Genomic DNA, 43232 nt, shown 5'->3' on the forward strand with positions numbered 1-43232 from the left:
AAATAATAATCATGATATGATTAAGAGAAGTTTATATTACTGGGGAAGGCTATACACATCCCAACTTCAAAAAGGAATGCCCTATAGTTCTCTTCATAAAACAATTACGATTAATTTATTAAACTTTGTCATGTTTCCAGAATATGAAGCATTCCATACAACAGGAATCTTATGGAATCAGCAACAACAGAAGGTATTGAGTAGTGATATCGAAGTTCATATCGTGGAAATTCCAAAACTTATGCAACAGTGGCGGAATGAACAAGTAAATCCCTGGGAAGATTCATTTGTCCGTTGGTTGTTATTACTTCCAGCGAATGAAGATGAACAATTAACCCAAACATTGGAGGATATTGCGATGAACCAAGACCCTATTTTACAAAAGGCAATGAATAAATGGGAACGTATGAGTCAAGATTCTTCTTTCCGACAAGCGTATGAAGCAAGGGAGAAAGCGTTGATGGATGAAGCGGCGAAGTTTGCCCATGCTCGTAATGAAGGAAAAAAAGAAGGCATCCAAGAAGGCGTTCAGCAAGGGAAAATACAAATGATTAAAGGTATGCATGAACTTGGTGTACCAATCGAAACAATTGCAAAAGCAAGTAAATTAAGTATAGAAGAAGTTGAACATATTTTGAGAGAAAATTCATAATAAAAAACTAAGAAAGCAAAAGAGCCACAATCCCCAATGGCTGGGATTGTGGCTCTTTCAAGATGCAAGAAGAAGACATAAGAGAAAAGATCAGTGACAAGATATTTATACATAGAAGAGACTTGTCACTGTTACGTTCTCTTTAAGAGTATAGCATAAAAGGGTTCTGGTGCAAAAACTTCAGGATAATTATAATAAATCTATAAAACTTGGTTCTGGTGCAAAAATCATTTGATAGAGGCATAGAAACCTGCATAGACTGTTCAATGGTAGATTATGATGCAATTCCAAATCATTTATGTATGAATCTAACGGTTCTGGTGCGAAAACTTCAAGCTAATTGCAAGTAATCTCTAAATCTTGGACATACTGATACTAGTACTCTAAAAAAGGTGCGTGATCAGTATGGAAAAGTGAAATTTATTCAAGTGGAAGCATTATCACTATGATATTATTTTGCAAACAGTAAGATGGTACCTACGGTACAACTTGAGCTTTCGTGATTTGGTGGAAATGATGGAGGAACGGGGCTTATCCGTTGCTCATACAACGATTATGCCGTGGGTTCATCAGTATGGTCCTGAATTAGACAAAAGAATCCGTCGTCATCTCAAGCAAACCAATGACTCTTGGAGAGTCGATGAAACATATATCAAAGTAAAAAGTCAATGGATTTACCTGTATCGTGCTGTCGATTCGAAAGGAAATACCATCGATTTTTACTTAAGCAAAACAAGAAACCACAAGGCTGCAAAGCGATTCTTCAAGAAAGCTTTGCAGTCTTTTCATATTTCTAAACCTCGCGTGATAACAGTAGATAAGAATCCTGCTTACCCTGTAGCAATTCAAGCGTTGAAAAAAGAGAAACATATGCCTGAAGGCATAAAAATTAGGCAAGTTAGATATCTCAATAATATAGTGGAACAAGATCATCGTTTTATTAAGAAACGTGTGCGTTCTATGTTGGGATTCAAGTCATTTAAAACAGCAATCTCTATATTGAGTGGTGTGGAAGCCATGCATATGATAAAAAAGGGACAGATTGATTTAGAAAATCAGTCTGTCCAAAATCAAAAAGAGTTCATTCACCAAATGTTTGGACTTATAGCATAAGATACGATTCCGTTAGGAATCTACTATTCTCGATGTCATTCTTCATATATTTTGCACCAGAACCCATTTTTTTAATATAGAGATGAATAGGGTTAATCCCTTTTTATATCATAAATAAATACATACATTTCAAGATTTTACTAATTTTGATTCTGAAAAAATAATTATTTATAAAAAACAAAATTATATATTGATTTTGTTTTTTATTTTGAGTAAAATTCAAAAGAATTAATTAGGACAGTGATAGTTTAGTAGTTTAATTGAAATCCTTTTTTTAGGAAGGGGATGTAGAGTCTAGTAGACTTGGAGTGTAGGGAATATCTGTAAATTCATATGCAAAGGGAGAGTAAAGTAAGTGACAGCATTGAAGAAATTATCAGCTTTTGTGAAAGGTAGCATTGTTTTATTATGTGTAGCATGTATGTATTTTGCTATACCAACTGCACATGCAAGTGCGGAGACAGTTAAGATTTATCTTGATCCAGGTCATGGTGGAACGGATACAGGAGCGATTGGAAATGGTTTACGAGAAAAAGACTTAACATTAGATATTGCAACACGTATTCGTAACATTTTAAATGCAGAATATACAGGGCATGAAATTAGAATGAGTCGTACGAGTGATGTATACCCTACGTTAACGCAGCGAACAACTGATGCAAATAATTGGGGAGCAGACTTTTTCTTATCTGTACATATTAATAGTGGTGGTGGCACTGGTTATGAAGATTATAGTTATCCAAATGCAGGAGCACCAACTACGACTTACCAAAATATAATTCATCAAGAAATTATGAAAACAACTGCCCTTTATGATAGAGGAGTTAAAACGAATAATTTCCATGTGTTAAGAGAAACGAATATGCCAGCAGTATTAACTGAAAATGGGTTTATTGATCGAGCAGAAGATGCTCAAAAATTAGGTAATGCAACATTTAGAGAACAACTTGCAAGAGGACATGTAAATGGTTTAGTAAAGGCATTTGGGTTACAGAAGAAAACATTCTTAATTCGTGTGAAAGCAGAAGAATTATATTATTATAATCAACCTGATTGGAATGCAAAGGCTGGTACTGTGAAACAAGGTGATGTATTCACTGTTGTGGAAACGTTAACTGTAAATGGTTCAAAAATGTATAAGCTGAAATCAGGAAACTATATAACTGCTAATCCTTTATATGTTGAGGTTTTACAGTAAAGATTTAATTGAAAAGAGACAATGATGAGTTAATTCATCATTGTCTCTTTTATTTTTCCTCTTACGAATGTAAACTAATATTCAAAAGTTTACTTTCATTATTACAGGATGTTCATTAACATTTCAAAAATAATTAAAATATATGTACGACTAAAGTATAAATAAAACCATTAAGCTTTGCTAAAACTACGTAATAGAGATTTTTCAAATTTACATACACTCTAGATAATTAAGATGAAGCATCCAAAACGGGTGTTTTTTTCTTTGTTATATAAAATTTATATAATAAACGTGAAATTGAACAAAGTGGACAATTGAAAATATAATACCTCGTAGCCAAAATGTTTTAAACAAACGTTTGTTTAATTTTCCCACAATTGATTTCTTCATCATATAAGTAAAAAAGGGATAAGAACACTTTTTTAGTGCATTATCTCTTTTTTAATATGCACTTCATATCCCAAATTTACCACATATTTCAATGGGACTTACAGATTGCTCTTCTAAAAAATTATAACTTATATTTTGTAAAAAGGGTTGTGTTGCAAAGATTTCTAAACTGAGATAACCTGTAGAAAAAGTGTGAGCAGGAGAATGATATATGGGGTATTTTAAAGGAAAACAGTTTAAAAAGGATATTATTTTGGTAGCCGTCGGCTACTATTGTCGTTTTTCTTTAAGTTATTGCGATGTGTCTGAAATCCTGAAAGAACGTGGTATTTCAGTTCACCCAACAACCATCATGCGATGGGTTCATGAATATGGCAATCTCATCTATCAAAATTGGAAAGTGAAAAATAAATCTGCATGCTTATCTTGGCATTTGGATGAGACTTATATCAAAGTTAAGGGAGAATGGCGTTATCTCTATCGTGCAATTAATAAAGATGGACACACATTGGATATTCAACTTCGTAAAAAGCGGAATCATCAGGCTGCCTATGCCTTCATGAAAAGATTAGTAAAACATTTTGGAGAACCTACGGTTCTCACTACAGACAAAGCGCCAGCATTACTTTGCGCATTTAACAAATTAAGAAAACAAGGATTTTATCAAACTACCATCCATTGTACAATCAAGCATTTAAACAATCTTACTGAACAGGATCATAGGCATGTAAAAAGACGTTTTGCCAAATCTGCAGGATTTCAAAATCTTCGCCATGCTTCACGTACCTTGAAAGGCATTGAAACCGTTCATGCTCTATATAAACGAAAACGAAGTTTGCAACAACCAAACTTCGTTTTTTCGACGTACAATGAATTACAACAATTACTAACGATTGCATAAAATCCATCTGCAATCATACCAACTTTTTATCTGTTAAGAAACTTTGCAACAGAACCCTAGATTACTACATCGCTAATAAATTAAATGAACGTGAACAGCATACCCTAAACGACATAATTTCCGACAGTAAATAATTTTAACTTGCTAATAGAAAATCAGCCCTACATATGTAGGGCTTTTTATATACTTACTCACAAGTAGAAAAGTATATTTTTCTACTCTTGCGTAGTTTACCAGAACCTCCACCAAGGCTTTTTCTCCTCTTTTGCAGCAGCAACCTCATCCCGAAACTCCTGCATCATTCTCTTCGCTTCCTGCATCTCACGCAAAGTTTTCATTAGATTCTCATCCCGTGCTTCTAATCGTTTTTCCACTCGTTCATTGTGCGCTTCTATGCTTGCTTTGATTTCCTCGTTACTTTGCTTCGCTTGCTCACTCAATCGCTTTTCCATTGCTAACATACTCTGATTCATTTCTTTCGCCATAACACTATATTGTTGCTGCAATTGCTGTTTAATGTGGAATGGGACTAAGTCCGTTTCCTCAGGCTCTTCTTTAATCAGATCCGGATTAACTTTTTCTATTTGCTGCGCAATCATCTTCGCAGCCTTTTCTAACGTCATACCGTCATGCTTACTAAGCTCAATTAATTTCTCAATAACCATAATGTCACTGTCTGTGTATTGGCGTCTACCACGATTATCTTTCTTTACTGTAAATCCTTCTCGTTGTAACACTTCCATATACTTTCTTAACGTACTATCACTTATTCCTAGCCTTTTGTATACTTCACTAGAGGAATAAACAATCCCATCCGTCATAGCGTCACAACACCTCCTAGTGACAGTATTCCATGATGATTGATAAATTCCTGCAAAGAAAAAACCCTGTATAAACAGGGTTTTTTCTTAATTATTTAAATTGCCAATTTACCACATAGTTCCACGGACTATCTTGGCTATATGGCATTACACCAATACGTAAATAATAAGTTTTACTAGGGTTAATGCTTACTGTCTTTGGTGTTTCAGACATTGTCCATGAACCTAAAAGTCTACCAGACGCACTATCTTCATAAATAGAAATTTTAGTAGCTGAATGTCCCCATAAATCCACAGAAAGTGATTTTTGACTTAGGCTCGCAGCTTTTACTGGAATTAAATGATAAGCACTAATAGAATAAAGTGTTCCGTTAGTTTGTCCGTTACCTACATTAACTGATGCCATGGAATTGGATGAAATCTTTTTATCAACTACCTGAGATTGTTCAGCTGCAAGTGCTCCTCCGGCTCCAGATAAAGCAATTCCAGTTGCTAAAGCTCCAATTGCTAGTTTTTTAAACATAAAAAATCCCCCTTTTTATATTTTTATAACTTGCATCTTTATCATAATATAAGCTTCCATTTATGTAAATATATAACATTTTTAGAAATATAAATCCAATTATTGCAAATTTTTAGTTAAGATATGATGTTTGATAATAAAGATATATGGTTATTGTCACATCTTGAATACTGCAATAAAAAAAGCCCTACAACTGTAGGACTAAATTGCTTTAGCTATCTCAACAAGTAAACGCATAAACAACGGAATCATCTGCACCACTATATAGCCAATTCCTGCGCGACTTATTAATGAAAACCCTCGTTCCTGGCTACCAACCATAATAAACAATCCTCCGCATAACGCCACAACGGATGCAATAGGATATGACACTGCTTTAATTAAAAAGATAACTGGCTCAAATGCATTTACAATACGGTTATACAGTTGACCATCTATATAATTCTTTATCTTCCCATCATTTCATTGAACATCTTTGAATACTTCATTAACATCTGTTCCAGGTTCAGCAGCAAACCCATGAGTAATATCTATAAAATTGCTGAATATAATAGCACTACCGATTACTAATGATACTCGCACCGCGACAGGTGCGTATTTTTTTGCTTTCTTTTTGAACAAGCTCCACTTTTTCTTCGTGATCAGTCCAAATACCCAGAGCAATCCCAAATAAATACACAGCCTTTTCAACCTTATCCAAGTTCCCCTCGAACCCAGTCACTCCAAAGACCGATAAAATTAATCCAAAGCATGAAAAAAGCGCAACCCATGTTTTCCAGTTGCGCAAACGTTTTAAAATATTTTCTTTTGTAAGCGGCATATATTAAACACCTCCTTTCAAGAGCAATCCAATAAGTGCTGTTACTATTGCACCAATGATAATCCGGAGAATCCAGGTTGTATTGGCGCTGATTTTATCTAACTGTTTGTTAATATTGATAATGTCTTTTTCATTGCCTAAGGTGCGAGACTCTAAGTTTCGAATGTCATTCTTTATATCTTTCTGATCTAATTTAATCTGTTGGATCTCTTGCTTTAAATCTTGGATTTCTTGCATCATTTCACTCCTTTCAAAATAAAAAGAGAGACAGTTGTCTCTCTTATGTTTAAAAATCATATTAAATTTGAATTTCTTGTTCTTGATTTGTCCATACATCTTGGAAAACATCTTTACAACTGACAGGTAATTTATCTTCATCCCAAATCAAGCTTCCCATATTTAATGTTGCCTTCACTTTAGGATTATTACGATATAGAAATACATCCCCTTCTTTAAACTCCCCATTGCTATAACCAACTAAAATTTCATGTAGTTTCATACTAAAATCCCCCTTTTCAATCCTCCACTTGAGTATATATCAATTTATTAATTAATTGAATATTCTGTATATATTTCTCAACTTGCATATTCAACTTTTTTATATAATTACGACCTCCTTTTCAAAATAAAAAGAGAAGCATTTCTGCTCCTCTTAATCTATGCTATGAATTGAATTCAAAGCCGTATTTTGTTAAATCCCTTTGCTCTCTTCGTCACCATTTTCTGCTTCTTCATAAATAATAGGTGGTTCAAAAGGTTCTGGTGCAAATAATATGTAGATTAGAAATAGCAGTGTAGACTCCTAATGGAATCTACTACTATGCGGTGAGACCGAAGAGTTGATTGATTAACTTAATTTGTTTTTTGACAGACTTCTCCCCTTGCAAAGTCTGTCTGATTGAAAAGATTTCAATCCTAACATGATACGCACTCGCTTCTTGATAAAGCGATGATCTTGCTCGATTATGTTATTCAGATATTTTATTCGTCTTATTCGGATGTCAGCGAGCGTCCGTTGTTCTTTCTTCAAATGTTCTATAGCGATAGGATAAGCTGGATTTTTATCAACGGTCACAACACGAGGTTTAGAAACATGAAAAGACTGCAAAGCTTTCTTAAAAAAGCGCTTTGCAGCCTTATGATCTCTTGTTTTACTGAAGATAAAGTCAATGGTGTTTCCTTCGGAATCAACAGCTCGATATAAGTACATCCACTTTCCTTTGACTTTAATATACGTTTCGTCTACTCGCCAAGAATCATTCGTTTTCTTAAGGTGACGACGAACTCTCTTATCTAGCTCAGGACCATATTGGTGAACCCAACGCATAATCGTTGTATGAGCAATGGATAAGCCCCGTTCCTCCATCATTTCGACTAAATCACGAAAACTGAGGTTGTACCGCAGGTACCATCTTACCGTTAATAAGATAACATCAGGCTGATAATGCTTCCATTTAAACAAATTTTCCTTTTCCATACCGAGCACACACCTTTTTTAGAGTAATACTATCAGTATGTCCAAGTTTAGGAGATTACTTGCAAGAGATTTAAAGTTTTTGCACCAGAACCTATCAAAGAGCAAGATTAGTTCAGGCTGATAATATTTCCATTTAAATAAATTGTCGTTTTCCATACCGAGCACACTCCTTTTTTAGAATCATAGTATCAGTATGTCCAACATTTAGAGATTACTCACAACTATCTTGAAGTTTTTGCACCAGAACCCAAGATTTTATACAGTTTTTCGGCTAATTTAGTAACAAACGGGAACCTGAAAACCCGCACCAGGATAGGAATGTATAAAAAAATAAATAGAGTCATAGAAAGGGAAGAAGATGGATTCCTTGTGAGAGTAGGGATCCGCCTTGTCTTCGCTACCAATAATGTTACGTTATGTTAACCGATCGTGTATACGCTACACATTCAAAAATCCAAATGAATTGTTTTGGATAAATGGTACAATGAGGAAAAAGGAGGTCTATGATGAAAGGAAGGTATTTTGGAAATCTATTTCTCTGTTTTGTAATTGTTATTGGGGTATCAGCTTGTCAAAAATACAACGGTGAATATGTACAATGGGGCGACACTGCAAAAAGCGTTGACATAGATAAGCTGGAAAGAAACGATATACCATATAAAATCAAGGACAATAAAGTTTATATTCCTGAAGATGCGTTTGATAAAGCAACATATTGTTGTACATAAGGAATGCTGTGAACCTCTTCTTTTTATAAGAAGAGGTTTGCTATAAAAGTCATTAATGGGAGCTAAAACATGAATTTTACAAAGAAAGAAATTAAGAAAACCAAACGAAAATCGTTAATTGTATTATTTTGTATAATTGGTTTGTTCGTATACGGAGTGTATTGGGCGTTTTTCAGTATGGATCGACTACCCACAGGTGAAAAGATTGCTGAAAAACAGTCTCCTGATGGAACATATACATTTAAAGCTTACGTAACAAACGGCGGAGCGACAACGAGTTTTGCTGTTAGAGGAGAGTTAGTATTTAATCATCGTAAATATTTCAAGACAAAGAATGTGTATTGGAATTACCGAGAGAATACGGCAAAGATTGTCTGGAAAGACAATGATACAGTAATCATTAACGGACATACATTAAATGTTCCTGAAGAGACATATGATTTCAGAAACGATTAACTATAGTTTTTTTTGTAGGCTTATAGATACATTGACTGCCGCTAACGAAAATTATGTAAGTTAAAAGTCCCTTCAGTTTTTCTTCTGAAAGGACTTTTCTAGGTTTCTAAACACATTGAATTCCAATAATGTCATGCTATGTAAACCTTACATAAAAGGTATAAGTATATATACTTATACCTTTAAATTTAACAATAAAGAAAGTTTTTAATCTAAGCTATACGTTTGTAACGATCGAACTGAATTAGAACAATCAATAGTGGTGTCATCGAAGTATTCTTTGTATAAATCAACTTTTTTGTAGCTCGAATAATATCTATTCTTAATTGTTTTACTATGCCCACTAAAATTTTTGTCATAGTAAAGAACAACAGCAGATCGTGGAGGTATTATTACAGATGATATTTTATCATTTACATCAAAAAATCCTAAATCTTCTATCCATTGATCAGGATACATAGTGAAAAGTAAATTATTAAAGTTACGATCATCATAAAACTCAAATGAAGAATCTTGTACACCTATCTCCTTAGATAATTTTTTTTCACCTTGTTTAGTAGAAATCCCAGGAGCTTTATGATCTACTTTACTTTTTTCCATCTCAACCTTACCTGATTGGGGATTCGCAGCACTTGCTTGTTCACTAAAACCAAAAAAGAAGCCACCACCTAAAACTAGTGATGTAATCGTCAAACTTTGTAATACTTTTTTCACTTTCAAAACACCTCCTATTTTTTTGAACAAGCTCATTTTACAACGTTACTCTTTCTCTAAACTTTCATTTACCTTAAATAAATCTTACAAAAATTTTGTAAAACAACGAACAAAAACCTAAATTGAACACCTTGCTTTGTTTAAAAATTAAAACATAGTTAGAAGAGCACAAGAGGTTTTTGGGCCCAACTGGCGCTTGGGGCTAGGCAAAGCCTAGAAAAACAGTGGGGACAACAAACAAATCTTCATGTACCTACCAGTTTTCTTAAAAAAGGCTGTTTTCTAATAGATTGTTGTTTTCTTGTCCCTAATTTGAAACGGTTGATATAATAATTTTAGAGTATGTTACAACCAAACAAGTTCTTATTTCAATGCATCATAAGGCAAATAACTTCTGAGATGTTAAGAGAAGATTAACCTTAAAAAGGAGAATGGATTTGAAATTTATTGAATTTGGAATAGGCAATACATGGTTAGGTTCCGTTGCAAAGTTTTGAGAACTTATAAAAATGTAGAATTAAAATACAATTATTTTAGAATAAACGTTGGATACTATTCAAAAGAATGTATGATATATTCAATATTTTGCGATGTTTTTAAAGTTTGCAACAGAACCCATTTGCTTATATAAAGAATTACATTATAAAATAGTAAGAAGAACAGAAAGACAGGGAGAGGAAACCCATGTCCACAAAATTAGTAAATTTACGGATTGATTTCGCTTTTAAACAGTTATTTGGAACGAAGGGAAATGAAGAAATTTTAACTGGATTTCTAAACGCCATCCTAGAGGAATCTTTAGATGCACCTATTGTATCTCTACAACTAGAAGATCCACATCTTCATAAATCTTATGAAGATGATAAGTTATCCATATTAGACTTATTAGCAACACTAGATAATGGGACGCAAGTAAATATAGAAATTCAGCTTCGGAATACACATGATATGGTCAAGCGATCTCTATATTATTGGAGTAAACTCTATACGTCCCAAATGCAAGAAGGGATGCCGTATCGTTCACTTCGGAAAACAATTACCATTAATTTATTAGATTTTATATTATTCTCCCAAGATGATTCATTTCACACCATAGGACAATTATGGAATCCTAAAAAGCAACAGATACTAAGTGATGATATTGAAATTCATTTTGTAGAAATTCCAAAATTGGTCAAACAATGGCGTGAAGAAAAAGTAAATCCATGGGAAAATGCATTTGTTCGTTGGATGTTGTTACTGCCAGCACATGAAGATGAACATTTAACTCAAACATTGGAGGAGATTGCAATGAATCAAGATCCAATTTTACAAAAAGCAATAAATAAATGGGAAAATATGAGCCATGACTCCTCTTTCCGAACAGCTTACGAGGCTCGTGAGAAGCTACTTCTTGATGAACAAGCTAAATTGGCTCACGCTCGTGAAGAAGGCTTAGAGGAAGGTTTAGAAAAAGGGATTCAAAAAGGGCGAGAAGAAGGCATTGAACAGGGAAAAATCCAATTAATTCGTGGTATGCATAAGAATGGTATGCCGTTAGGAGACATTGCAAAATTCACTGGTCTAAGTACAGAAGAGATACGAAAATTACTATTATAATTACATGTCATTACAAAAGCTTTGCGGTATTTTCCGCAAAGCTTTTTATACTGCATGTTCGCATAGCTTATATTGGAGGGAGATAGAATGAACTTTATTGCTCACATCCGCGAAAGTGACAAACAGGTACAAACTGTCGAAGAGCATTTATTAGGGGTAAAAAAATTAGCTGAAACCTATGGAGAAAAAATTGGTATAAAACATTTAGCTGGTTTAGCAGGGTTCTGTTGCAAAGTTTGAAAAAAACATAAACAGGTTGGTAAATGAGGAGCAATGTTTAAGAAGTAGCTAATAATTGTTGAAGTTCATTGTACGTTGAAAAGGCGGAGTCTCTTTGAAGACTTCGCCTTTGTTTATATAGGGCATGAATAGTCTCGATACCTTTTATCGTACGTGAAGCATGACGAAGATTTTGAAATCCTGCGGATTTGGCAAAACGTCTCTTTACATGCCTATGATCCTGCTCTATGAGATTATTAAAATGTTTGATTGTACGATGGATTGTAGTCTGATAAAACCCTTGTTTTCTTAATTTGTTAAATGCGCAAAGTAATGCCGGCGCTTTGTCTGTAGTGAGAACCGTAGGTTCTCCAAAATGTTTTACTAATCTTTTCATGAAGGCATAGGCAGCCTGATGATCCCGTTTTTTACGAAGTTGAATATCCAATGTGTGTCCATCTTTATTAATTGCACGATAGAGATAACGCCATTCTCCCTTAACTTTGATATAAGTCTCATCCAAATGCCAAGATAAGCGCGCAGATTTATTTTTCACTTTCCAAATTTGATAGATGAGATTGCCATATTCATGAACCCATCGCATGATAGTTGTTGGGTGAACTGAAATACCACGTTCTTTCAGGATTTCAGATACATCGCGATAACTTAAAGAAAAACGACAGTAGTAGCCGACAGCTACTAAAATAATATCTTTCTTGAACTGTTTCCCTTTAAAATATCGCATTTGTGATTCTCCTGGCTTCTTTTTTCTAGAGTGTATCCTCATTTAGAAAACTTTGCAACAGAACCTCTTAGTGAATCAAGAAATAAACAAGCAGCCAAACGCTTTTTCAAGAAAGCCTTGGCTGCTTCTCATATTTGTGAACCTCGCGTTATAACAGTAGACAAGAACCCAGCCTATCCTGTAGCAATTCAAGAATTAAAAGAAGAGAAACATATGCCTGAAGGCATACAAATAAGGCAAGTTAAATATCTCAATAATATAGTGGAACAAGACCACCGTTTCATTAAGAAACGTGTGCGTTCTATGTTAGGACTCAAGTCATATGAAACAGCCACTTCTATATTGAGTGGCGTTGAAACTATGCATATGATGAAAAAAGGACAACTTCACCCACAGGTGAAGTCTGCCCAAAATGAAGTTAGGTTCATACATAAATTGTTTGGAATTGCATCATAATCTGCTATTGAACAGACTATGTAGGTTTCCATGTCTCTATCAAATGATTTTTGCACCAGAACCAAAAACTTCCAGTTATAAAGACGTTACGAAGTCTAGCAGTCGTTTTCAAAACAGACAGACCAATCTAACTCGCTCGCAATTTGAAAAAAATCTCAGCAAGAGTGGTTGGAAATCAAATAGATCTAAAGATGGTAACGTAACTATAATGACTAAAAATGGTGCAAAATATGTAATAAGAAATAACGCAAAGTCAACAGGAAAACCATCAGCAGATTATACTCCAAGAGGAAAGAAAAAAATGACATTAAAAATTAGATTAGGAGGGTAGACATTGAATTTAGAAGCGTTATTTTTAAGAGACAAGGAAGAATTTGAAGGCTGGAATGAAAAACTAAATGAGATGTTTCATTTAGGATTTAACTTGCCATATCAAGTGTTTAAAAAAGGATATGGTAATTATATGTTTGAGGAATTTGATTTCTTAATGGAAGATGGTGGATGGGACGAAGTGAAGAAAATAGCTCAAATGACAAATGATTCATTTGTTGTCATGGGAGTATTGAATCCTCATCCTGTTAAATACTATTATAAAGAGTTCGGATATTACAATTGGTTGAAATTACCATTTCATTTGAGTGGTAATCAGTATATTGATGTATTAGATATGTATCCCGTAGATAGTCCGGCAGATTCTATTATGGATAATTCGTCAATGATTGTTTGGTTTTCACCTTCTATGGAATGGATTATTATTGGTGACAGAGAGTATGGAATTGGTATACTCACAATAAAAGATGGTAGTAAGTTAAAACATAATTTCACCTCTTCTGATGCATGGAAAGAGTTCGATGATGATGTTTTATCATGGATATCCTTAAACTTTGAGGATGAAAATATATATAAAGAGTTTATCCGAACTTTTTCTAAGAATTATAGTAACAATTCTCGCAAATGAGGTAAACGAGATAAAAGGTTCTACTGCAAAGTTCTTTTACATGTAGAATGTTTAAGAGGACATATCCGATTCTGTTGCAAAGCCTTTCAAATGATAAACAAAAGCCTGCATGTATGAGGAAATATTATGCGGCTACTAATAATTTCTCTAATTCATAATACACTGAAAAGGCGGGGTCTGTTTGAAGACTTCGCCTTTGTTTATAGGGGATGAGTGGTTTCAATTTCTTTCAAGGTACGTGAAGCATAATGAAGACTTTGAAATCCTGCAGATTTGGTAAAACGTCGTTTTACATGTAGGGGTACAGACCGCAAAACGGAAAAAAACCACGCTAAGCAAAAAATATAATAAGCTGCCTATATGGACAGCTCATTTACATAATTTTCGGTATAGTAAGTAAAAATTATTGTTTATTTAGTTTTAAACCTAAATTTTTGAAAAGCCATTTGATCCTATCTTCAGAAGCGGTATCACATGCTGTAAAGAGATGATCTGTCTCGTACCAGATAATTTCTTTAGGTAGATTTGCATTTGTATAAAAACTATTCGCTTGATCTCTTGATACAAATTCGTCATTATAAGCAAATTGAAAGAATAAAGATGCTGGTACCGCTTTGTCTATGTAGTGAATAGCATCTAAGGGTTCGAGTGCTGAAATAAATGAATGGAATTTTTCTTCTGATAACATATTTCGAATTAATACTGCTAGAGGGTGGTCACTTGTTTTATGCCACATAGATACACTTGAGAAACCTGCCATCAAAATATATGCTTTAATACGTTTTTCAACTCCTGCAAGGACACCTCCCCAAGTAGCACCTAAGCTATGCCCAATATACGCAATTTGTTTTGAATCAACATTATTAAAAGTAGATAGCAAATCTATTCCTCTTCTAATGTCGAGTATTGTTTGAATATATTTTTGAATATCAGTCATTGCTTCTACCATGTAATGCAATTCTCGCTCTGTAGAAGGGGTTTTTGGAGCTGTACCACGCACAAAAGGTGCATCAATTAAAAGAGAAAAGACACTATTTAAAGCTAATTTCTCAGCTTCTGGTAAAAAGGTTTTTCTATTACCTTGTCCTGGATGCATAAAGATAACTGCTGGTGAAGGAGTACTTGTTTTTGGAACCACTAAATAAGCAGGAACTGTCCCGCCACATGGACTTAAATAATTTATGTCTTTAACTGTATGGCTGTCATAAACAACAGATGAAACTTCTTGAAAGTCTAAAGCGAGGTTACGGTCATATTCGAGCATTAATGACAACTCCTTTTTGTAGAAAATTTTACCATACATAAAGACTAGATATATATAAATTGCAGTTTCTTTTTGCATATCCTATTCATGTGAGGTTAACATAACGTAACATTATCAGTAGCGAAGACAAGGCGGTTCCCTACTCTCATAAGGAATCTGACTTTTTCCCTTTCTATCAAATGATTTTTGCACCAGAACCTGTTTTTTTGAGCTAAATTCTCATAAATAACTGTATAAAAGTAAAGTTCTTGTTTTGGGCATTTAATTTCGTTAGGCTGATGGCTATGGGGCGCGACCCTTACTTAATATTTTTTTGTAAAATCATGTACTTTTTGATTAGATTTTATAGTATTCATTATAAATTAAAGATACGTTTCTATTAGAAACTCTCCTTATAAAGACTGTACTCCCATGGAGGAGTCTCAACCTTTTTCAGAGCACTCACTCTAATGTGAGTGCATTTTTTTGGCAGACAAGGACTGGAACGCTTCGGGTCTGTTGCAAAGTTTTAAACGCCCCCAAAATATAGAATGAAAATACAATTGTTCCGAATAAACATTATAAAATATACAAGAACATGTATCGTATACTCATTATTTTGGGTTATTTTTCAACTTTGCAACAGAACCCCTATGCCCAAACCTTAGAAAATACTTGGTTATTTCCTTCTCGAAAAGGAAATCAACCCATTAGTAAAATCCAGGCTTATCAACAACTGCAAAAAGCCGGAGATTTTGCCGGTGTAGAATCCATTGGAACCCACACTATGCGTAAAACTTTTGGTTATTGGTTCTATAAACAAAAGATGTCGCTATGTTGCAAGAAATATTGAATCACAGCACACCACAAGTTACACTCAAATATATTGGAATCAATAAAGAAGAAAAAGATAATATTCTTGATACATTTCAAATTTAATTAACAAATATATTTATAATTTATTAAGGAGTATACATATATGAAAAAAAGAAAAAAGATACTTATTACTTTAATTTTATTTTTCATACTTTCCATTATTTTTTGGCTTATAGTTAGGATTTCACTAATTCATCTTTTGATATTCTCACTGATTCTCTTTACTCTAACAATATATACATCTATAAATGATTGGAAAAAGAATCGTAATGATAGCATTTGGTCAATTGTAGCCTCTGTATTTATTTTATTATGTATTATCACTCAATTATATATTCTATATCCTGTCAGTTAACATAAACTTCCTTATCAGTAGTTAATCTATCTAGAAAAAACCCCTTCAGTTTACTTGCTGAAGGGGTTTCGTATTTACATAATTGTCGTTATCAGAAGTACTTTATATCCGAAATCCCCCATGATATAAACACTTTGTGCATGATCTATTCTTTATACGAAATTTCATACATTCCTGTAATCTAAAACACGACAGATAACTGTCGTTTTAATTGAAAATAACACCTATTACCCTACTATAAAATCAAGATAGGATTTATCGTCACCAAATTGTTCATTTAAAATCAAATCCTCTGAAATCACATAAGTTCCAAATAAATCACCCTTTTTGATTTCAAAATAACATGTCTTTCTTGTAATTGGACTTGTTTTCTTTTTTATATTCTCTCTAGTGATTTCTATCCAATTTATATTATTTTGATTTTTGTCTTGTTGAATTACTTTTGTTGCCCATATTGTTTTATCATTTTTAATTATAATAACGATATTATTTTGATGCAGTTTGCCAGGATTAACATGAGCCATAATTGCATCTGCGTATTGAGCAATAAAACCTCCGATACATTCTACATTTCGTTGATTAATGATTTCCTTGATCATATCTATTTCCCCCTTTAATTTAGAAAAACAGCAAACCCCTCCTTGTTCCTAGAAGGGTACATCTATATAATGCATATGACTTATCTCTTATTGTTTTTAAAATCCAATTCTAAAATAGACTCAAACTTATCATCAATTGCATTTATCTTTTCAACTTTCAACAACAATGGAGTAATTAAGTAAAAACCACTTATCAATGCAATTGGAAGTAAAATCAAAGTTTCAATCACATCTATCCTTCCATCCAAATAATACATAGGTATAAATAATGTCATACCTAAAATAAGAACTAACAAACCTGTTTGAATAATACTTTTCATATTCACTTCTCCTTTTTCTTTATTGTATCATCCAAAATAAGCAATTTGTTATAAAATTTGGATGTATATTCCATACATGACGGGTTCACATAACGCATCATTATCGGTACTGAAAAAGGATCTTCGATTGAAGATCCTTTTGTGCTGCTTATTGAACAATCGCGCCCAATTCTTGAATATCACTATTTTGAAATCCAAAGGTTAAATGGCAGAATGTCCGCAGTTTATTTTTTTCTTTTTTAATCTCTTTACAAGAGTTAAATAAACAAAAATGCTTAATATCATTAAGATAAAAGTAACATTTTGTGCTATGCCAACCATATCCCCCCAGCTTCTTGTACCATTTACAAATAACTGCAATATTAGGCCTGAAAGTAAAATGAGTAATACATACGGTGTTTTTTTTAATAAAAATCCAACAATTCCACCAAAGATACCACCGACAGTTGATCCTCCGTACCAAGATACAAATATAATTACCATTTCTTTAAATGATAATTGTATTTGTACATCTGTATAAAAATTGCTAATCACGAAATAAAACGAAATTGCAGTTAATGTATAAATGGTACCAAGTAATGCAGCACCTTTAATGTCTTTAGCAAATAAATACCCAATAAGCATGGCATATATAAACCACATCGGTAAGGAATTAATCATTACTGCAAGATAGGATATAAAGAATTTAATAACTGTTACACCATCACCTAAATATGGTAGATTATCAGAAACAACAGATAAATAAGCAACAACTAAACCTAAGATGAGTGTAAAAATAATAAATCTTTTCCAATCTATTCTATTTTCATGACTCTTTTCCAAAAAATCTTCTCCTATTCCGTTGTACTACTATTAATAATTCCAATTATTTCAAAACAATATCATTTTCACAATACGTTATTCCAGAATTTGGCCCTTTAGTTAAAGAAGATCCGAAAGGATTGAATGCATACTCTATACGGCTCTGTTGCAAAGTTTTGTTAAGGTTAAGTGGTGCCAACAAAAAGTTGTACATTTTATGCGATTGTTAGTAGCTCCTGTAATTCATTGTATGTCGAAAAACCGAAGTCTGAGCCAAGACTTCGGTTTCGTTTATATAAAGCATGAATGGTTTCGATGCCTTTCAAGGTACGGGAAGCGTGACGAAGATTTTGAAATCCTGCGGATTTGGAAAAACGTCGCTTCACATGCCTATGGTCCTGTTCAATGAGATTATTCAAATGCTTGATTGTACAATGAGTTGTATGTATATAAAAGCCTTGTTCTCTTAATTTGTTAAATGCACAAAGTAATACTGGTGCTTTGTCTGTAGTGAGAACCGCTGGTTCTCCAAACGTTTTGACCAACCTTTTCATAAAAGCATAGGCAGACTGATGATTCCGTTTTTTACGAAGTTGAATATCCAATGTGTGCCCGTCTTTATCAATTGCACGATATAAATAACACCATTTTCCTTTGACTTTTATATAGGTTTCATCTAGTTTCCAAGATGATTGAACGTTTTTATTTTTCTTCTTCCAAATTTGATGGATAAGATTTCCATATTCATGAACCCAGCGCATGATGGTTGTTGGGTGAACCGAAACACCACGTTCTTTCAAGATTTCAGATACATCACGATAGCTTAAAGAAAAACGACAATAGTAGCCCACGGCTACCAAAATAATATCCTTTTTAAACTGTTTTCCTTTAAAATACCCCATATATCATTCTCCTGCTCACACTTTTTCTACAGGTTATCTCAGTTTAGAAATCTTTGCAACAGAACCAATTCAGGTCCATATTGATGCACCCAGCGCATAATAGTGGTGTGAGCAATAGACAAACCTCGTTCCTCCATCATTTCCACCAAATCACGAAAACTTAGGTTGTACCGTAGGTACCATCTTACCGTTAATAAGATAATATCAGGTTGATAACGCTTCTATTTGAACAAATTTTCCTTTTTCATACCGATCACACACCTTTTTTAGAATAATAGTATCAGTATGTCCAAGATTTAGAGATTATTTGCAATTTCCCTGAAGTTTTTGCACCAGAACCTGTTTTTTTGAGCTAAATTCTCATAAATAACTGTATAAAAGTAAAGTTCTTGTTTTGGGCATTTAATTTCGTTAGGCTGATGGCTATGGGGCGCGACCCTTACTTAATATTTTTTTGTAAAATCATGTACTTTTTGATTAGATTTTGTAGTATTCATTATAAATTAAAGATACGTTTCTAGTAGAAACTCTCCTAATAAAGACTGTACTCCCATGGAGGAGTCTCAACCTTTTTCAGAGCACTCACTCTAATGTGAGTGCATTTTTTTTGCAGACAAGGACTGGAACGCTTCTATCAACATCCAGCAAGGAGAGCGATTAGGGGGTCTGTTGCAAAGTTTTAAACGCCCCCAAAAATATAGAATGAAAATACAATTGTTCCGAATAAACATTATAAAATATACAAGAACATGTATAGTATACTCATTATTTCGGGTTATTTTTCAACTTTGCAATAGAACCAGAAAAATGGCCCCTTGTATTCATTCGGGCACATAGAAAATGCCCTCAATAATATGTTTGACTGGCGTGATGATTTTGATTTATTCCCTGACCTTTTATCTGAACTGGGATTCACTTGGGAAGATTTACGTGAGTGGATTTTAACTTTAGAAACTGGTTATAGCAAATATGGAAGAAAATTATGCATAACTGATAATTAAAGAGAGTGTGTACTTCATGGACAATTACCTAAAAAAGAAGCAACAAAGGGGAAAATTGGAAAAATTTCAATCGTACAATTAAGGGTCAAAGTTATTTTCAGTGTTCTTCCTTTCAGTGGAAAAATATCGTATTCAAAAATTATAACAAAGTTAAACGAAAAGAAATGAATATAGAACAACTTATTACTCTGATGCAAAGGGAAGGCATACAATTTACTCAACATCCTTCGTTGGTAGCATATCCAATAATTGAGTTTATAAAGTATATCGCAAAAATTTGTAATGAGACAATTGAAATAGAACCCTGTTGATATTAACAGGACTCTTCACTATTTACTTTCTTTACGTCTTATTTAAAAAAGACTACCGCTAGGATAAAATTAAAGTTATACAATTCAGAAAAAAAGAAAGGGAGAGAAGATTGAACACAAATTCCAACACAGCAATTAGAATCGAAGACATTTACCAAGAAATATTAGATGGTAAACGTAGAAATTTCCCTCAATACACTTGGAGTGAAGATGTAGATAGGGAATTAGCAAAACGTATTACTAGATATTTACTTGAAGTAGTTTTAGATTGGAACACTGAACAGATTATTAATGGCTGGACTACAGATTTAATTGTTAAATATAAATTGAGTGGCATGTTTAGTATTGTCTATAATGGAAACTTAAATCGCATCTTGCATGATGCATATCCAGATCGTTTTAAAGAATGGCAACTTAGAGTGGCGCCTAATGGATACTGGACAGCAGAAAATTCCTTAGAAGCGCTAAAATGGACTATTGAGGTAAAAGAGCAATTATCAGATGAGGAGTTAATTACAATATATGATAAAAGTTGGTTACGACATCATAAACTCGGAACTCCTTTAAAAGTTTTTTGGAATGAAAGCCCCTTTCATATGTTGGATGCCTTATATCCTGGTAAGTTTAAAGCATGGCAAATGAGAAAAACGCCTAGAGGTTTTTGGACAAAAGAAACTGCTTTAGACCTATTAAAATGGACTATCGAAGTAAAGGAACAGTTAACTGATGAACACCTAAAACAAGTCTATGAAATAAAGTGGTTAAAAAAACACAATTTAGCTACACCATTAAAAGAATTCTGGCATACACAACCTTTTACAATGCTAAATGATTTGTATCCAGAAAAGTTTAAACCATGGGAATTTAGTAAAACTCCTAATGGATATTGGACACAAGAAAACGCCCTGGAAGCATTGCGTTGGACAATAGAAGAAAAAGAAAAATTATCAGATCAAGAGTTGAAAGAAGTTTACAATTATGATTGGTTAAAACAAATGGGTTTAAGAACACCTTTAGTGAAATTTTGGAATAACAATGCTTATAAAATGCTAAATACATTATATCCAAATCGGTATTCAAAAGAGATGTTGGTTTTCTTACAACCGATGAAATAAGTTTAATGTAGAATTCTTCCATCCTATATAGTGCATGAATTGGAGCTTTTTTGCTCTTCTATATGATTTTGGTTTTGAATATTTAATATTATACTTTCATTAAAGTACGTGAAATTATTAATTCTGTCATATTTCTACAAGCCAACAAGCTATCAACTCTTAATTTATTAAACTTCATTTCATTGCTTACTAAATCAAATAAAGCCTAAATCCTTTGTATATCAATGGATTTAGGCTTTTTATTTTAAAGGAATACCTATTGCAACAAGTTGCCATTAGGCTAGTGTATCAGCAACTTGTAGCTATTACTATGAATGCTACTTTCCACAAAATTATTACATATTTTTTTAGATTTACTTTATATTATTCTATGCAATAAGTTGTTCTAAATTCCAATTATTTAAGTTGTTTTAAAAACTTGAACTTTTGGACAAGATAGTTATAAAAATGGATTGATTGAGGTGAATAATATGAACTGGTTTGATTTAGGAAAACCGAGAAGTAAATTCGCTAAGTTTTTAGATCGTCATCATCTAACGCAAAAAGAAGTTTCAGAGGCTAGTGGATTAAGTAAAGCAACTATTAGTCGTTTGTGTAAAGGTAATGCCTTTCATCCTTCATTTAAAAACGGTAAAATAATTATTTCCACATTAAAGAAACTTACCAATAAAGATGTTGATTACAGTGATTTTTGGTTTTAATTAAAAAATATCACTCATCACAAAAGTTCTCATAAACACATTTTGTTTTATAGCATATTGCTCTAATTTAGATTGCCGATAGTCTGATAATGTAAAAAAAATAATTACTGGAACTATATCTTTCTGTTTTTTATAGATATCTGTTATATGGCCATATAACTGTATTTTATGCTCATTTGCTTTCATGTGCTGCATCCGATCTACTTCAACGAAATGAGGGACTTTATCCTCAAAATAAGTTGCATCGGGAATAATTCGATATCGCTGACCGCTGATTGAAAATTCTATTGTTTGTTCTGTTTTCCACTCTGGAAACCCTAGCCACATCCATGCTTCATTTCTCATTAATATGTGCTGTAATTGACTATTTCTCTTTACTATCCTTGTGATTCCTAATAAATCACGTCCTTTTTTATTTAAATAATATACATGTTCACGAGCTATTTTTGTGATGTGACAATATGGCGTCAGATCCTTTAATACACGATTTGCATTCCGAATACTTCCTAAACAGTGAATGGCTTGCAATTGTCTCCTCGTTGCAAAATCTAACTTACTCAAAGTGGATAAAATCTCGATTTGTCTCGCTTTCTGTTTGAGTGTTTGATGCCTCATTTTGTTTCACCACCTTGTATTGCTTCAGTAATTCCCACATGTCCATATCCTTTAAATAAGGTACCTGAATTTCTTCTGTGCGATCAGTCTTAAATAATGCTCTTCCTGGAAGGGAAGGCAGGTCTTCTAATCCACTTTCATCTATCGCAACTTGTGAAGCAATTGCTGTTGGTAATCGAAATCCTAATTTAGCATCAGCATTTTGTTTAATTTGTCTTGGCAGCGTATCAGAAGTAGGATACTGGGTACAAAAGATAAGCCGGAATCCTAAACCTCCCCCAATCCTTGCAATTTCAGATAACATCTCCTGACACATAAATAATAAGTCACGTTGTTTTTTAGGTAAGCCTTGTGTCGGACAAAGGTTTGCTCCTTCATCAATAATAATGAAGTGCCGCTCTTTGATGGATGTATTTATGATATTCGTAAAATAAGATGTCTTCATCATTTCAATTCGTTTTACCATCATCTCACGCACTCTGACTAACATTTCTAATGCTTGTTTTGGGTTTTTGGAAACTTCTTCTACTTGGGACAGATCCTTATAAGGACTGAATTCAAGTCCTTCTTTCAAGTCGATAATAAAAAACTTTACATATTCAGGCTGTTGTAAAATTAAACTCGTCACTACATTTTTTAGAAATACTGTTTTCCCAAAACGAGTCATTCCACTTACACACATATGCGGTGTTTTCTCGAAATCATGATATACGTGTTTATCTAATGCTTTCCCCATCATAACTCTCCATGTGTGCTCTTTTAACAGATCCTTAGACCAATTCCACATTTCAGGTATTCGTTGCTTAAATACTCGAATATGAAGCTCTCTTTGATGAAACGATATTTTAACAGGTTTATATAATCCTTCTTCTAACACTTCAGCTAACTTTTTGATAAGTTGACTAGGTACGCCGAGCGGTAACTTGTAAACATAATTCATACTTATATCATCTTCTATTTCTTTTATAAAAATAGGGTATTGTAATTCACCTTTATGGTGAACACATATCTTTGCAATTTCAAAAAACGTAGTAATTTTTTTCTTATCACTCATCTCTTTACCTCTATAAAAATATGCTACAGTTAAAAAGGTTGCTGGAATTAATAAAAGTGACAACATTTCCTCCATACCTCCTTAAGGTAGTTGAGCTTGTATGGAAGGGAAAAAATACATCTAATAGGTGCACTGTTATCTTATTTTTCAACTACCACATGTGATACTAGCGTAGAAACACATCTAGCATATCCATTAGAACGTACCAAACACTTCCGATAAGCAAGCATTTGAAACCTGCACGTAGCAACCAATCTGGAAGGTAAAATCCTTTCTTTTTCAAAAATTTAATCCCTAAAACTGAGATACCAGTAACACCATAAACAACCCCTAATTCTCCAATGATTGTCATATTAACTCCGTCCTTTCAGTTTAATAGACAGGTTCCCTTGATTATCTTTGTACAACTGATAATCATCGAGTAATTCATTCCAACTTAATGGATACTCGTCATCATTTAGGTATTCCTCAATTTTACGACTTAGATGATAGTAGCCACGGTACTGTGAATCTAGATATACATTGTGTCTTTGCATATGCTCTTGTATAGCGCATATGCTTTCTTCATTTTTGGTGTTTTTATACATTTCGTTCAGGGTTCGAGAGGAATAAAGATACGGTGTACTATACAGCATTTGATATTGATTCATATGTCTCACCATCCATATAAAATTCTAGGTACACTAATACATATGAGTGCTATCCATATTATTGAATTTGTACAAAAAATAAAATATCTACTCACAAAGGACAGTTATGTATATATGAAGAATTTATGTTACAAAAGCAAAAATATGGAATAGGTTACATTATTTGTTAAAATTAAAAAAATTCATCATTCCGTTATTAATATTTACCTTATTAGCTATATTCGTTATTGAAAAAAGAAGAGTTATTTTTCAGGAGGAAAATCCTATACCGTTAGCCATAGCATTGTCAAAAATGATTTTTCTTAATAAGGAAATAATTGAGGTAGAACCAAACGAAGATCGGTATTCAGATGTTTCTCTTTATTTAGTAAAACGGGGGAAAATGGAGCCTTTCATAGAAATGCTGGAGAAAGATGGTTGGACATTCGTTGAGCAATTAGAATATCAAAATGCTTTAATTTTTGAAAAGGGGAATCAGACCCAAAGTATTTCTTATAGATACTATACAAGATATTATACGATACTCGACTCTTATTAAGATGAGATGAACAGTCTTCAAACCGAAACTACTATGCTATAATATGAAAAGATAATTGTGAAGTTAGGGTGGAGGCTATCACTCCTTCTTTCTATTTTGGAAAGAAAGGGGGTGAAAAGCCATGAAAGTACTTTTTGAATTTCTAAAAGAAATTATAAAGGGGATCGTTCGTGAAACGATTGCACACCTCTTTAAGAAAAACATTTTAGAACAAAAGAAATCCACCCTATCATCTCGCCGTCGGAAGCGTAAAAAGGGTGGATTTCGTAAGAAAAAATAAGTTATGATAGCCACCACCTTGACGGTAGCAGTTGTCCAAAGAGGAGCACATGTTGGTAGCATGTTGCTCTCTTTTTTATTGTATGGCTTTATTGACTGAAGTATACCTTAGTTTGTATCTATATTATAGCATGTACAATGAGATTTGCAATTACAGAGCTATGTCTAAAAAATGTACAAGGAGAAAAAACGTGCGTCTAGAGATTTTTTAGGTAAACGAACGAACCATCCCCGTGGATTCCCAAACTGAAAAACCGTTCTAAATGCGAACGGTGTTGAAGGGTTATCTTTCATAAAAGTTCGGAAGGCAGGTCACCGCATGGACTTGACCGTCGTCGAGCACCAGCTGGACAATGATATCGCCTGAGGACATGACGACGAGGTGCGAAAACTGATCGGATGCTTGCAGGTCGACAGACCAGATCGAGAATTTCGTGAGTGTCGGATTGTTGTACTTTCCTGTTCCCAGAGTCCCCGCAGTTCCAGTGAAGACGTCGACGTTAACGTCCGAGTCCGAAACATTGGCGATGAGCAGTATACCTTTGGTGATTGAACCGATTGTGAGCGGGAAAACTGTTCCCTGCGCCACCCGTATTCCACTGGAGTTCACCGCCGGAGGTACGGCAAACACGAGTCGGTTTTGAGGCCCACTCTGTTGCAGCACGGCGCTGGCGGTCTGTGCGACCAATGGCGTTCGCGCCCTTACTAGTGCGGGCTGCCCCTTGCTCAGCCGGAACAGGTCATTATTCGGGTCGGCAGACGAAGATACGTAACCGTTCGCGTTTTTGAGTTCGCTGAACGAAGCGAGTTCAGCGCCCTTTTGACTGTACACGTTGAAGGTAACGTCTACTGCGCTTGCCGCCTGTGAGTCCAGGCCTACCTCGAGGTGAGCATTGGCATATGGTGAATTCCCGAAGTTGGTGATCATCGTAAAAAAATCGGACATGTCGTCGCTCCCTTTCCTAATAACAATTTATTACCGTTCCCTCTGAAACTACATACTTCGCTACTTGTACGGGACTCCGTCAATTCCTTTGATTTTCAACCCTTGCGACCGTATTGGAAAATTCTCATCCTCTTCTATGGTTGAAAAAACAGCACATTGACTCCGACACGCATTACACATGGGTCGTCCCCGTTGTTATCAGTGAGCTGCATTGTGCAGACAATATCGTCCCCCTCTGCCCGGACATCGACTTGCATTTGTCCTAGCGGCCGTTCACGCAAACCCATCTGTGGATTACCCAAATTCCCGTTAATGTAGCCGCAGTTGATTCTGTTTATCCCGACAAAAGTCCAATTTGCCCCCGCCGGTCGATTTACACGCGCCCTCAGTGTTTCGGGGCGACCGGGCTTCAGATTATTGGTCCCGCCGAAGTGATCAAAGGAGAAGTTGACGATGGTGCCACCCAGAATTCGCCCCTCTGTTGGTATCTCTTGTCTAGGATCTAAGGCCTCAGTTGATCCCGTAGCTTGCATAGGAGAAGGGATTGATTTCACTTCACTTGCAAACGTACTATCTTGAAGCCCTTGACCTGAAACTGTTTGATATTGAGAGTCATTAAATATCTCTGTCATAATACACGCTCCTCAGAGTTGAATAGATATCTTGCAATAATAGGATGTCTCTTTAGTCACTTCTCTATACACATAATTTGGTTTACCCTAATAAAAAAACATCCGATTATTCGGATATATCCTGCATTTTTTCTTTTCACGAATCGTTTGATCATGTAAGTGTTTCTGTGTTTGCTTCTCCGTACATCTATAAACCACAATGCGAGTAGATTGTTTGTCTTTACTCCCTACATATACATTATGTAATTCATACACTTGACCAGGTTGTAATTGTTTCATAATGTCTTCCAAATGAATTTGTATATATACCGGTTTCAATTGAGCGGGTTTTGTTTTAAATACCACTGTTTCAAATTCTTTTCTATACATTTTAGTTGGTAACTTAAGACGTGACAAATAATATTCTTGCTTATCTTGGATAGACTTAAAGTCTTGTAAACGAAAATATCCTAAGTCATGAATATATAGTTCATTCTTTTGTGCCATACCTGTTCGAGTCGCACCATACACCTGATCACTCCGTTTTCCTAGTTCAATTTTCACAACAGAAAATTCTCCAATTTTAGCTTGTAGAAGTATAGTAAATACGTTCGAAAGAAGGCTACAGAAGCCGAGTTAAATCGTCGGTTAAGTCATCAAGACTTAATAAAATTCCTGTTGAAGTTTCTAATTGACTACAAAGTTGAGTAAAAGAGGTAGTAGCAATTTGTTGATTTAACCATACACACAAAGTTAAAAAATGGTGCCCATGGCACTTACGTTTCATTTCGCCAGCTTCTATAGCTAATTGATTAAGTGTAGCAGGGGACATATATCAATATAACTCTTCGGCAAATAAAGAAAACTCTTGTATTTGATACATATTCATAAAAAACACGTTACTATTCTCATTAATATAAGAGAATAGTAACGCGCTTTTAACTTCAAAAATATCCTAAATCCTTAAGTTGATGGATGTGGGGTGGTACCCCTTTTAAAGTTCAGTTATCATTTCTCTTGAAAAATTATATATTTAATCCTAATAATCAAATAAACAATAATTGCGATTAATAAAAATTACAATTTTATCGCTGAACTGATTGATTGCACCTTTCATCAAATAATGAATTTTTTTCGTCTAAAAAGATAAAAGTATTCATGTACAAAATATATTAGAGGAGCTTCTTTATGCATGAAAAGATTTCAATCTCCGGGCAGGTCCATGACTATGATATGCAACCAATTTATAATATCAAAGTGTCTGTATATGACAACCTACAGTATATTGACCACAAATACACAGATATGGATGGTAAATACCACTTATCTATACCATCTGGTAGGCCAATTACAGTGTGTTTCGATACGCATTGGTCTCTACAGAATGCAAAAAAATGGCATCCCTCTGTAATTGCAAATATAGACACCAAACAAGATATCGTACTCAATCGATTTCTCATGCAAACTAACGACAGTACTGGTCGTGCAGCAGATATTGATGCACTCAGCGCTTACCAATTCATTGTAATGTGGACAGAAACAGTCAAACTTGACAAAATCTATGCTGAGTACGCCGCTTATCGTGTGTCGACATTGATGATAGTTCGGCCTGAGCTACATGAATTTCAGAAAAAGCTGGAAGATTTCTTCTTAAAGGAGTCCAAATCACCATAATTGTCTTTAAATTTGAGTCACCCTAAACTTGAACTTTTAGTTCAAAACAATTGAATATTCAATAGTAGAAATTTTAAAACGACCGTGAAAAAAGAAAGGAAAGACAGGCTTATTAGCTTGATGACGTATATTGTCGAGTGGCTAAATACAAGGTTCTGTAGGCATTTACCCCTCCCTCTGCTTATAAACTGAATAAATAAAATTACTCGATGGTGGGGAACTTAGAATCAGGGTGACATTATGGCAGTAAGAATTAAACGATTAAGGAAGGAAGAATTCGCCTTTACTAATTGCTTCTTCGTTCTTGCTATATTGTTTATCTTGTACATTATTATTTATCAGACGATTTCAGAATCGACTATGATTACAGGAGGAAAGCAAATGTCTTTTCGAATAAACGATTTAATGATTACTGTGTTGCCAAAGGAAGGTCAAATCTCTGAATGCCGCCCAGGCTTTTCATCCTGCCCGGGGGGATGTAGCAATCCTGACACTAAATTCCCTGAAGAGAAGGTTGACTTCAGTGAACTAACTGAAATTAGAGAAATTCTCCGATATGCTATTTCTCGTGTGGAAGCACCAGATCTTGAACATAAGATTCTTCCTGACACATGCGAGGGCATCGAAGTACTTGAGGAAAAGTTACAGGGAGCTCTTAATGAGTTACGATCGTACAAGGCTACAAAAGAAAAATCAAGTGACATATAGAAATGGCTAAAATAGAGTCGTTATCAGGAAATTCTCTCCGTTTACGAGATCTTTCTGATGCTATATTTCGTTCTAATCCAGATTACAAGTTAATTCTCTTTGATCACCTTCCTCAAGAAGCAAAGAAGGCTCTTGCGGATTTATTAAAAGATCCTAATTTTTATGGCGTGCTTCAATCACCTAACCGGGATTTGGGGATAAAGTCTGTGTGTCGTGAAACAGCTTTACTTTTTTTTACCTTTCAGAAAGCCGGGAAGCTACCAAGATATGGACAAATAATGTATGGATCCCGATTTAATGAAGTAGTAGCTATGCTAGTTCTAGATCGTATTCTAGAGATTGAATCGAATGAAAAATTTCTCTCCGGTTCTGAAGCGTACCAGGTAATCTATGAAGATCAACCAATGATTAAACCAGATGGAGCTATAAGTCGGCTTTCCATTGAAGCGTTAAAATATGGACAATCTCTTGAATTTGATGACTGTTTGAAAATATCATCACGTCTTTATTCCTACAATCATCTACCGGTTACAACTCATTGGAAGCAGCTCTATTCTTCGGAAGAGGCAATCATACAATACTTTGGTATAGATTTTGGAGGTAAAAATCGAGCGATTTTGGACCATCACTGGGCAAGCATTAATACTTCATCAAATAAAAAGTGGCTTTCTTGGTCCTTCAGAGGTGCAGTGCCTATTCGCAGCTCTTACAAACTCTATATAAGCCCTCGTTGTGAACATTTATTAGATGTTTTTAGTGATACTTTGGAAATCCTCACAGAGGTACGGGCACCTAGCTTTAAAATAGGTAACGACGTGTATGGACTCCTTCGTCCTGATAAAATGGTAGCTTATTTCACAACTTATGATGAAATGAGTGAGGCCGCTTTACGGTTGGCAAAACGGTTGAAAGGAATATCCGCGCATGGTGTTCCCTTTACAGCAACTATTGATCCAAGCGGTTTGCTCTCTTGGGGAATGGATCCTCCTCGACAGGAACATTTCCTTCCATGGCAGGGACCGAGCTGGAGAAGATGGATAACCGACCGACTAGCAGTAGCACTAATCTTGGCTAAGAAATCTTCGCATAAAATCGAACCGTGGCAGTTTGCCCTAGAGCGCTTAGCTCTAGAAGGAGTTGATATTAAATCTTGGGTACCAAAACCTACAATTTGGAACGAACTTGAAAGGAGGGGGTAAAAATAGGAGCAACCGATGTTTTTATTCTGCCAAAAGATGTCCTAATCCTGCCTGTAAGAGAATTCGGTTCCGATTTTTGTTCCCGTGCTGATTGTAGTGAGAATGATTTTGCTATCAGTCGTCCACGTTCACGTGCATCTGTAAAGATTATAGATTCAGATGCTGCCGACCTTTTAGAAGAATTCCGCAATCCAAATAGCATCTTGGAAGCTGTAGTAAATTACAGCTTGAAGCGTCGTTTGGACCCAGAAGAGACCTTAAACAATACCTTTCCGCTTCTTCGAAACCTACGAGCGTCAAGGATCTTAGTTCCTGCTCATTCGGAGGAAGCTAGCCGCATTGTGCCAACTCTTACCACAGGTACAAGGGTAGCTAAGTGGGAAGTATTACAGTGTGTACAGGTTCTTGAAGATACCGAAGTCTATCAAGTAAAGGAAGAAAACGGAACACTTTGTGCTTTAAAGATAGCTCGAAAGAAGAGTGATGAACAGGCAAACAAAGCCTTAATTCGTGAAGCAGCCATCATTGAGAGATTGGATGGAATCTATAATCCAAAGCTCAGACATACGGGCCGGTATCAGGGAAAAAGATATCTAGTAATGGAATGGTGCACAGGAAAGATTGCAACAATTGTTGCTGAGGAATTACGCAAATCTTCAACTGGTAAAAAAAATGTTAAGTTACATGATATTTGCTGCAGGATATTAGAAGCCTATGCATCCCTACATGCCCAAGGTGTAATTCATGCGGATGTCCATCCTCGAAACTTACTAATTGACGAAGTTGGTCGAATTAAAATTATTGATTTTGGTTTAGCTTGGATGGACAAACAGCCACAACATTTCGACGATCCTCAACGTGCTGGCATTGGATTTTATTTTGAACCAGAGTATGCAGAGACTTACCTACTTGGCAAGGATCCAGAAACCGTTACCATCATGAGTGAACAGTATGCTCTAGGAGCACTACTTTATTTACTTATTACAGGACGGCACTACCTAGATTTTTCCTTTGAAAAAATGGAGATGTTTCGACAGATTTCTGAAGAGAATCCTTTGCCCTTTACCTATCGTGGAATGGAACCATGGCCCGAGGTTGAAGAATCCCTTGCTAGGGCTCTTAGTAAGAATCCCGAAGAACGCTTTCCCTCGGTAGCGGTATTTGCTCAACAGTTAAGAGTAGCACTTGATTCAATGGAAGTGAATTCAACCAATCATAATTCAAAAAATCCTTCTAATCCTACTATTTTAGGAGAAGAAAGATTGCAGGCAATACTTCAAAAGTATGGTACACTTGGCACTCTTATCTCTAAGGGATTACCTTACGCTCCAACTTCTTCTGTTAATTTTGGCTCAGCAGGAATTGCCTATATGTTTTACCGCATTGCATGTCTTCGAAACGATCCAGCACTCCTAGCTGTTGCTGATTTATGGTCCAATCGGGCTAAGAGAGAGTGTGATCGGAAGTCGGCGTTCCACAGCGAAGAATTAGATTTTACAGAAAAGACTATCGGTCCGATATCAATATACCACACAGTTAATGGTGTACACTGTGTACAAGGACTGATAAATAACGCAATGGGCGATTTTTCTTCATTATCAGAGGAAATTCAACATTTTGTTGCCACATCCCAGCATACTTGTGAAAACATTGACTTAACTTTAGGGAGGTCAAGCACATTAATTGGGTGTACCAACCTAATTAACTCAATTCCTTCTGATGGATCGGTTGATAGATCATTACTTTTGGAATTAGGTCAGAATATAGTAGAAGAAATCTGGTCCCAAATCAAGTTATATGCTCCAATACAAGAATGCAAGGAGCTGTCTTGGCTGGGCATTGCACACGGATGGGCTGGTATTCTTTACGCTACTTTACAATGGTGTCATGTATTAGAGATTTCGCCTACATATGAAGTTGAGAAACGTTTGTGGCAACTCGCCGATTTAGCAGAGACAAAAGGACAAGGTGTATGTTGGAAACGTTCTCCGTGTGATAACACGGTTTGGGCTGGCTGGTGTCACGGAACAGCAGGATATACACATTTGTGGTCTTTAGCTTACGAGGTATATGACGACTTTAGGCTTTTTGAATTGGCTGAAAGATCTGCATGGCACACATGGACTGAGGCGGATGGAAATAGTAGTAACCTTTGTTGTGGACTTGCCGGACAATCTTACGCTTTACTCAACATTTATAAGTATACCAGGGATAAGAAATGGCTTGATCGAGCACGTAAAATAGGTGAGATGGCTATATCTAATATGTCATCACCTTGGTTGAGGAGCCATAGTCTTTACTGGGGAGATGTAGGCATTGCTCTTCTTATTGCAGATCTGTCTAATCCAGAGTATGCTTGCATGCCTCTCTTCGAATTAGAGTGCCGTCCGCTAAGAGAGGATTCTTAAACAAATAGGTTTTCTTGAAGAGTTGGCATAACACAGAAATATCTGGCCATTTTGCAAATTTTTTTGTTTCTCATGCCTTCCTCAGCCTGAGCAAGGGATAAAATCTCTTGCTTTTTCTCTCACAGCCATATTCCGTTCTTTCGACTCTTACGTCTTTTTAAAGTTCAGCGATAGCAGTAAATATAAATATGGTAACACAAGCTTCCAAACTGAAGTAGAAAAATCATCACTTCATCACAGAGAATGAAAATATACTGAGCTATTCATACTAATTCTTAATCCAGTATTTCTACATACCCTTTATTGCGGAATATGATTAGTGCTATATACACCCTCTGATAACCGTCCAATGGGTATTACAAATTACATAACTAAAGAAGGTGAAAGTTTATGCAAATTCGCTGTGGAACATTTAACTTATACCAATTTGTTGAACCTCCTTTCAAATGGTATGAACCTCATAACATCTATTCAGATGCTGAATGGTTGATGAAGAAAGAATGGATTAAAGAACAAATATTAAAGATGGAATGCGATGTTATTGGTTTTCAAGAAGTATTTAGCTCAGCTATTTTGAAAAGCTTAGTTGAGGAGTTAGGGTTTATTCATTTTGAAACAGTAGAAACCCCTGTTACAGATATAGATAATCCATTAATATTTATAAAACCTGTAGTTGCGATAGCTTCAAAATATCCAATAATATCAGTAAATCCTGTTAAAGTACCAGATTCCATTATGGAGGAAATACCTGTTAATGAAGATTTCAAATTCAGTCGTATTCCAATAAAGGCTACGATACATATTGATGGTTCTGGTGATATTGTTTTTTATGTTTCGCATTTGAAATCCAAAAACCCAGCAGTTAGAGATGTACATTTTAATCCTGGTGATGCATTGGATAAAAAGATATTAGCAACTTTACGAGCAAGATCGAGAGGACATGTAATATCATTACTACAACGGGGGGCAGAAGCAGCAGCCTTGTATCATGATATATCTGAAACTTTACACACTCATAAAGAGGTTCCAGTTATCTTGCTTGGTGATTTAAACGATGATGAACACTCTATTCCCATAGAAGCATTAACTAATAGAGAAAGGCTTCTAAAAATAAAGAATGATCCAATTTTGGATGACGATCAACAGATTGTCTATAACCATAAACTTTATGATGCTTTTGACTTAGCTCCAAATCAAAGTGGACAAAAAAGATTGCCCACACATTATTATGGAAAATTAGGAAACGTACTAGACTATATTTTTGTATCTAATGCACTTAATGAAAAAAACAGACAACACGTTGGTCGAGTAAGCTCATATAAGGTACTTGACCGACATTTAAAATGTGATGATATTGAAAATAAAACACAATCTGATCATGCCCAAGTTGTTGCAACCATAAAATTTAAAGAAATTTAGCCTTGAAATTAACCAGGGGAGATTTTTAAAGGAAAAATAAATTATGATAGCTACTATTTTGACAATAATAGTTATCTGAAGAGTGCACATGTTAATAACACGTGACTCTTTTTATTAATTAATAAAATCTTATATAAATATATATCTTATATATATTTAAAATATAAAGACAAAACTTATATAGGGAGAGTAAATATGATTTTATTCCTACTATAACAAGGAATTTAAGCATACTATAGCGTAAAAAATCATAAACAGCAAAATCTAACAACACAAAATTAGCCATTAGTAAGGTATAAAACCTACAAATAATCATAAATGAAATCATATATTTCTACATAAAAAATGAAATAAATTGATGCATTGTTAAATATATTTATTCAAGTGCTAAATTTTCATTTCATCCACTGTATGTCCACAATTTTAAAATATTTACTCACAAAACATTCACAATATAGGCTAACTAATCAACATAATTAGAATTTCTCACATTACTCACATATATATTGACGATTTTTGATAGGTGAAGTGCCAAAATCCCTTTATTTCAATAATCATTACATAATATTATTCACATCGGGTTTTATTTATCTACATACCCACGAAATTTAATGTTTTTCTTATGATTTTTTGTAGGTATTTGTATGCATTTTAGATAAATATAACGTGTTTATTTAAATATAGGTGTGGAAAATTAGTTAATTGCAGTACAATTTTGTATAGGAATGTATAAAAAAAGACTCTATTATGAATAGAATCGAGTAAGGGTGTCTATGAGGAGAAGTTAGTGAAGGGTTTTTAAATAATGTAATCAACACGAATAGCCCTCTATTTGTATTTTTTTCAAAAATAGAGAGCGGAGTATCGTTAATTTATTTCTATTACCTCAAGTACTTGTTCGGCAGTTGTTACATGAATACCAGCGCGTACCAATTGTTCAAATGCACGCATAAATGTAATCAAATTGAATTCATCTGGTACTTCAATAACGCGAAGCTTTTCTTTAGGTAGTCGATCTATCTTTTCAATGAACAATTCGCGAACATCACTCGGAATAAAGCGTTCTTTATGTCCTCTTGCTTTAAGGAGTTCACGTATTTCTATTTCTAAAGCCATATAAGCATTTAGATTTGTACCTTGTTCATAGGCGTACTTTCTAAACAAGGTTTCTTCTTGATACTTTAAATAGTTGCGGTGATACGATTCCTCTGTAACAGGTACAGCAAATTTGGATTTTAGTAACTCATATGTTTTACGGAACAACTTTTTGATGTTTCGTAGAGAGTACATAGAGAAATGCAATCCAAAATCAAATACAGCTTGCTCCTTTTGTTCTTTTGGAACATGTTGTGTAATAAGAGGGTAAATGCCTTCTTTTGCTGCTGTATCAAGAATTTGATATTGTGATGTTTGATTTAATAATTTTTTCAGTGTATACACTAACTTACTCGGATATTCTTCATTACGATCTATCATGTCACGTAAGCTACGAATGACACTTCGAATTTGTCGATGACAAGTATACTTAAGTACATGGATAAATTTATTCATGTCTTGTGCAAATTCACCGATATTCAGTTCTTGTAGCACAGATTCAATAAAACGAGCTTTCCGAGCATACGTAACCTTAGGGGTGAATGGATCGCGATACTGTACTTCTCCAGCTTCTTTTGTACATAAGAAATCTGTATGCAAGGATAGATATAACGTCGTATATCTTTTTGTATTTTTAACCCCTTTTTGTAACTTGCAAATTTTGAATAGGGGAGTCCCTGTACATGGTAATGCAGTTGTTAATTCTTTCATAACCGCACGGATTTGATGTGGGTATTTCTTATGTAAAAAGCGGTACATTCCGCCAAAATGAGTTAAATTCCCTCTTTCATCCTGTTTGTCTAAGGAACGTTTAAGAGTCGTTTCGCTGTGCTGTTGCATAGCAATGTCCAAGAATAGTTTCTTAGCCGCAACTGAAAGCTTAAAGAAAGCTTTGGTAAATACGACTGGGCTAATATACACATAGGAATTTGCCTTTTCAGTTTCTTCGTTCATAAAATGAGTGAGCTTAATGGTATAGCGGCCATCTAATTCATTTTCAATTGTAATAATGTTATGTAAACTTAATTTCTTTAGTGCAATATAGAATTGAGAATGCTGTATATAAGCAAATTCCTCTTTATATTGCTTGTAATCTTCCCACATCATATGTACTGTTACATTTGGAATAACCCCATTTGTGTAACATTTCTTGTGTAGATATAAGAAGACTTCTAAATCTGCATTTGTAATGCCATATAATTTATGTTTTCGTCCAATTGTTTCTGAAATAGCAGATAGCGTACGACGTGAAAAAGATGGTTTCGCCTGAGCCACAAAGCCGTCTACATCAGCAATGCGTTCTTCATATGTCATATGATCCAGAATATCTTCAAGGTAGGTATCTTTATAGCTATAGTATTTTTCTTCAAAAGCTTCAACAAGTTTCTGCCAAGATTTTAATGTTACTAGAACTGCATTTGTATCTTGTCCATTTAGACTACGTTGATTACGAATAATAAATGATTGTCCCATCTTTTTCACCTCCTACACATAAATTAAGAAATATATGCCAAAACAATATAAAATATACCAATTATGATTATAGCAAATCGAAATTTGATGAAATGTGCCCCTTTAAGAGGAAAAGTGAAAAGATGAAATATGCGCAAATCCCTTGTGTATCAAGGGATTTGGAGATTTATCGATTTTTTTTTATGGACATCATACCGCTATAGATTTTCATCTTTCTAGAAAATCGATAAATTATTAGAAAGAACCTCATAAACATTGTTATATCAATGTTTATGAGGTTCTTTCATAAATACGAAAGGGACATCATATAGCTATAAGTTTTCATGTTTTTAGATATGAAATTATTCATAGAATAGCCTTTAAACGTTGGTATTAAAGTGTTTGAACTCAAAATTTCAAATTTTAGAAGGGACATCATATAGCTAACGGATTTTCATCTTTTTATAAAAAAAGGGACATCATACCGCTACAGGTTTTCATGTTATATAAATAGTTGAAAATACAAGAAAAGGGTAGTGAATGTATGATATGAAAGGATTTATAGAGGTTTTTCATTATTTGAAAGGGACATCATATAGCTATAAGTTTTCATGTTTTTAACTACGAAATCATTCGTAAAACGGCTTTAAACGTTGATATTAAAGGGATGAAACCTAAAATTTTTAATTTTAAAAAGGACATCATATAGCTAAAGTCTTTTCATCTTTTCATAAAAAAGGGACATCACATAGCTAAAGTCTTTTTCATCTTTTCATAAAAAAGGACATCACATAGCTAAAGTCTTTTCATCTTTTCATAAAAAAGGACATCACATAGCTAAAGTCTTTTTCATCTTTTCATAAAAAAGGGACATCATGTAGCTATAAATTTTCATGCTTTTAACTATGAAATTATTCGTAAAACGGCCTTTAAGGGTTGATACTAAAGGGATGAAACTTAAAAATTCTAGTTTTAAAAAGGACATCATATATCCATAAATTTTTGTATTCCAAATTATAATTACAAGAGGAATTCTGTTATATCAAGCTTTAATCTTCTTTTTCAAAAGATTTTGTGCAGGTGAATGGGTAATGATATAGCTACAGATTTTCATGTTTATAAAAAATAAGACCAATAGAAAAAGCTATGAAAAAAATTAAGATATTACATAAACCCTTGAATTAAGTCGTATTTTGATTTTACAAATTGAGTTGGTCTAGTATAATCATTAAAAGGGATGACCACAGGTGTGAATACTAGAGTCCTGTAAAGGTATAACGTAGAAAATTTCAAATAGAATATTCTGATCATCTTTCTTGTTATTTAGAAAGGGACATCATATAGCTAAATATTTTCACGTTTAGATAATATTTATTAAATGTATGTTAGGAGCAAAATATATATGGAAGACGTTCTACAATTGTTTAGAGATGCATTGTCAATAACAGAACCACTTTATAAACAGAACGAGCAATTGTGGCATAAATGGAATTCTTACTATGTAGACGTTGAAGCAGATAATAGTAAAATTGTAACTTCAGAATACCTTTCTCCATCATTTTCAATGCTTGTAAAGTGGGTACAGCAGCAACAAAGAAAAGGGATTTCATCTTTAGATATATTTAAGAATATTGATACTTACAAATTAGAGATTCATGAGACAATAGAAGTCTTTATAGCACAAGAGTTTCGCAATGATGAAACATATAATACTAAAACATATACACCAGTAGTCGAGCCTGATGCGAATATAGTGGATAAAAATTATTTGGAAGTAAATAATTCGGCTGTTTATTATAAGTTAAGAGATGGAATAGCGAAGAATCAATTTGAGGAAGATGAAAATACAAAATTAAAATCATATCCTATTGAAACGAAAGATAGTAATGGGGTAGCACAGCTTTCATCTCATAAAGATGAAGATCTAAGGTTAACGAATATAGAAGAAGCCGCAAGATGGAACACATTAGTAGATGGTGTAATGAGTAATATGGATGATTTAACAGCAGACGTATTAGACACTATCACAATTCAATGGCTAAATGAAGCAAGCTCACCTGATGAATTTATCGATTTTTCATATGAGCAAGTTTTAGAAATGTGCAGTATTTCAAAAGCAAAAGCAAATGGTGTTGAATATTATAGAGTAGAAGATAAGATTAAAGTAGCTAAGCGTATAGCAGCTCTAGCAAGTATTTTTATATACTTAAATGATGAGAATGAAGTAGTCGTACTAAATGATCGCGCTGAAACAGGTAAACATTATGAAGTAAAGCGCGAGGTAATTAAAAGGTTATTTGTATTAGATTCTGTAGTGCTTTGGAGAGATAAAAATACTAATGAATACATGGGTATAGAATCGTGCCGAATTAAACCGGGCAGTTTCTTATCCAGTTATCTATATGGATCTAATAGCACTACGGCACTATTATCAAAAAAGGCCCTTGAATATAATAGCTATAGACACAAATATCATAAAAGATTAATTCGTTATTTGACATGGCAGTGGAGAATTCGTCAAATGTTTTCTAACTTAAAAAGGCCATACTCTATAGGGGGAGATAAAGGGTTATTAGCAGTAATGGGCATTAACCAAAAGCAAAAGCCTAATCGTATTCGTGATCAATTAGAAAATGTTTTAATTGATTTAGAAAAAGAAGGTGTAATTTCCCATTGGGAATATGATAAAAGTTTAGATGAGGAACAATTGACGAAGAAGAATTGGTTTAAAAAATATTATTCACAGTTAGGAATAGTAATACTACCACCTAATGAATTAATTCGTTCAATGGAAAACTTAGCAAAGAAGAAGGCTACTGATGTAATTCATTCAACGGAAAGCTTAGCGAAGAAGCAGACTATTGACGTAATTCATAGGGATAATCAGCCAGTAAAAACTGAAGAAAAGCCCTTAGATATGAATAGAAATGAACAGTTAATTCGGGATAGAATAGAATTTATGCATCGGAGAAAGAACATAACTATGCGAGAGCTCTCAGCAGAGATAGGCATATCACAGCCCACTCTTTCAAGATTCTATAATAAAAAAACAAAGCGTCTCTCTGGAACTGCGAGGGACAAATTAAACCAATGGTATAAAAGACAAATGATCATTGATAAAATGTAAGCTAAAGCTAAAAATTAACATAAAAAAGAGTCCTAGAAATAGGATTCTTTTTTATGTAGTTATTGAATTTGCCTGTTTTAAAATACACTACAGAAATATAGAAATATCCCTATTAAGAAATAGGGATATTTCTATATTTCTAAATCTCAGTTAATAATTTAAATTTCCTTTTCTGTTTAGGAGTTAATTGATTTTCTACATAATGATGTATAAGTAAATCAATTATTTCATGAGCATATTTCCCATTAGTGAGTTTCATTGGTGCCCCGGGTTCTTTCATAAATTGACTAGAAATTTCGATACTGCCCTGTTGATTTTTAAAATTCTTTTTCTCCTGTCAATTCACTTGTTTTTGCTCATTTTTAGGTGAAGAAGCAGGAGTAATTTCTTTATTTGTGACAACAAAAGCAAGAATATATAGAAATATCCACTTATGGAAATAGGGATATTTCTATATTGTGAAGAAGAATATAGTAGTGATATGTGGTACATACAATAGAATCAGTAATTTATATTATTCCGGTAAATTTTCAAAAGTTCCTCCTATACCTTCATTTCTGATAACAAAAGCAAGGATATAGGGAAATATCTACTTATAGAAATAGGGATATTTCTATATCTTTTGAAAAAGAGCACAGCGATGATATGCGAGACGTTTTGTATGTGTTCTTTGTCCCTATCGTTTTTCTATCGGAAGAATGAAAATTCTAAATCAAAAACTAAAAAAACATAAAAAATAAGCCTCCCTAAATGGAAGCTTCTAACTATAATTTATAGATGTTTATTATTCTCCAACGTACTGAAGATCTCTTGATTTATGTAATGCGGCTGTTACTTCATCACCGAAATTATTTAAAGAGAATGTTTGCTCTTCTATCGGATCCATTTCTGTAGCTTCACCTATCTTGCCGTCTTGAAGTTCCCAGAAATAGTTATGTTCTTCTACAATTTTACTAAAATCTCTATTCACCCATCTTTCAGTGATTGCTAATAGTTCTTCTTTGTTCTTGAACTACTCACCACTTAACGTCCTTACGGGCCGTTTGAAGTGGGAGATTCAAGAAATAAAATGAGCGATAAAGGAATAACATGAGGAAATTACGGCGACGAGAGGGAAGAGAAAGTCGTGGAAGAAGTTCTGTTGATGTTATTTCTTTAAACTACAAAAAATATAGAAATATCCCTATTTCTAAGTAGGGATATTTCTATATTACTAAATCTCTGTTAATAATTTAAATTTCTTTTTCTGTTCGGGAGTTAATTGATTTTCTACATAATGATTAATAAGTAAATCTATTATTTCGTGAGCATATTTCTTATTAGTAAGTTTCATTAGTGCTCCAAGCTCTTCCTTAGATTGACTAGAAATTTTAATACTGCCTTGTTGGTTTTTAAATTTCTTTTTCTCTTGCTGAGTCGCTTGTTTTTCTTCATTTATAGGTGGAAAAGTAGGAGTATTCTCGTCACTTTTTGTTACAACTGAATCCTCGTTTGGGATATAAGGATCTGTTGGGTCAAAATTGCTCTTTTTTCTGCCTAATAATCCAGGAGTTCTTGCCATGTTATACACCAACCTTCAGACTTTCAAAAATATTGATACGAGATAATAATTCATCACTAATTTTTTCGTATAGTTCTATTACATTTAAATCATGTCTATCATTTTCAGTAATACCGTTAACATCAAACCTTTTAATACGTTCCATCTGTGGAACGATATTTTTAAATAGGTTTTCTTCACCAAAAATTTCACGAGCATTTTCCATAATGTATTCATCCACTTTACCATTATTTTTTAATAGCACTGGAAGAATTCCTACAACTTCAATATCAAGATTATATTGCTCTTTTAATTTTATTAGTTGGTTAATGTAGTTTTCTGCACCTGTAAGAGAACGTTCTTGTGTTTGTAGAGTTATCAGAACATAATCAGAAGCTACAACTGCATTTTTTGTGACTTCAATTGACATAGGTGGAACATCGATAAATATGTAATCGTATTTATGCTTTATTTTCTCAAGTAATCCCTTAAAGTAGAAATCTTCTTCTGTTTCCGAAGAACACGATTTATATAGAAATTTTGCGAAATCTTGAAAATCAACATAAGAAGGAATTAAATATAAATTTTCCATTATTTCAACTTCTAATCCATCTAAATTCCCCTCTTGAATTCCTTTCATTAATGTTTTATTTAAAGTTACTTTTTCATCAGGATTAAGGATAGATTTTGTTAACATTAGAGATTTTGTTGCATTACTCTGTGGATCAAGGTCAACGAGTAATGTTCGTTTCCCTTTTTTTGCGAATTCATAAGAGTTTAATACAGCATTAGTGGTTTTACCAACGCCCCCTTTGTAATTCCCAACAGTAATTGTAATAGCCATTTATACCACTCCATTTATTTTTTGAAAAACTCCCCTAGATGCCCATTTCTGTATTTTAGTGAAAAAATTAGAGGTGTAGGGAAATATCTACTTATAGAAATAGGGATATTTCCCTATGTTATATAGTAGATTATAGCAGTGATATGTGGTACATGCAATAGAATCTGTCATTTATATCACTCCATTTATTTTTTGAAAAACCTCCCTTATATCTCATGCCTACATCATCATCAAGCTAAGAAAAGCAAATATCCTAGAACGAGAAAATTGGCATCTCCAGGTGAAAATGCACAAGTTGTTTTAGGAGCGTTATAAAAAAACTTTTCTATAATTAACGTTGCATGATCTTAACCTAGTGGCGGTGACCTATTTCAATATTTTTGATAGTAAAAGTAGGTATATAGGGAAATATCCAAATATGGAAATAGGGATATTGTTATATTATAAAGAAAATTATGTAGTGATATGTGGTACATACGATAGGATCAGTAATTTTTCAAAAGCGCTCCCTGTACTTCCATTTTTGATAACAAAAGTAGGACTATAGGGAAATATCTACTTATAGAAATAGGGATATTTCTATATTATAAAGGAAGTTATAGCGGTGATATGTGGTATATGCAATAGAATTAGTAATTTATATTACTCCAGTAATGTGCAGTGATAATAAAGTTGTTTAATTTACAATAAAGTCATTTAAAAAATAATATAATTGTTTAAAAATCCTTCTTCCACTAACGGAGTAGATTAGCTCAATAAGGAATCAAAATAAGAACTTGTAGCTTCTGAAGAAATGGAAAAAAAGAAAGATTATAAATACAAAGTAGACTCTGTTATATAGAGATAGAGAGGTATTATAATTAATTTGTGATAAATTAGGAATAGTTTGATTTGTTTAAAACTGAGTAGAGGATTATAAAGTGTGTGCGGTTTTTTGCCAAGTCCTATATGTCTTATTCTATGGAGGAAATATGCTTAAAGATAATTTTAAAATTAGTAATATTCCCACGGTTTTATGGGGAGATAAGAGTGAAAAAATTTTTATTGCAGTACATGGAAATATGTCAAATAAGGAAGAT

Annotated in this window: 40 protein-coding genes and 12 pseudogenes; 24 read left to right on the forward strand and 28 right to left on the reverse strand. The window is 34.0% G+C overall.

Annotation, left to right across the window (positions count from 1 at the left end; genetic code table 11):
- From KFD70_RS25890 to KFD70_RS25905, 4 genes and pseudogenes are all read left to right on the forward strand, one after another.
- A partial coding sequence (locus KFD70_RS25890) for an Rpn family recombination-promoting nuclease/putative transposase (protein ID WP_431613463.1) occupies window positions 1–652 on the forward strand: 652 nt, incomplete at its 5' end.
- A 405-nt stretch (window positions 653–1057) separates the two neighbouring features.
- Window positions 1058–1765, forward strand: a pseudogene (locus tag KFD70_RS25895) (IS6 family transposase).
- Between the two features lie 355 nt (window positions 1766–2120).
- Complete coding sequence (locus KFD70_RS25900) at window positions 2121–2963, forward strand: N-acetylmuramoyl-L-alanine amidase (RefSeq protein ID WP_336454487.1); 843 nt, start codon at window positions 2121–2123, stop codon at window positions 2961–2963.
- A 601-nt stretch (window positions 2964–3564) separates the two neighbouring features.
- Window positions 3565–4254, forward strand: a complete 690-nt coding sequence (locus KFD70_RS25905) for an IS6 family transposase (protein WP_336454488.1) — start codon at window positions 3565–3567, stop codon at window positions 4252–4254.
- Window positions 4255–4484: 230 nt separating this feature from the next.
- Here KFD70_RS25905 and KFD70_RS25910 read toward each other — a convergent pair whose 3' ends face one another.
- The 7 genes and pseudogenes from KFD70_RS25910 to KFD70_RS25940 all read right to left on the reverse strand — a co-directional run bounded on the left by KFD70_RS25910 (window position 4485) and on the right by KFD70_RS25940 (window position 7895).
- Window positions 4485–5075 (reverse strand): DUF3967 domain-containing protein, encoded by a 591-nt coding sequence (locus tag KFD70_RS25910; protein WP_336454489.1) that lies wholly within the window; start codon window positions 5073–5075, stop codon window positions 4485–4487.
- Between the two features lie 91 nt (window positions 5076–5166).
- Entirely contained in the window at window positions 5167–5598 is a 432-nt protein-coding gene (locus tag KFD70_RS25915) for a hypothetical protein (RefSeq protein ID WP_336454490.1), read from the reverse strand.
- A gap of 201 nt (window positions 5599–5799) precedes the next feature.
- Window positions 5800–6273: pseudogene (locus tag KFD70_RS25920) on the reverse strand (hypothetical protein).
- On the reverse strand, window positions 6155–6418 hold the full coding sequence (locus KFD70_RS25925) for a hypothetical protein (RefSeq protein ID WP_336454491.1): 264 nt from the start codon (window positions 6416–6418) through the stop codon (window positions 6155–6157). The pseudogene KFD70_RS25920 and the gene KFD70_RS25925 overlap by 119 nt, the downstream one beginning before the upstream one ends.
- Window positions 6419–6421: 3 nt before the next feature.
- Window positions 6422–6655, reverse strand: a complete 234-nt coding sequence (locus KFD70_RS25930; RefSeq protein WP_336454492.1) for a hemolysin XhlA family protein — start codon at window positions 6653–6655, stop codon at window positions 6422–6424.
- Window positions 6656–6716: 61 nt separating this feature from the next.
- Window positions 6717–6917: a hypothetical protein gene (locus KFD70_RS25935; RefSeq protein ID WP_336454493.1), complete on the reverse strand. Its 201-nt coding sequence runs from the start codon at window positions 6915–6917 to the stop codon at window positions 6717–6719.
- Window positions 6918–7236: 319 nt separating this feature from the next.
- Window positions 7237–7895 (reverse strand): annotated as a pseudogene (locus tag KFD70_RS25940) (IS6 family transposase).
- A 506-nt stretch (window positions 7896–8401) separates the two neighbouring features.
- Here KFD70_RS25940 and KFD70_RS25945 point away from each other — a divergent pair.
- Window positions 8402–8623: a hypothetical protein gene (locus tag KFD70_RS25945; RefSeq protein WP_336454494.1), complete on the forward strand. Its 222-nt coding sequence runs from the start codon at window positions 8402–8404 to the stop codon at window positions 8621–8623.
- A gap of 69 nt (window positions 8624–8692) precedes the next feature.
- A complete protein-coding gene (locus tag KFD70_RS25950; RefSeq protein WP_336454495.1) occupies window positions 8693–9079 on the forward strand; it encodes a DUF5412 domain-containing protein in 387 nt (128 codons plus the stop codon).
- A gap of 207 nt (window positions 9080–9286) precedes the next feature.
- Here KFD70_RS25950 and KFD70_RS25955 read toward each other — a convergent pair whose 3' ends face one another.
- A complete protein-coding gene (locus KFD70_RS25955) occupies window positions 9287–9793 on the reverse strand; it encodes a hypothetical protein (protein WP_336454496.1) in 507 nt (168 codons plus the stop codon).
- A 684-nt stretch (window positions 9794–10477) separates the two neighbouring features.
- Here KFD70_RS25955 and KFD70_RS25960 point away from each other — a divergent pair.
- Together KFD70_RS25960 and KFD70_RS25965 are read left to right on the forward strand one after the other, a co-directional pair.
- The gene (locus KFD70_RS25960; RefSeq protein ID WP_431613464.1) at window positions 10478–11392 is read left to right on the forward strand and encodes an Rpn family recombination-promoting nuclease/putative transposase; all 915 of its coding nucleotides are present in this window, start codon (window positions 10478–10480) and stop codon (window positions 11390–11392) included.
- A gap of 87 nt (window positions 11393–11479) precedes the next feature.
- Entirely contained in the window at window positions 11480–11632 is a 153-nt protein-coding gene (locus tag KFD70_RS25965; RefSeq protein WP_336454677.1) for a hypothetical protein, read from the forward strand.
- Window positions 11633–11669: 37 nt separating this feature from the next.
- Here the strand turns inward: KFD70_RS25965 and KFD70_RS25970 are convergent, their stop codons facing one another.
- Complete coding sequence (locus KFD70_RS25970) at window positions 11670–12356, reverse strand: IS6 family transposase (protein WP_431613465.1); 687 nt, start codon at window positions 12354–12356, stop codon at window positions 11670–11672.
- Between the two features lie 66 nt (window positions 12357–12422).
- Between KFD70_RS25970 and KFD70_RS25975 the strand changes: the two are divergent.
- From KFD70_RS25975 to KFD70_RS25985, 3 genes and pseudogenes are all read left to right on the forward strand, one after another.
- Window positions 12423–12812: pseudogene (locus KFD70_RS25975) on the forward strand (IS6 family transposase); the annotation flags it as partial.
- A gap of 43 nt (window positions 12813–12855) precedes the next feature.
- Entirely contained in the window at window positions 12856–13143 is a 288-nt protein-coding gene (locus tag KFD70_RS25980; protein ID WP_431613466.1) for a hypothetical protein, read from the forward strand.
- A 3-nt stretch (window positions 13144–13146) separates the two neighbouring features.
- Entirely contained in the window at window positions 13147–13770 is a 624-nt protein-coding gene (locus tag KFD70_RS25985; protein WP_336454618.1) for a hypothetical protein, read from the forward strand.
- Between the two features lie 124 nt (window positions 13771–13894).
- Here KFD70_RS25985 and KFD70_RS25990 read toward each other — a convergent pair.
- Window positions 13895–14066: pseudogene (locus KFD70_RS25990) on the reverse strand (IS6 family transposase); the annotation flags it as partial.
- A gap of 107 nt (window positions 14067–14173) precedes the next feature.
- Entirely contained in the window at window positions 14174–15112 is a 939-nt protein-coding gene (locus tag KFD70_RS25995) for an alpha/beta hydrolase (protein ID WP_431613467.1), read from the reverse strand.
- A 553-nt stretch (window positions 15113–15665) separates the two neighbouring features.
- Between KFD70_RS25995 and KFD70_RS26000 the strand changes: the two are divergent.
- Window positions 15666–15952: pseudogene (locus KFD70_RS26000) on the forward strand (tyrosine-type recombinase/integrase); the annotation flags it as partial.
- Between the two features lie 519 nt (window positions 15953–16471).
- Here KFD70_RS26000 and KFD70_RS26005 read toward each other — a convergent pair.
- The 5 genes and pseudogenes from KFD70_RS26005 to KFD70_RS26025 form a co-directional block, all read right to left on the reverse strand.
- Window positions 16472–16843: a hypothetical protein gene (locus KFD70_RS26005; protein ID WP_336454617.1), complete on the reverse strand. Its 372-nt coding sequence runs from the start codon at window positions 16841–16843 to the stop codon at window positions 16472–16474.
- A gap of 80 nt (window positions 16844–16923) precedes the next feature.
- Complete coding sequence (locus KFD70_RS26010; RefSeq protein WP_336454616.1) at window positions 16924–17163, reverse strand: hypothetical protein; 240 nt, start codon at window positions 17161–17163, stop codon at window positions 16924–16926.
- 201 nt (window positions 17164–17364) lie between these two features.
- Entirely contained in the window at window positions 17365–17985 is a 621-nt protein-coding gene (locus tag KFD70_RS26015) for a hypothetical protein (protein WP_221782980.1), read from the reverse strand.
- 194 nt (window positions 17986–18179) lie between these two features.
- Window positions 18180–18866, reverse strand: a complete 687-nt coding sequence (locus tag KFD70_RS26020; RefSeq protein WP_431613468.1) for an IS6 family transposase — start codon at window positions 18864–18866, stop codon at window positions 18180–18182.
- A 65-nt stretch (window positions 18867–18931) separates the two neighbouring features.
- A pseudogene (locus tag KFD70_RS26025) lies at window positions 18932–19069 on the reverse strand (IS6 family transposase); the annotation flags it as partial.
- A gap of 814 nt (window positions 19070–19883) precedes the next feature.
- On the opposite strand from KFD70_RS26025, the pseudogene KFD70_RS26030 reads away from it, so the two are divergent.
- The 3 genes and pseudogenes from KFD70_RS26030 to KFD70_RS26040 all read left to right on the forward strand — a co-directional run bounded on the left by KFD70_RS26030 (window position 19884) and on the right by KFD70_RS26040 (window position 21994).
- Window positions 19884–20178 (forward strand): annotated as a pseudogene (locus KFD70_RS26030) (hypothetical protein).
- 110 nt (window positions 20179–20288) lie between these two features.
- On the forward strand, window positions 20289–21293 hold the full coding sequence (locus tag KFD70_RS26035; protein WP_336454318.1) for a DUF4046 domain-containing protein: 1005 nt from the start codon (window positions 20289–20291) through the stop codon (window positions 21291–21293).
- A gap of 470 nt (window positions 21294–21763) precedes the next feature.
- Window positions 21764–21994: a helix-turn-helix domain-containing protein gene (locus KFD70_RS26040; RefSeq protein ID WP_336454317.1), complete on the forward strand. Its 231-nt coding sequence runs from the start codon at window positions 21764–21766 to the stop codon at window positions 21992–21994.
- On the opposite strand, the gene KFD70_RS26045 is transcribed toward KFD70_RS26040, so the two are convergent.
- The 4 genes from KFD70_RS26045 to KFD70_RS26060 form a co-directional block, all read right to left on the reverse strand.
- Window positions 21995–22609, reverse strand: coding sequence for a replication-relaxation family protein (locus KFD70_RS26045; protein ID WP_336454316.1), 615 nt, complete (start codon window positions 22607–22609; stop codon window positions 21995–21997).
- Window positions 22548–23729, reverse strand: coding sequence for an FtsK/SpoIIIE domain-containing protein (locus KFD70_RS26050; protein ID WP_336454315.1), 1182 nt, complete (start codon window positions 23727–23729; stop codon window positions 22548–22550). Before KFD70_RS26050 ends, KFD70_RS26045 begins: the two co-directional genes overlap by 62 nt.
- 100 nt (window positions 23730–23829) lie before the next feature.
- Window positions 23830–24015, reverse strand: a complete 186-nt coding sequence (locus KFD70_RS26055; RefSeq protein WP_336454314.1) for a hypothetical protein — start codon at window positions 24013–24015, stop codon at window positions 23830–23832.
- Window position 24016: 1 nt separating this feature from the next.
- Window positions 24017–24313, reverse strand: a complete 297-nt coding sequence (locus KFD70_RS26060) for a hypothetical protein (RefSeq protein ID WP_336454313.1) — start codon at window positions 24311–24313, stop codon at window positions 24017–24019.
- Between the two features lie 163 nt (window positions 24314–24476).
- Here KFD70_RS26060 and KFD70_RS26065 point away from each other — a divergent pair, with 163 nt between their 5' ends.
- Both KFD70_RS26065 and KFD70_RS26070 read left to right on the forward strand, forming a co-directional pair.
- A complete protein-coding gene (locus KFD70_RS26065) occupies window positions 24477–24851 on the forward strand; it encodes a hypothetical protein (protein WP_336454312.1) in 375 nt (124 codons plus the stop codon).
- A 121-nt stretch (window positions 24852–24972) separates the two neighbouring features.
- Window positions 24973–25131, forward strand: a complete 159-nt coding sequence (locus KFD70_RS26070; protein ID WP_336454311.1) for a hypothetical protein — start codon at window positions 24973–24975, stop codon at window positions 25129–25131.
- 282 nt (window positions 25132–25413) lie between these two features.
- On the opposite strand, the gene KFD70_RS26075 is transcribed toward KFD70_RS26070, so the two are convergent.
- The 3 genes and pseudogenes from KFD70_RS26075 to KFD70_RS26085 form a co-directional block, all read right to left on the reverse strand.
- A complete protein-coding gene (locus tag KFD70_RS26075) occupies window positions 25414–26076 on the reverse strand; it encodes a hypothetical protein (protein WP_336454310.1) in 663 nt (220 codons plus the stop codon).
- Between the two features lie 134 nt (window positions 26077–26210).
- On the reverse strand, window positions 26211–26708 hold the full coding sequence (locus tag KFD70_RS26080; protein ID WP_336454309.1) for a hypothetical protein: 498 nt from the start codon (window positions 26706–26708) through the stop codon (window positions 26211–26213).
- Window positions 26709–26834: 126 nt separating this feature from the next.
- Window positions 26835–27519: pseudogene (locus KFD70_RS26085) on the reverse strand (transposase); the annotation flags it as partial.
- Window positions 27520–27875: 356 nt separating this feature from the next.
- Between KFD70_RS26085 and KFD70_RS26090 the strand changes: the two are divergent.
- The 5 genes from KFD70_RS26090 to KFD70_RS26110 all read left to right on the forward strand — a co-directional run bounded on the left by KFD70_RS26090 (window position 27876) and on the right by KFD70_RS26110 (window position 34095).
- Window positions 27876–28361, forward strand: a complete 486-nt coding sequence (locus KFD70_RS26090) for a hypothetical protein (protein ID WP_336454308.1) — start codon at window positions 27876–27878, stop codon at window positions 28359–28361.
- A 240-nt stretch (window positions 28362–28601) separates the two neighbouring features.
- A complete protein-coding gene (locus KFD70_RS26095) occupies window positions 28602–29069 on the forward strand; it encodes a hypothetical protein (RefSeq protein WP_336454307.1) in 468 nt (155 codons plus the stop codon).
- 2 nt (window positions 29070–29071) lie between these two features.
- Window positions 29072–30268 carry a hypothetical protein gene (locus tag KFD70_RS26100; protein ID WP_336454306.1) on the forward strand — a complete coding sequence of 399 codons (1197 nt, stop codon included), beginning with the start codon at window positions 29072–29074 and terminating at the stop codon, window positions 30266–30268.
- A gap of 341 nt (window positions 30269–30609) precedes the next feature.
- Window positions 30610–32676, forward strand: coding sequence for a lanthionine synthetase LanC family protein (locus KFD70_RS26105; protein WP_336454305.1), 2067 nt, complete (start codon window positions 30610–30612; stop codon window positions 32674–32676).
- A 390-nt stretch (window positions 32677–33066) separates the two neighbouring features.
- Window positions 33067–34095, forward strand: coding sequence for an endonuclease/exonuclease/phosphatase family protein (locus KFD70_RS26110; RefSeq protein ID WP_336454304.1), 1029 nt, complete (start codon window positions 33067–33069; stop codon window positions 34093–34095).
- A gap of 867 nt (window positions 34096–34962) precedes the next feature.
- On the opposite strand, the gene KFD70_RS26115 is transcribed toward KFD70_RS26110, so the two are convergent.
- Window positions 34963–36663, reverse strand: coding sequence for a hypothetical protein (locus tag KFD70_RS26115; RefSeq protein WP_336454303.1), 1701 nt, complete (start codon window positions 36661–36663; stop codon window positions 34963–34965).
- 1381 nt (window positions 36664–38044) lie between these two features.
- Between KFD70_RS26115 and KFD70_RS26120 the strand changes: the two genes are divergently transcribed.
- Complete coding sequence (locus KFD70_RS26120) at window positions 38045–39769, forward strand: helix-turn-helix domain-containing protein (protein WP_336454302.1); 1725 nt, start codon at window positions 38045–38047, stop codon at window positions 39767–39769.
- A gap of 139 nt (window positions 39770–39908) precedes the next feature.
- Here the strand turns inward: KFD70_RS26120 and KFD70_RS26125 are convergent.
- The 4 genes and pseudogenes from KFD70_RS26125 to KFD70_RS26140 all read right to left on the reverse strand — a co-directional run bounded on the left by KFD70_RS26125 (window position 39909) and on the right by KFD70_RS26140 (window position 42153).
- Window positions 39909–40196: pseudogene (locus KFD70_RS26125) on the reverse strand (hypothetical protein).
- A gap of 357 nt (window positions 40197–40553) precedes the next feature.
- Window positions 40554–40781: pseudogene (locus KFD70_RS26130) on the reverse strand (DUF6241 domain-containing protein); the annotation flags it as partial.
- 201 nt (window positions 40782–40982) lie between these two features.
- Window positions 40983–41330, reverse strand: coding sequence for a DUF5388 domain-containing protein (locus tag KFD70_RS26135; protein WP_336454301.1), 348 nt, complete (start codon window positions 41328–41330; stop codon window positions 40983–40985).
- Window position 41331: 1 nt separating this feature from the next.
- A complete protein-coding gene (locus KFD70_RS26140) occupies window positions 41332–42153 on the reverse strand; it encodes a ParA family protein (RefSeq protein WP_241819251.1) in 822 nt (273 codons plus the stop codon).
- Between the two features lie 920 nt (window positions 42154–43073).
- On the opposite strand from KFD70_RS26140, the pseudogene KFD70_RS26145 reads away from it, so the two are divergent.
- Window positions 43074–43232 (forward strand): annotated as a pseudogene (locus KFD70_RS26145) (alpha/beta hydrolase); the annotation flags it as partial.

The organism is Bacillus pfraonensis (assembly GCF_050768835.1).
Lineage (GTDB): Bacteria > Bacillota > Bacilli > Bacillales > Bacillaceae_G > Bacillus_A > Bacillus_A pfraonensis.

Excerpts from the sequence above, each read along its gene's own strand:
- KFD70_RS25905 (WP_336454488.1), top strand. The coding sequence starts at position 3,565 with ATGGGGTATTTTAAAGGAAAACAGTTTAAAAAGGATATTATTTTGGTA.
- KFD70_RS25910 (WP_336454489.1), bottom strand. The coding sequence starts at position 5,075 with ATGACGGATGGGATTGTTTATTCCTCTAGTGAAGTATACAAAAGGCTA.
- KFD70_RS25915 (WP_336454490.1), bottom strand. The coding sequence starts at position 5,598 with ATGTTTAAAAAACTAGCAATTGGAGCTTTAGCAACTGGAATTGCTTTA.
- KFD70_RS25925 (WP_336454491.1), bottom strand. The coding sequence starts at position 6,418 with ATGCCGCTTACAAAAGAAAATATTTTAAAACGTTTGCGCAACTGGAAA.
- KFD70_RS25930 (WP_336454492.1), bottom strand. The coding sequence starts at position 6,655 with ATGCAAGAAATCCAAGATTTAAAGCAAGAGATCCAACAGATTAAATTA.
- KFD70_RS25935 (WP_336454493.1), bottom strand. The coding sequence starts at position 6,917 with ATGAAACTACATGAAATTTTAGTTGGTTATAGCAATGGGGAGTTTAAA.
- KFD70_RS25945 (WP_336454494.1), top strand. The coding sequence starts at position 8,402 with ATGAAAGGAAGGTATTTTGGAAATCTATTTCTCTGTTTTGTAATTGTT.
- KFD70_RS25950 (WP_336454495.1), top strand. The coding sequence starts at position 8,693 with ATGAATTTTACAAAGAAAGAAATTAAGAAAACCAAACGAAAATCGTTA.
- KFD70_RS25960 (WP_431613464.1), top strand. The coding sequence starts at position 10,478 with ATGTCCACAAAATTAGTAAATTTACGGATTGATTTCGCTTTTAAACAG.
- KFD70_RS25965 (WP_336454677.1), top strand. The coding sequence starts at position 11,480 with ATGAACTTTATTGCTCACATCCGCGAAAGTGACAAACAGGTACAAACT.
- KFD70_RS25970 (WP_431613465.1), bottom strand. The coding sequence starts at position 12,356 with ATGCGATATTTTAAAGGGAAACAGTTCAAGAAAGATATTATTTTAGTA.
- KFD70_RS25980 (WP_431613466.1), top strand. The coding sequence starts at position 12,856 with ATGATTTTTGCACCAGAACCAAAAACTTCCAGTTATAAAGACGTTACG.
- KFD70_RS25995 (WP_431613467.1), bottom strand. The coding sequence starts at position 15,112 with ATGCAAAAAGAAACTGCAATTTATATATATCTAGTCTTTATGTATGGT.
- KFD70_RS26005 (WP_336454617.1), bottom strand. The coding sequence starts at position 16,843 with ATGATCAAGGAAATCATTAATCAACGAAATGTAGAATGTATCGGAGGT.
- KFD70_RS26010 (WP_336454616.1), bottom strand. The coding sequence starts at position 17,163 with ATGAAAAGTATTATTCAAACAGGTTTGTTAGTTCTTATTTTAGGTATG.
- KFD70_RS26020 (WP_431613468.1), bottom strand. The coding sequence starts at position 18,866 with ATGGGGTATTTTAAAGGAAAACAGTTTAAAAAGGATATTATTTTGGTA.
- KFD70_RS26040 (WP_336454317.1), top strand. The coding sequence starts at position 21,764 with ATGAACTGGTTTGATTTAGGAAAACCGAGAAGTAAATTCGCTAAGTTT.
- KFD70_RS26045 (WP_336454316.1), bottom strand. The coding sequence starts at position 22,609 with ATGAGGCATCAAACACTCAAACAGAAAGCGAGACAAATCGAGATTTTA.
- KFD70_RS26050 (WP_336454315.1), bottom strand. The coding sequence starts at position 23,729 with ATGTTGTCACTTTTATTAATTCCAGCAACCTTTTTAACTGTAGCATAT.
- KFD70_RS26055 (WP_336454314.1), bottom strand. The coding sequence starts at position 24,015 with ATGACAATCATTGGAGAATTAGGGGTTGTTTATGGTGTTACTGGTATC.
- KFD70_RS26060 (WP_336454313.1), bottom strand. The coding sequence starts at position 24,313 with ATGAATCAATATCAAATGCTGTATAGTACACCGTATCTTTATTCCTCT.
- KFD70_RS26070 (WP_336454311.1), top strand. The coding sequence starts at position 24,973 with ATGAAAGTACTTTTTGAATTTCTAAAAGAAATTATAAAGGGGATCGTT.
- KFD70_RS26075 (WP_336454310.1), bottom strand. The coding sequence starts at position 26,076 with ATGTCCGATTTTTTTACGATGATCACCAACTTCGGGAATTCACCATAT.
- KFD70_RS26080 (WP_336454309.1), bottom strand. The coding sequence starts at position 26,708 with ATGACAGAGATATTTAATGACTCTCAATATCAAACAGTTTCAGGTCAA.
- KFD70_RS26090 (WP_336454308.1), top strand. The coding sequence starts at position 27,876 with ATGCATGAAAAGATTTCAATCTCCGGGCAGGTCCATGACTATGATATG.
- KFD70_RS26095 (WP_336454307.1), top strand. The coding sequence starts at position 28,602 with ATGGCAGTAAGAATTAAACGATTAAGGAAGGAAGAATTCGCCTTTACT.
- KFD70_RS26100 (WP_336454306.1), top strand. The coding sequence starts at position 29,072 with ATGGCTAAAATAGAGTCGTTATCAGGAAATTCTCTCCGTTTACGAGAT.
- KFD70_RS26110 (WP_336454304.1), top strand. The coding sequence starts at position 33,067 with ATGCAAATTCGCTGTGGAACATTTAACTTATACCAATTTGTTGAACCT.
- KFD70_RS26115 (WP_336454303.1), bottom strand. The coding sequence starts at position 36,663 with ATGGGACAATCATTTATTATTCGTAATCAACGTAGTCTAAATGGACAA.
- KFD70_RS26120 (WP_336454302.1), top strand. The coding sequence starts at position 38,045 with ATGGAAGACGTTCTACAATTGTTTAGAGATGCATTGTCAATAACAGAA.
- KFD70_RS26135 (WP_336454301.1), bottom strand. The coding sequence starts at position 41,330 with ATGGCAAGAACTCCTGGATTATTAGGCAGAAAAAAGAGCAATTTTGAC.
- KFD70_RS26140 (WP_241819251.1), bottom strand. The coding sequence starts at position 42,153 with ATGGCTATTACAATTACTGTTGGGAATTACAAAGGGGGCGTTGGTAAA.